Origin of the sequence: Kitasatospora humi (genome assembly GCF_020907985.1) — a bacterium.
Classification (GTDB): Bacteria; Actinomycetota; Actinomycetes; order Streptomycetales; family Streptomycetaceae; genus Kitasatospora; species Kitasatospora humi.
Map to the genome: position 1 here is coordinate 1 of NZ_JAJJPA010000053.1, position 40,579 is coordinate 40,579.

Below are 40,579 nucleotides of genomic sequence, written 5' to 3' on the forward strand. Positions count from 1 at the left end.
AACCGCAACGGCAACTGACGCGGCGTCACAGTGCCTCCACAGCCAGGATGCTCGGGTATCCGCTACCGGCAGCGCCAGGTGTACGGTCGTGCCCAGCCGGCTCACCTGGCGGAGCCGGAGGGGACGGGAGGGGAGCAGGCATGGAGCCACTGGAACCGGACGACCCGCGGCAGATCGGTGCGTACCGGGTGCTGCGGCGGCTGGGCGCGGGCGGCATGGGCCGGGTGTACCTGGGCCGTACGGCGGGGGGTCGGACGGTCGCCGTGAAGGTGGTCCGCAGCGAGCTGGCCGAGGACGGCGAGTTCCGCGCCCGCTTCCGCCAGGAGGTCCAGGCGGCGCGGCTGGTCGGTGGCCACTGGACCGCACCGGTGCTGGACGCGGACACCGAGGGCCGCCACCCGTGGGTGGCCACCGGCTACGTCGCCGGTCCGGCGCTCGGTGCGGCGGTACGGGATTTCGGGCCGCTGCCGGGTGACTCGGTGCGTGCCCTGGGGGTCGGGCTGGCCGAGGCGCTGGCGGCGGTGCACGCGCTCGGCCTGGTGCACCGGGATGTCAAGCCGTCCAACGTGCTGCTCACCCTGGACGGCCCGCGGTTGATCGACTTCGGGATCGCGCGGGCCCTGGATGCCTCCGCCGCGCTCACCCGGTCCGGCTTCATGATCGGCTCACCGGGGTTCATGTCCCCGGAACAGGCCCAGGGGATCGTCGCCGGACCACCGTCCGACGTCTTCTCCCTGGGTGCCGTGCTGGCGTTCGCGGCGAGCGGCCGGGCTCCCTTCGGCGAGGGCCCCAGCGTGGCGTCGCTGCTCTACAAGGTCGCGCATGAGGAACCGGAGTTGGACGGCCTCGACCCGGAGTTGCGTGCCATCGTGGCGGCTTGCCTCGCCAAGGACCCGGCACACCGGGCGACACCGCTGCGGCTCGCCGAACAGCTCGACCCGGCCGGAGCCGGCAGGGCGCGGTTGAGTGGTGGGGACTGGCTACCGGGCACACTGTCCGCGGCGGTGGGGCGGCGGGCGGTGGAGCTGCTGGACCTCGACCACGTGCCCGACCAAGGCGGGGCACGAGCAAGCTCCGGACCCGGGGAGGCGCGTATCGCCACGAGCCTGGACCGGGGCGGTCAACAGGGCGCCCGCAGCCTGGACCGGGGCGTGAACCAGGGTGCCGGCACGCCGGTCGGCGCGACCGGCCACCCGACGGGCACCGGCCACCTCCAGGCTGCTCCGGCAGCACCGCCGCCGCTGCCTCCCACTCCCGACCCCTCGCCGCACGGCAGGCCGCCGACCGAACCGATGTGGGCTCCGCAGGGCTGGACAAGCGGCACGCCCGCCGGCGCATACGGAAACCCGCCGCACCCGGGCAGCCCGCCCGATCCGAGGACAGGTCAGCCATACGGTCCGGCCCTTTCCGCGCCACCGCGTCGGGCCGGGCGGCGGATCGCACTGGTGGCCGTCGTGGCGGCCGTGTCCGTGGCGGCCACGGTCGGGCTGATGCGGTGGCTCGGGGACGGCAGCTCGGCCTCGGGCACCGCAGCCGGGGCAGCCACCGCGCCACCCGCCTCACCGGCCGCGCAGCCACCTGGCACGCAGCCGTCCAGCAGACCGTCAGCCACGCAGCAGGCTCCCCGAGCACAGCCGTCCACGGGCGACACGCCCAACCGCGGCAGCGTTCCGGCCGGCGTCCTGGGCGAATGGACGGGGACGGCCACCTCGTCCTTCGGAGCTCCGGCCACCGTCAGGGTCACCATCGTCCAGGGCGACGCGGGCGAGACCGTCGAGCACTCCAACGTCAGCTACCCCAACACCAGCATCTCGTGTGACGGGCAAGGAGTCCTGGTCTCCGCGTCCGACCGGGGGATCGTGGTGAGGGAGTCCAACGCCAGCACCGACGCCCTGTGTGCCGGCAGCACGCCGGTGCAGGTGACGTACCGGCTGAACACCAGTGGCACCCTGCAGGCCAGCATGGGCAGCGGCACCGCCGAACTCACCAGGCAGGGCTGAACGTTCGAACAGCGGAGCTCCTGCGTGAGGATGTCCGGAAGTGACAGTCCCCTTCGACAGCAGCTCCGCTGCTCCGTTCACCGGCCTTGACGAGCAGCCCCTACGGCCAACTGTCCAGCGTCGCCGCTGGAATCCAAGCATCCGACGGATGCCGAGGCCCGGGGGCTCGATGCCGTCAGGCGCGGACCAGCGGCGTGTCCACCAGGTGCTCGGCCAGGAACCAGGCCTGCTGCTCCCCCGTGCGGATCACCTGCGAGACCAGCAGGTCGTTGGTCCCGTCGTCGCCCAGCTCGGCGACCCGGGCAGCCGCGTCGTGGGCGTCGATCAGGATCGTCTCGTGGGCCTCCAGCAGTCGCGACAGCATGGCCGGAACCTCCTCGACGCCGTTCGGCGGCCGCTTCACGGAGGTGAGTTCGGCGACGTGGCGGGGGTCGCCCACCGCCACGCCGCCCAGGCTCTGGACCCGCTCCGCCAGGGCGTCGACCAGCGCCAGCTGCTCCTCGGCGTGCTTGTCCAGCACCAGGTGCAGCTGGTAGAAGGTCGCGCCGCGGACCAGCCAGTGGTGCTTCTTGTAGAGCCCGTACAGGATCTGGGTGTCCGCCAGCACCCGGTTGAGCCGCTGGCAGGAGTACCTGCGGGCGTCGTGCGACAGGCCGAGCGGGAACAGCTTCACCGTCCCGAACTCCTGGATGACCTCGCCGTTCTGGTGCAGCCAGGGCTGGCCGCCGCCCACGGTGGGTTGAGTGCTCATGTTCCTCGTCCTTTTCGTTGCTGTGTCTGCTGGGCCGGGGTTGCTGTGTGTGCCGGGCCGGGGTTGCCGTGTGTGCCGGGCCGGGGATTGCCGTGTGTGCTGGGCCGGGGTTGCCGTGTGTGCCGGGCCGGTCAGCCGACCGCGCGGACGGCCTCGATGATCAGGGCCGCGACGTCCTTGGGGCGGGACACCGCCACGGCGTGCGAGGCCCCGTCGGCCTCGACGACGGTCGCGCCGGCCCGCCGCGCGCCGAACCGCTCCACCTCGGGATTGATGGCGTGGTCCGCACCGGCCACCAGGGCCCACGAGCGCTTGCTCCGCCAGGCGGCCGCCCCCGCCGGCTCGGTGAAGGCCGCGGCGGCGAGCGGACGCTGCGCCACCGCCAGCACCCTGGTCACCTCCTCGGGCACGTCGGCGGCGAACACCGAGGGGAACGCCTCGGGCACCACCGAGACCTCCACCGCCGAGCCGCCCCCGTCGAGGGGGTAGGTCGCGGTCCGCAGGCTGGACGCGAGCGGGGAGTCCGGGAAGCGCCCCTGCAGCTCGCCGAGGCTCTCACCCTCCTCCAGGGCGTAGGCGGCGACGTACACCAGTCCGACGACGTTCTCGGCCGTGCCTGCGACGGTGATGACCGCGCCGCCGTAGGAGTGGCCGACCAGCACCACCGGCCCGTCGATCCCGGCCACCACCGAGGCGGTGTACGCGGCGTCGCTCGCCAGACCGCGCAGCGGGTTGGGCGGCGCCACCACGGGCACGCCGTGGCTCTGGAGTTCGGCGATGACACCGGCCCAACTGGAGGCGTCGGCGAAGGCGCCGTGGACCAGAACGACCGTGGGAGGGCTGCTCGACGTCACAGGGGAGTCCTTTCTCGTGCGCTCGCGGCTCGCGGAGCGCGCTTCGGAGCGAATGCGCCGACCGTAAGGCGGTGCGGCCGGGGTCTGTTGTCCCTCGACGCACGGCGCCCGGCCCCGCAGCGCATCGCTTGCCGGCGCCACGCCCCGGGTGCGCTGCCGGAACGGAGGCGGTGCGCTGCGGGCCAACTGCGGACCGGCAAGCCGCCTAACGTCCTGTCAGGTGGTCGAGCGGGCCGGCGTCATCGGCACCGCGCCGGCGCCCACGCCGCCGATCGACTCCTCAGACCAGCAGCAGACCCGCGCCCGCCGCCCGGCTACAACGGCCACCGGGCGTGAACGACGACCGGGAGGTCCCCCATGATGCAGGGCTTCGCTCGACGGGCGATCCCGTTGGTGGCGGCGATCGCCGCACTGACGGCGATCCCCACCGCCTCGACGGCCCAGGCCGGCACGCCGCCGGAGTCGCGCCGGCAACTCGCCGTCGGGCCGCAGTACGACACCACCCACGTGTACGTCACCCCGGGTACCGAGCAGGCGTTCGCGGCCAGTTGGACGGCCACCTTCGGCGGCAGCACGCTGGGGCCGGTCGCCACCCAGGTGACCCCGACACCCAGCAGGACGATGTCCGAGCTGGTGCTCTCCCCGGTGGGTACGCTGTCGCTCTTCGACTACACCACGCCGGTCCCGTACCCGTTCGGCACCGAGCGCACCGGCTGGCTGGTCACCGACCTCGACCGGGCCGTCCGGACCGCCAAGGCCGACGGCGCGGCCGTCGTGGTGTCGCCGTTCGCCGACCCGATCGGCCGGGACGCCATCGTCCAGTTCCCCGGCGGGATCAGCGCGCAGCTCTACGTGCACACCACCGCGCCGTCCTACCCCGCCCTGGCCAGCGTGCCGGAGAACCGGCTCTACCTGTCGCCGGACGCGGTCGGCGACTTCCTGCGCAGCTACCTGCGCTTCACCGGCGGCCGGATCGTCTCCGACGACCGGACGGCCGACGGCGCATCGATCGGCCTGCCCGGCACGACCTACCGGCAGCTGCGCCTCACCTCGGGCTTCGGCACCACCACGATCACGGTCACGGACGGCCACCTGCCCTACCCCTTCGGCCGCGAGCTGACCGGCTACGGCGTGCCGGACCTCGACGCCACCCTGACCAAGGCCAAGGCCGCCGGCGCCACGGTGCTCTGGGGCCCGGTCACGGTGGGCAGCCGGACCAGCGCGATGGTCCAGTTCCCGGGCGGCTACATCGCGGAACTCCACACCGACCGGTGACCGAGGTCGAGACGCAGGTGGGCCCTGGCGGGAAGCTGTCCGCCAGGGCCCTGTCCATGCCTTGACGTCAAGTCAGGTAACGCTGAACTCCCCATTCTTCACGCCCTCGATGAAGGCGGCGAAGCCCTCCGAGGCGAAGGTCAGCGCCGGCCCCTCGGGGTCCTTGGAGTCGCGGACGGGAGCGATGCCGGGGAAACCGTCCGCTACCTCAACGCAGTTACCGCCCTGCTGGCTGAAAGACGATTTCCGCCAGCGAGCACCTGACACGTTCATGACTCCAGCTCCTTCCGACAGTACGAATCAGCTTGATGGAGTGAAGCTCGGAAAGCGCGCCCACCTGGAGACGATCGCAGTGGCTGACCAGGCGGCCAGAGCCTTGAGAGCACACCGCATACGCCCGCGACCTCACTCTGCGAGCAAGCCCCATGGTGCAACTCCCGGGCGACCTGCGTCACCGAGTTGCAAGCGCCAAGCGACGACCGGCGCCGAAACGCAGGTGGGCCCTGACAGTCAGCTTCCCGCTGGGCCCCTGCGTATGGACCACAAGTCAGATAACGCCGAAGGTGCCATCCTTCACGCCCGCCACGAAGGCGGCGAAGCCCTCGGCGGTGAAGATCAGCGCGCCACCCTCGGGGTTCTTCGAGTCCCGCACAGGCACGACACCGGGAAACCCATCGGCAACCTCGACGCACTGGCCGCCGGACTGGCTGCGGGAGGACTTCCGCCAGACGGCGTTCATCAAGTTGATCGTCATTCAAATCCCTTTCCGATGCTCCTGATCACGTCAGATGAAGCCGCGGTGCTCATCGCCTCAACCTGGAGCCGATCGTAGCCTCTCTCCCAGGCTGCACAGACAGCTGACCTGCGCTCCACGTACCCCCGAGCGTGTGTCTCCGTGTATCCGATCACCGACCGGTCCGGCATGGTCAGCAGGACGATTGGAAAGAGGAAGGGGACCAGCTCACCCAGGCTCTGGGGAGCGATCTGCAGCGTGATGTTCGGCCGTTTGGCCATGACTGACAGATGCTCCAGTTGCTGCCGCATCACCTCACGACCGCCAACGAGGCGCGTCAAGCAGGCTTCCTCCATGACGCTGTGGATGACCGGAGCACTCCGCCCATCCAGGACGCGGCGCTGACGAACCGAAAGGAAGGCAAGCCGCTCATCAGCTTGGGCCTCGGTGATGGTTCCGCGCTCAACAGCCGCACCCGTAAGGGCTGCCGCGTACTCACGGGTTTGGAGCAGGCCGGGGATGATGCCCGTCTGAAACTCTCGCAACTCCCGGCATCGACTCTCGAGATCGGCGAACTCCTCGAAGCCCTCCAGCAGGGTCGCACTGGTGATGCGCCGGAGCAGCTCGACGAACAGGCCGCCGGTTTCGAACACTTCATCGGCTTTTAGTGCCAGCTTGGAAGTTGGAACCTCCTTCCCTCGTTCGATCAACGAGATCCACGTATCCGAGTACCCGAGGAGCTGGCCGGTCTTCTCCTGAGACCAGCCACGCGCCCGTCGCAACCTGCGAAGTTCTGCGCCGAAGCGCATCAACGGAGATGACGTCGGGTCAGGTCCAGCCGTCAACTTGGCCATCGGAGACTTTTACCTGCCGATCTACTGCGGGTTGGAGCACTGGTCTTGGGCCCCCATGGTGAGCATTCTAGTAACTGCCCGAGCACGCAGAGGAGCGATGCGGTGATTCGGCAGACCGACTGTGGCTGCCGCCGCGCAGGCACCTGTCGCCCCGATGCGGACGGAGCCCCAACCACCATGCACTGAAAGGAAAAACAGTGATGATCGCTACCCCATCGGCCGAGCCCTTCGACCAAGCTACTGCCCTGTGCGAGCTGCGTTCACTCGGGCGCACGCTGGACCTCCAGGTGACCAAGGGCACCGGCGCCACCGACGATGAAGTGGAGGCCACGCTGCGCCGGATGAAGCAGGTGCACACGGAGATCGTCACCGGGGGCAGTCCCGCCGATTAGGCGGCGCTCCACAGCCTCCCGCAGGACAGGGCGTCACCGCCGGTCCGGCCCGCTGTGGTCACGAGAGCAAGACCAACTCCTCCTCGGACCAAAAGCGTTGACCGATGCGGTACCGGTTCTGCCCGTCGCCGGCGGCCCCGGGGCCGCCACGCCCGACACAACTCCCGCGCAGCCGAGCCTGGGGAAGCAGCCGCGCGGGGCGTCCGTCCCGGTTGGCAGCCCGCCTCACGGCGTCCAACCGGGGCGGGCACCACGCTTCAGGGGGGACTTACCAACCCGATCAGGAGAGACCAATGCGTCTTGTTCCCTTGCCCTCAGCTGCTGTTGACGCTTTTCCGTCACACCCGACTGCCGAAGGCAGCCAACTCGCGCTCGTCGTTCCCGCCACCCTGCGCGCAGCCCGCCACCGCCTGCGCGACCAGCTCACCGCCCACGGCCTGGATCCCGACGACGCCTGCCTGGTGCTCTCGGAACTCGGGGGGAACGCCCTGCTGCACGGCGGTGAGTCCGCTGCCGTCGCCTGGTGCCTCTCCGGCTCCCGGCTCCGCATCGCCGTCGCCGACACCTGTGCCCTCAGTCTCCCCGTCATCCCCTCCGCCTGCACCCGCGAGGGCGGTCGCGGGCTCCTCCTCGTCGAGCAGCTCGCCGAGTCCTGGGGTGTGCGCCCGCTCGGCGCGCTCGGCAAGGAAGTGTGGTGCACGTGCGCTCTGAAAGCGCTTGATTGTATTCCCGGCGAAGCCGGGAGGAATTCGGAGGATATTCCTGGGTCGGATGGCTTACCTGGAGTCGAAAGGCAAAGGGGACCGTAGCATGCCAGAAAATCGGTGACCGGGTCCAGGTATCAGGGACGGTGCGCCGAGCGACCCGCGCGATATGGTGAAAGCTGGATTGCCTGAACCCCAATCTCCAGTCGAGGAAAAGACGCCTCCGTCGGAAAGGTACCCGAAACCGGCGCCACTCCCTGCGGTGGTGATTTGTGCACCACTGCCGCAACTCCGGGGAGAGGGACGATCTCCAGTGAGGATATTCAAGGAGATGAGTGGGGCACCTACGTCGCGCTAGAACGTACAAACAAGACGAACAGAGGATCACCTAAAGGGCGCGAGCCCCATGGTGACGGAGTGTCCGTAGTAGTCGCAGGAGTAACGACCTGCCAGGGAGAACGGGAAAGCCGTTCACAGGGCCAAGGGACACAGGTGACGAGGCATCAACAATCCAAGAGGTATGCGAAATGCAAAGCGCCGACACGGTGCTTGGTGTCCTCCGTGAAAGAGGCAGGCGCAACCTGCCGTGCAACGAGCTCTATCGACAGATGTTCAACCCGCAGCTGTATCTGATGGCCTACGGGCGCATCTACTCCAACAAGGGGGCGATGACACCCGGGATCACAGGGGAAACCCCGGACGGCATGTCGCTGGCAAAGATCGGACGCATCATCGATGCGCTGCGCCACGAGCGCTTCCGATTCAAGCCGGTCAAGCGCACCTTCATCCCGAAGAAGAACGGGAAGCGCAGGGCGCTGGGCCTGCCGTCCTGGACGGACAAGCTGGTCGGCGAAGTGATGCGCCTTCTCCTGGAGGCCTTCTACGACCCCCAGTTCTCCAACCACTCACACGGTTTCCGTCCCCGACGGGGCTGCCACACCGCTCTGAGCGATGTAGCGAACACCTGGACGGGGACAACCTGGTTCATCGAAGGAGACATCGCCCAGTGCTTCGACTCACTTGACCATCAAGTGATGCTCGAAGCCCTGGGCGAGAAGATCCACGACAACCGGTTCCTGCGGCTCGTGCGAAACATGCTCAAAGCCGGATACCTGGAGGACTGGAAATGGAACGCCACTCTCAGCGGCGCTCCGCAGGGCGGGGTCCTCTCGCCGATCCTGTCCAACATCTACCTGCACCGGCTGGACACCTTCGTCGAGACGGCTCTCATGCCGGAATACACCCGAGGAAAACTCAGAGCGAGGAACCCTGAATACCGAAGGGTCGAAGCGGCGATCCAACGAGCACGCGAGCGCGGTGACCGCGCCAAAGTGCGACAACTGCGAAGTCGGCTGCACAGCCTCCCGAGCCAGGACATGTCCGACCCGGGATACCGCCGACTCCGCTACGTCAGATACGCCGACGACACCCTCATCGGGTTCACCGGACCAAAGGCCGAGGCCGAAGAAATCAAACAGCGCCTGGCGCAGTTCCTGTATGACGATCTCAAGCTGGAACTGTCCCGAGAGAAGACGCTCATCACCCACGCCAAGACCGGCGCGGCAAGATTCCTCGGCTACGACATCACCGTCCGCCGGGACGACCGCAGATCAGAACCAAAGAAGGGGCCACGGCGCCAGCGCCGCTCGGTCAACGGAAAAGTTCGACTGCGTGTCCCGAATGACGTGATCAAGGCACACTGCGCCCCGTACATGGCGCGCGGCAAACCCGCGCGAATGCCCGCGATGCTCCGCTACGACGACTACACCATCGTCAACATCTACGGCGCCATGTACCGCGGAATCGTGAATTACTACCTACTGGCCTCAGACGTCTTTCGGCTGAACCGGTTGCACTGGGTCATGCAGTCCTCGCTGCTCTGCTCCCTGGCGAACAAGCACCGCTCATCCATGTCGAAGATGGCCCGCAAATACAAGGTCACGATCGACACCCCGGCCGGGCCCCGCAAGTGTCTCCAGGTCAGCATCACCCGTCGCGCAGGTAGGAATCCGCTGGTCGCACGGTTCGGTGGCATTCCACTAAAACGGCAGAAGCGGGCGACTCTCATCGACCGCAACCCTACCCAACGCCAGCCGCGCGGAAGAGAGTTGGTCCGTCGGCTGCTGGCCAGGCTATGCGAGTTGTGCGGACGGGCCGAGGACATCCAGGTCCATCAGATCCGCAAGCTCGCCGACCTGGACCGGCATGGGCAGGAACAGCCCGACTGGGCTGCTCTCATGGCGAGGAAGCGACGCAAGACCCTTGTGGTGTGCGGAAGTTGCCATGCTGGCATCCACGACGGCCGCGCAGACTGAATTCACGGCAGTCACTGGAGAGCCCGCTGCGATTAACGTCGCACGGCGGGTTCGGGAGGAGGCCGCTGGGAAAAGGACCAGCCCACGGGCTGGCACCTCGCCCGGCGGCCCACCTCACCCTTCGGCTCAGGGCGACCTGACTGCACCTCGGCAAGCCCGGGCCTCGGCCGCCCCCGGGCCGCGGGTTCAGTGCTCCTGGGCCGTCGGGCGCAGCAGGATTTCGTTGATGGCGGCGTGCGGGGGCTGGGTGACCATGAAGACGATGGAGCGGGCGACGTCCTCCGCCCGCAGCCAGAGCTCCTGCGCCATGCCGCGCGCGGAGGCGAGCCCGGGACCGGTGGCCATGTGCGTCGAGGTCAGCCCCGGTTCGATGACGCCGACCCTGACACCGCGCCGGGTCACCTCCTGGCGCAGGACCTCGCTGAACGCGCACACCGCGTGCTTCGTCGCCGAGTAGACGCCGTTGCCGCGGCGCACCACACGGCCGCCGGCCGAGCTGACGTTGACCAGGTCGGCGACCCTGCGCGGCTCGCCTGCCGCAGCACGCAGCAAATGCGGCAGCGCCGCCTGCGACAGGTGCAGGACAGCCGTCAGATTGAGGTCGACCATCCGGTCGACATCCTCGGCGCCGACCTCCTCGACGGGCCCCATCGCGACGTATCCGGCGTTGTTCACCAGCACGTCCAGCCGCCCCAAGCGCTCGGCGGCCTCCTCGACGACGTCCCGGCCCCGTCCGCTGTCCCGCAGATCAGCGCTGATGACGGCGCACGAGCCTTCATGGCCCCGGATGGTGGCTGCCAGCTCCTCCAGCCGTTCGGTGCTGCGGGCCACCAGCGCCACTGCCGCACCCTCCCGGGCGAGCGCCAAGGCAGTGGCGGCCCCGATGCCGCTGGACGCACCCGTCACCAGCGCGACGCACCCTGACAAAGCCGTGCCGCTTCCGGCCTCGGAGTTCGCCGCCCTTCCGGCGTTCGCACCCGTGGGATCCATGCTGCCAGCCTGCCCCAGTCGCCCCCGGACCGCCCTGCCGGGCGGCCGCCCGGGCGATGGTGACGACGCGCCGGCCCACTGCCGCAGGTGTCGGCATACGTCCGGCGGTTCCTCGATTCGGCTTCGGTGCCGGCGATCGCACTGGCCATCGGATCCGGTCCGCCATGAGATCGGCCATCGGATTGGCCGCAAATCGTACTGACACCGGTTCGTTTCAAGATCTACTGTTCCCACCGGAGGGGCCGCTTCCGCCTGCCCCCCGAACTCAGGAGCCGGACGCCGCACCACCCGGCCTGCCCAACGGAGGAGAACTCGCAATGTCCGTGAAGAAGACAGTGTCACGCGTCGCCTTGGTCGGCGCTACCGCCATCCTCGCGCTCGGCGGCCTGGCCGGGCAGGCCAACGCCAGTTACGTCAACATCGACAGCTGGCACGCGGGCACCTGCGCCAGCCACCCGGGGGCCTACTTCTGCCTCTTCTACAACTCCAACCACGGCGGCGGCATCTGGACGAGCAACGTCCAGGCCGTTCCCTCGCTCTCCGGCAACTTCAGTGACGGCAACCCCGTGAAGAACGACGCCGCGTCCGCCGAGAACGCGAGCGCCTGCGACGTGGGCATCTGGGTCAACTCCAACTACATGGGAGACGAGAACTGGTTGAGCCCCGGCATGGGCGGCAACCTCAACTCGTGGCTGAAGAACAACGAAGCGTCGATCGCCATGGACGACGCCACGCGCTCCTACTGCCCCACCGTCGGCTGACGGTCCCCGTCCCATGCCCGAGGCCTGCCCCCCGGCTGACACGGGTGGGCAGGCCGCCTCGCGAACTCGGAGAGAACAGCCGTGACTGCCGCAAAGAGAGCCCACCGGAGGCGACTCCTGGCGATGACGCTGATCATCCTGGCGGCAAGCGGGTGCTCCGCCGAGCAGGCCGCGTCGCCGGCCGCCCCGGCGCCACCACCAGCTGCGGTGGCGACGCCCACTCCCAGTCCCGCGCAGGTCGCCACGCTCCAGTTGCCGATCGCGGACTACATGCTCACACCCCGGCAGTCGGCCGAACTGAAGTGGCTGAACGCCGAGAAGGTCGCCGTGTGCATGAAGCAGTACGGCTTCGACCTGCCGGTGGCGCCGAGCCCGGTCGTCTCGCCCTCCGACTCCCTCATGTTCCGTCGTTACGGCGTGACCGATCCGGCGAGCGTCAGCACCTGGGGATACCACCTGCCCAGAGGTGACAATGCCGCCCCGAAGGCCACGCTCTCCCCGGCGGAGAACGCCGTGCTGCTCGGTCGGGACGCCGCCGGCAAGCCGATGACCAGCTCGAACGGGCAGTCGGTGCCGACCGGAGGCTGTCAGGGGAAGGTCAACACCGAGCTCGCCTCGCTCCAGCCGGGCGGGCCGGGCTCGAGCGGCGGCACCTCCCAACTCGTCGCGCAGACGAAGGGAGAGAGCTTCGCCCACTCGATGGCTGATCCGCGGGTGCAGGAGGTCTTCGGGCACTGGTCGGAGTGCATGCGCGGCAAGGGGTTCAGCACGCCGAACCCGTTGGACGCCGGAGCGGATCTGCCGTCCGTCAAGGAGCCCAAGCCGGACGCCACCGAGATCCGCATGGCGCAGGCCGATGTGGACTGCAAGGCGCGCACCAATCTGCTCGGGATCTGGTTCGCCGTCGAAGCCGACTACCAGAAGGCCGCGATCGCCCGGCAGCCGCAGGCCTTCGCCGCGCTCAAGGCGGAGCGTGACGCGCAGGCCGCCCGGATCGAGCAGCTCGTCGCCGGGCTGGCCGGCCGCTGACGCCGCAGGTAGCGGCCACGCGGCGGTGCCGGGCCGAGCGAGGCGCAGCGGCCGGCATGGTGATCGGCGTTCACTGACCGTCGCCGCCTCCCTTGTATGATGATGTTTCAACTACCAGGGAGAACGATGGAGCAGCAGGAGCAGCAGGAGCCCCAGGCGTTCGGGCCGCTGCTCCGCGCGCACCGGCACGCGGCCGATCTGACCTTGGAGGAGCTGTCCGAGCGGTCGGGTGTCAGCGGGCGCGCCATCGGCGACATGGAGCGCGGCCACAGCCGCGGTCCGCAACCGCGTACGGTCGCCGCGCTCGCCGAGGCGCTCGAGCTGTCACCCGACGACACCGCGGTGCTGCTCGCCGCCGCCCGCTCGGGCCGTCGCCGGCAGCGTCCGATCGCCGCCCGGCCGTGTGAACTCCCCTCCCCCGTACCGGATTTCACCGGCCGCGAGACAGAGGTCGACTGGCTCGGCCGGACCACCGCCGACCCGCGGCTGCCCCGGGTGTCGATCGTCTCCGGGGCACCCGGCCTGGGCAAAACCGCGCTGGTCCTGCACGCCGGCGAGCGCCTGACCGAAAGCTTCACCGACGGCTGCCTCTTCCTGGACCTGCGCGGCCTGGACACCGAACCGCTCACCCCGCACGACGCCCTGGGCCGGCTGCTCCGGGCCCTGGGCCTGCGCGAACGCGACCTCCCGACCGAGACGGACGAGCGGCAGGCGCTCTACCGCCGCCTCCTCAAGGACCGGGACGTCCTCATCGTCCTCGACAACGCGGCCCACGAGGGCCAGCTGCGCGCCCTGCTGCCGGGCCCCGGGCACGGCACCGTCTGGGTCACCAGCCGCCGCACCCTCACCGGGATCGAACACGCCCGGCGCCTGGTCCTGAAGCCCTTGCCCGCCACGGCCGCCACCACCCTGCTCGGGGCGATCCTGGCGCTGCGCGACGAGGAACCGCAGGACGGGTCGGCCGCGGCCGACCCGTCGGCCCTGGCCCGGATCGCCGACCTGTGCGGGAACCTGCCGCTGGCGCTGCGCATCGCGGGAAACCGGCTGCTGAGCCGTCCCGCCTGGAGTGCGCGCAGCCTCGCCGACCGGCTCGGAGACGAGGAGCTGCGCCTGGGGCGCCTGGCCGCCGGAGACCTGCGCATCCGGTCGGCCTTCCAGCTCTCCTACGATCAACTCACCCAGCCGATACGGCGGTTGTTCCGACGCCTCGCGCTCGTGCCGGGTCCCGACTTCGACGCCGGGCTGGGCTCGGCCCTCACCGGCCTGGCTCCCGGCTCCGTCGAGGAGATGCTCGACGAGCTCCTCGAACTCGGCCTGCTCAGCACCACCGCCACCGACCGGATGCTCTTCCACGACCTCATCCGCCTCTACGCGCGGGAGCGGCTGGACGAGGAGGAGTCCCCGCAGGACCGCCGGGCCGCCGAGACCGCGATGCACACCTGGCTGCTCGACACCGCCCAAGCCGCCGGCTGCTGCTTCCAGCCGGACGGGCCGCGCGGCGCCGCCGTGTTCGCCACGCCCAAGGCCGCCCAGGCCTGGTTGGAGGCCGAGAGCGCCAACTGGCTCGCCGCCCTGCGGACGGCGGCCGAGGACGGGCGTCACGCCGAGGTGGTGCGCACCGCCGAGTCCATGCACTGGTTCTCCGACCGCTGGACGTACTGGGGCCACTGGCACGAGGTGTTCGGCCTGTCCCGGGCGGCCGCGCACGCGCTCGGCGACCACGCGCTGGAGGCGACCCACACCAGCTACCTCGCCTGGGCGCAGCTCTACTGCCTGAACCAGCCGCGGGAGGCGCTCGCCACCGCCGAGCAGGCCATCGAGTTGGCCCACCTGGGCGGCGACGTCGTCCAGGAGGCCTGGGCGGCCTTCTACGCGGCGGGGGCCGCCAACCGGCTCCGGGAACTCGGCGGCGCGGTCGCCCTGGCGCGGCGCTCGGCGGAGCTGTTCGCCGCGGCCGGCGACCGCGAGGGACACCCGCAGGCGCTGCTGGCGCTGGCCGGTGCGGAGGGGTTCCGGGGCGACCACGCCGCCGCGGTCGCCACCCTGGACACCGTCATCGGGCTGCTCACCGCCCCTGCCACCGCGCCGACGGCGGCCCACATCGTCGACTTCACCATGGCCAACGCCCTCTCCCAGAAGGGCGAAGCACTGCTCGCCCTGAACCGTCCCGGCGACGCCGAGCGCGCCTATGCCGAAGCGCTCCGACTGGGCGCCCGACTCGGGGTGCCCATGCTCCAGGCCGCCGCCGCGCTCGGCCTGGCACGGGCCCTGGACACCCTGGGCGACCGGGAACGGGCGCTCGCGGCCGTCCGCAAGGCGATCGAACTCGCCGAAGCCGCCGGCGACACCGACCGGAAGACGGAGGCCGTCGGGCTACTGAGCAACTGGACGTCCGCGCCGGTGATCTGACGTGCCATCAGTCCGTGGCGCTCAGTGCCACCGGGCGGCCCGGCCGCTGCCCTGCCGCGCTGCCGGCCGCAGCAGCACGCACGGCCCGCGACGCGGCGAAGCCGCACCCCGGGCCCGCCTGCCACTCGCGCGGTGAGACCCCGTAGGCGGCGCGGAACGCCCGGCTGAAGTGACTGGCGCTCACGAACCCCCAACGGCCCGCCACCGCCGCCACCGTCACCCGGCCCGCCGAGCGGGCCAGGTCCCGCCGGCACATGTCCAGGCGCTGGCGCTGGATCCAGCGGGCGACCGTGGCCTCCTCGTACTGGAAGAGCTTGTGCAGGTACCGCACCGACACGTGGTGGGCGGCCGCGATCCGCTCCGGCGACAGGCCCGGATCGCCCAGGTGACGCAGGATGTGGTCCTTCACCCGGGCCAGGGTGACCAGGGCCGGCTCCGGCAGCCCCGGCACCGACCGCCCGCGCCGCTCGCGGGCGAGCACCGCCAGCAGGTCCAGCGCCGTGGTGGCGAGACGGCCGGCGACGTCGGGCTCCAGCGAGTCGGCGGCCCGCGCCAGGCGCTCCAGATAGGTCGCCACCAGCCGTGCGGTGCCTTCGCTGCCGTCGAAGGCCGTAGCGGTGAGCACCCGCATATCCTCCTCCGAGACCCCCACCGCCGACCGCGGCCAGTAGAAGGCCGTGTAGGCGAACGACTCCTCGAACTCCTTGGTGAACGGCCGCCCGGCATCGGAGATCGCGAAAGCACCCGGTCGCAGCGCCACCTGGCAGCCGTCCTGGACCAGCCGGGCGGTACCGCGGTGCTGGAGCGCCAAGGTGAACTGGCCCTCGCCGCCGCGCGCGATCAGGCCCGCGCTGCGCACGCTCCGCTGCGGTCCCGACCGCACTCGGGAGACCTGGAGGTCGCCCAGCCGGTGACTGCTGATGCGCGCCGGGGCCGGCGAGTCTTCGAGCAGCGACACGTCCATCGGGAAGAAGGTGCGGCAGACCGCCTCGTGCCAGTACTCGGCGCGGTCGGCGGGCGGTATCGCGGTGGTGTCGAGAACGACGGACATCAGCGCTCCTCGGACGGTTGCGGGCGCGCCGGACTCGCGGTCCGGCGTCGCGGCTGTCGGGCGGGCGCGTGACCGGCGCCTGCCGCCGGATCCATCCCACCGTCAGCCGCCGCCGTGAACCAGGAAGAACAACAGGAGGAACTTCGCCCGCCTGCGCCCTGCCGTCCGGCCTCACCCGGGGGCAGCGGTGCGCCGCCCGAAGGGTGCGTGGCCGGGTGCCCGGCGGGTCAGCGGGCGTCGAGGGCGCGGGCGAGCGCGGCCCGCGAGGTGATGCCGAGCTTGGGGAAGACCTTGTAGAGGTGGGCGCCGACGGTGCGGGGCGACAGCTGGAGCCGCTGCCCGATCTCCTTGTTGGTCAGGCCGGTCGCGGCCAGCCGGGCGATGCGCAGCTCCTGCCCGGTGAGGGCGGACCGCGGATCGGCCGGTCCGTCCAACGCCGGGGCCACCTGGTCGCCGGCGGCCCGCAGCTCCTCCTCGCAGCGCTGCGCCCAGACGGCCGCCCCCAGCCGGCGGAACACGTGGTGCGCCGTGCGCAGCGCCTCCCGGGCCCCGGGCCGGTGGCGCCGCCGCAGCCAGGAACCGTGGGCGAGCCGCAGCCGGGCCAGGTCGAACGCCCAGCGCTCGGCCCCCGGCACCGCGTAGGCGGCCTGGTAGGCGGCCTCGGCGGCGTCGTCCTCGGCGGCCACGGCGCCGGCCGCCGCGAACAGGAAGGCGTGCCGGTCGGAGATCTCCGCGGAGCCGGCCGCGCGCGCCGCCTCGATGTGCGACCGTGCCTGGGCGTGCCGCCCGGTGTGCACGGCGGCCGTCACCAGGTCGAAGAGCAGCGCGTGGTGCCAGGGCGGACCACTGGGCAGGGTCCCGGGTGGGGTGATCTCGCAGAAGTGCGCGTACGCCTCCTCGTAGCGCTGGTGGGCGAGCGCGACCAGGCCGTGCAGCTGGGTCAGGCGGTCGAGGACGTACCGCATCCGGGCCCGCGTGGCGGTCGGCCTGATGGCCTGGTCGATCTCCCGCAGGCCCGCCGCGTCACCCCGCCCGGCCAGGTAGTGGGCGTGGTAGTGCCGGAACATCAGGGCGTTGGTGTGGTAGCCGAGCTCGTCCGCGATCTCGGCCTCGCGCAGGCAGACGGCCGCCTGGTCCCAGTGGCCGAGCAGGAAGTCCTGGTACGCCTTGGCCTTGGCGACCGAGCCCTGGGTGGCGTAGCCGGACAGCCCGCTGAAGCGCTGCCACAGATCGCCCTCGGAACAGTCGAGGGCCGACATGGTCCACAGCAGCAGCCAGGCCGAACCGGCCCCCTGCTCCTCCGTCATGCCGTCGGCCAGCGCCCGCAGTGCGCCGGCCGCGTGGGCACCCGGGTCGGTCCAGGCGCGCAGGCAGAGCCGGCCCGCTTCGGACACGTTCTCCCGGTGCCGTTCCAGCGCCCGCCACGCCCAGGGGTCGTCGGTGTAGGTGGCGGCCAGCAGCAGCTTGAAGTAGGCCTGTTCCACCAGCCCGCCGAGGGTGTCGGCGCCCGGTGCCGTCAGCCGGTCCAGGACCGTGGGCAGCAGCGCCGCGGAGGACTCGAAGTCGACGTGGTGGCTCTGGTCCGCGTAGACGACCGCGTAGGCGAACAGCGGGGCGACGTCCTCCGGGACGGTGGTGTTCCTCAGCTGCTCCACCAGGGCGGCGGTGTGGCGCAGTTGGCCGCCCCGGGCCGCCATCACCGCGGCCCAGGTGAGCCGGCGGACCCGGTCGCAGGAGCTGGGGCTGAGGGCGGCCGCGCGTTCGAGCAGCAGGGCGCCCTCCGCGTCGCCGCCGCGGCAGGCGAGGTCGCGGCCGACCTCGTGCAGGCGGTGCGCGAGGTCCTCGTCCGGCAGCAGCGCCGCCGCCGCCTCGTGGAGCAGCCGCCGGGGGTCGTCCGCTGCGAGGGCTTCGGCCAGGGCCCGGTGGGCCTCGCGGCGTGCGCTGTCGGAGGCCGCGGAGACCACCGCGGTGCGGACCAGCGGATGGCGGAAGACCAGCTGTCCGGTCTCGTCGATCCGGGCCAGGCCGTCCGCCTCGATCCGGGCCAGGGTCTCCCGGTCCCCGTCGTCCGCCACGGCCCGCAACCACACCGCGCTGCTGAAGTCCGAGCCGGTGGCCAGCGCTCCGAGCAGGAGCAGGCGGCCGACCGCCGGTGTCATCGCGTCGAGCCGCTCGGCGAATATCTGCTCCAGCTTGCGCCCGAGGGTCAACCGCTCCGGCAGCGGCGCGGCTCCCCGGCGCTGGGCGGATGCCAGCTGTCGCGGCAGTTCGACCAGCGCCAGCGGGTTGCCGGCCGCCTCCGCGAGGACCCGGTCCCTGGTGGTCGCGGCCAGCTCGGGGTGGCAGCGGGCCAGCAGGAGGTCCGCGTCGGCCGGGGCGAGGGCCCGCACCTCGACGGCTTCGGCCGACCAGGTCTGCGCGGCCGGACCGTCCGGGCGGCTGGCACCGATGATCACCAGCGGCAGCTCCGCACAGCGCCGCTGGAGGAAAGCGAAGACGGTCGCGCTCGACGAGTCGATCCAGTGCATGTCGTCCAGGAGCAGCAGCACGGGGGCGGTCCGCGCCGCCTCGGCCAGGAGTGCCAGGGCCGCGGCGCCGACGGCGAACCCGCTCGGAGCGCCGGACCGGACGCCGAACGCGCTGTCGAGGGCGTCCCGCTGATGCGCCGACAGCGCGCCGGACTGCTGGAACGGCGACCAGAGGGCCTGATGGAGGGCCCCGAAGGCGAAGTCCGTCTCCGCCTCGGCGCCGACCGCCCGCAGGACGCCGAATCCGCGCTCGCGCGCGGCACGCTCCACCCAGCCCAGCAGGGTGCTCTTGCCGACGCCCGGGTCACCGCGCAGCAGCACCGTGGACCCGCTCCCCCGGTCCTCGGCCTGGACCAGGGCCGCGGTCAACAGCTCCGTCTCCCGCTTCCGCCCGACCACCACCTGGGCCAGGGCCCGCCCGTCTTCCACCACTGCCGCCTCTTGATCAGCCGGTCCGTACTCCCGGCTGCCCCAGGTTACCCTCCGTCACGATCTTCTGCGCCGGCTGCGGCAACGGCTCCTGGCTCCCGACCATGGCCGACGGTCCGAACAGCGGTGCGCCGAGGGGCAACGGCGGATGCGCGCGAAGTCCATCGCCCGGCCCGGCGCGGGTTGGTTTCGACGTCCCGCTCACCTGGCGCCACCCCGTGGTCCCCTGCCGATCCCTGCGCAGCCGCCTGGGGAGCAGCCGCATGGAGACAGATGTTGATTCTTCAACTATGCTTTCCCATGCAGCCCCAGCCGGCCCGCCCACCGAGGCGATCGGCCGCACCGCGACACCCGAGGAGCAGTCATGGAGCAGTCCGTCAGCGACAACGCCGAGAAGTCCCGCTTCGAGATCCAGGACGACGGCGAGCTCGCCGGCTTCGCCGAGTACCACCGCTCCGGCAACGAGATCGCCTTCATCCACACCGAGATCGACCCCCGCTTCGAGGGCCGCGGCCTGGGCGGCCGACTGGCGCGGGCCGCGCTGGACGCGGCCCGCGAGCAGGAACTCGCCGTCCTGCCCTACTGCCCCTTCATCCGCGGCTGGATCACCAAGCACCCCGAGTACGCCGATCTGGTCCCGGCCTCCCACCGCGCCCGGTTCGGCCTCTGAACCGCTGCCGTGGGCGGCCGGGTCCACCGGCGCACCGGTGGCGGGCGCGGGTGCCGTGCCCGCCGACCCCGGCAGTTCGCCACCGATGCGGCGACGCGTGGCCAACCGGTGGTGGACGCCCCAAGCTGGAGTGGTGAGCGTGCGCGGGCCCGGCACCGCGCCGGCCCCCGAGCGAAGGGCTTCCGGATGACTGCCACCACCCCCACCACGTCCGACGGCGTCCTGCGCGCAGTCCGGGCCGCCGCCCCGGACGCCGCACTCGAACTGGTCGAAGTCCCGGCGCGTGAACCGGGGCCCGGGGCGGTCCGCATCACCGTCGAGGCGTGCGGGGTCTGCCACTCCGACCTGCTGATCACCGCCGGCCTGCTGCCCGGCACCACGTTCCCGGTCACCCCCGGGCACGAGATAGCCGGCCGCATCGACGCCCTCGGTGACGGCGTGGCGGGCCGGCGGGTCGGCGACCGGGTCGCCGTCGGCTGGTACGGCGGCAGCTGCGGGCACTGCGACGCCTGCCGCACGGGCGACGCCGTCAACTGCCCCGAGCTGCAGGTCCCCGGCGCCGCCTACCCCGGTGGCTACGCCGACTCCGTCGTCGTCCCCGCCGTCGCGCTGGCTGCGGTACCGGACGAGCTGTCCCCCGCCGAGGCCGCCCCGCTGGCCTGCGCCGGGGTCACCGTGTTCAACGCACTGCGCCGCACCGCCGCCCGCCCCGGCGACACGGTCGCCGTCCTCGGCCTGGGCGGCCTCGGTCACCTGGGCGTGCAGTTCGCCCGTGCGATGGGCTTTCGCACCATCGCGATCGCGCGGGGGCGGGAGAAGGAGCCGCTGGCGCACGAGCTCGGCGCGGACCACTACATCGACAGCACGGCCGGCGATGTCGCCCAGGCCCTCCAAGCCCTCGGCGGAGCCAAGGTGGTGCTGGCCACCATCACCAACTCCGACGCCATGTCCGCCACCATCGACGGCCTCGCCCGCCGCGGCGAGCTCGTGATCGTCGGTGTCTCGCCCGACCGGCTCACGGTGAACCCGCTGCAGCTGATGAACGGCGACCGCAAGGTCTACGCCCACTCCTCCGGCACCGCCGTGGACACCCAGGACACCCTGCGCTTCGCCGCCCAGTCCGGCGTGCGTGCCTGGATCGAGGAGGTTCCCTTGGAGCAGACCGCCGCCGCGGTCGCCAGGATGAGCAGCGGCCAGGCCCGCTTCCGGATGGTGGTCACCACCGGCCGCTGACCGCCGGACCCGCGGCACCGGGCCGGCTCGGGCGGCCGTGCGCCCGTGCACCCGTCCACCCGTGCTCCCGTGCACCCGGCTGACCTCACAGCGCACCACCGCAACCTGACAGTCAGATGACCTAACAGGCCTCCTGGGCTGTGGACCATGCTGACGGTCGCAGGGTTCGGTGAAAGGACGGTCAGGTGGACTTGCAGGTGACGACTGCGTCCGTCCCGGATGAGGAGAAGGCGGCGTTCTGGGGCGGGGCGGTGTCGCGGACGCTGGTGCCGGTGGAGGTGGTCCCGCTCGCCGGGCGGCCGTTCGAGGGACTCCTGGCCTCCCACCGGCTCGGCTACGTGCGGATCTCGACGCTGGAGGCGGACGCGGCGCGCGTCTCCCGCACGGCGGCGCTGATCGCGCGGACCCCGCAGATCGAGCCCCAGGTCGGCGTCGGGGTGCAGGTGTCGGGGCGGGCCGTGCTGGAGCAGGACGGCCGCCGTGCGGAGGTGCCGGCCGGCGGGCTGGTCCTGTACGACACGGCGCGGCCCTACTGCGTCGACTTCCCGGAGCGCTTCCGCACCCATCTGTTCCACCTGCCGCGCCGGCTGCTGGGCGTGCCGGAGCGCGAACTGCGACAGGTGGCGGGGACGGCCGTCACTCCGGTCGAGGGCTGCGGATCCGTGCTGCTGCCCTTCCTCAACTGCCTCGCCGCGTCCGCGCCCTCCTACTCCGCACCGGTCGGCGACCGCCTGGCCGGCAGTGTCGCCGACCTGCTGAGCGTGTTCGTCGCCCAGCTGACCGCCGCCCAGGCGGCCGACGGGCCGCGCAGCCGGAACGACCACCTGGTCCGCCGGGTACGCGAGCACATCGACCGCCACCTGGGCGATCCGGACTTGTCACCCGAGGCGATCGCGCAGGCCCACCACATCTCCGTGCGGTACCTCCACCGGCTCTTCGAGAGCGAGGGGGTGACGGTGAGCCGACTCATCCAGCAACGCCGACTGGACGCGTGCGCCCGGGAGTTGGGCCGCCGCGGCCGGACCGCGCCGACGGTTTCGGCGGTCGCCCAGCGGTGGGGGTTCGTCAACCCGGCCCACTTCAGCCGGGCCTTCCGGGCCGCCTACGGAGTCTCGCCGCGCGAGTGGCGCGCGCTCCGGACGGCGGACGCCGACTGACCGCCCGCTCGCCGGGTGGCCGGAATCCGTGCACGGACAGGCCACCCGCGGACGCCGTCCCGGCAGTACGGTCGGACGGCGTGGGCGCGGAGGTGGAAGGCGCGCGCCGGCCATGCCGACCCGGCACTGCGCGCGGCGCGCTACCGGGTGCCCGCCGCGCGCCGTCGTACCCGTTCGAACCTGCCAGGAGCCGAGAAGTTGTCCGACACCACCCCCTCGCACGGCCGACGACCGGTGCTGGAGCAGGCGCTCCAGGAGTTCCTGGACGCTCGGGCCGGCAAGGTGGTGACGGACTTCCCGGAACTCCCCCTCCCCACCGCGGCCGACGCCCGGAACACCTCCGCGGCCGACGCGTGGGACGCCGTCGCGGCCGACGGACGGGACGACGCCGCCTCGGGCGTCAAGGAGCCCGACGACCCGTGCGGCACCGCGACGGAGTGGCTCGCCCTGCCCTGCGGACCGACCGGGCGGGTGCACGTCCAGGTGACCAGGCCCGTGGGCGCCGCCGAGCCGAGCCCCGTGGTGCTGTTCCTCTCCGGCCTGGGCTGGTCGCTCGGCGACGCCGCCTCCTACGGCCGGCTGATCCGGGAGTTCGCCCTGGGCACCGACGCCGCCGTGGTGTACGTGGACTACACCAGGGCACCCGCGGCCCACTACCCGGTGGCCGTCGAGCAGTGCTACGCGGCGGCCCGCTGGATCCAGGCGCACGGCCGGGAGATCGGCTTGGAGGGCGGGCGGATGGCCGCCGTCGGCGACTCCGCGGGAGCCAACCTGGTGGCGGCCCTGACGCTGCTGGCCCGGCAGCGCGGTGACCTGCGGCTGGTGCACCAGGTGCTGCTGTGCCCGGTGACCGACGCGGACTTCGACACCCCGTCCTACCACCGGTACGCCACCGGGTACTTCCTGCACCGCGACCACATGCGCCGGTTCTGGGACGCCTACCTGCCCGAGGTCCGCCGGCGGCGCGAGGCCACCGCCGCGCCGCTGCGGGCCACCCCTGACCAACTCACCGGACTGCCCCCGGCTTTGGTGGTCACCGCCGAGGCCGACGTGCTGCGCGACGAGGGCGAGGCCTACGCGGCCAGGCTCCGCGCGGCGGGCGTCCCGGTGGTGGCCACGCGCTACCAGGGGGCCGTGCACGGCTTCCTCCTGTTGGACGCGCTCTTCCCCACCAGCACCGCACGGGCCGCCCTGATCCAGGCCGTCGACACCGTGCACGTGGCCCTGCACCGCCGTTCCTGGTGAGACCGCGAGACCGCCTCCGGTGGTGACGCGGCATCAGGTCGCCGGCCGGGCCGATGGCCCGCGCGGGTGAGGGTGCGCGGATCGACTGGAGGGTGTGCGCCGTCGGGACAGCCACCCCGCCCGCGTGTTCCTAGCCTGGGACCACCACAGGACGTACCAATCCGAGAGGTGATCACCATGTCCGAGCAGAACGCCACCGGCACCGGGCCGACCCTGGAGCCCGAGGCCCGGGCCTTCGCCGAGGCCACCGCGAACCCGCCGTACCTGTTCGACCTGGGCCCGGCCAAGGGCCGCACGGCGGTCGACGAGGTGCAGTCCGGCGAGATCGCCAAGCCGCCGGTCGACGAGGAGTGGATCGAGGTCGCCGGCGGCCCCACCGGCCGGGTCCGGGCGCGCATCGTGCGCCCCGCCGGGGCCACCGGCACGCTCCCCGTCGTCCTCTACATCCACGGCGCGGGCTGGGTGTTCGGCAACGCCCACACCCACGACCGGCTGGTGCGCGAACTGGCCGTCGGCGCGCAGGCCGCCGTCGTCTTCCCCGAGTACGACCTGTCGCCCGAGGCCCGCTACCCGGTCGCCATCGAGCAGAACTACGCCGTCGCCCGCTGGATCGTGACCGACGGACAGGCCAAGGACCTGGACGCCACCCGCATCGCCGTCGCCGGCGACTCCGTCGGCGGCAACATGAGCGCGGCCCTCACCCTCATGGCCAAGGAACGCGGCGACGTCCCGCTGGTGCAGCAGGTGCTGTTCTACCCGGTCACCGACGCCGCCTTCGACACCGACTCCTACCACCGGTTCGCGACCGGCTACTTCCTGCGCCGCGACGCCATGCAGTGGTTCTGGGACCAGTACACCACCGACCCCGCCCAGCGCGCCGAGATCACCGCCTCCCCGCTGCGCGCCACCATCGAGCAACTCACCGGACTGCCGCCCGCGCTGGTCATCACCGGCGAGGCCGACGTGCTGCGCGACGAGGGCGAGGCCTACGCCGGGAAGCTGCGCCAGGCCGGCGTGCCCGTCACCGCCGTCCGCTTCCTCGGCACCATCCACGACTTCGTGATGCTCAACGCGCTGCGTCCCTCGAAGTCCGCCCAGGGCGCCATCACCCTCGCCGTCCAGACGCTGCACGAGGCGCTGCACCAGGGCTGACCACCCACCACCCGCTGCCCTCCGCCGCGCCGGACGTCGGCGCGGCGGAGGCCCGACCCGTGCCCTGCCAACCGCGCGCAGGTCCCCGGCCGCCTCTCCCTGCCGACCGACCCCGATGCGGTCGTCCACACGATCGCCAAAGCCGCGGAGGCGGTCGGTTGAGAGGCCTCGCCGACCGTCACCACCTTGGAGGTACCGTGCCCGCACGCCACCCGATCCACGACCAGGGTCCCGCCCGGGGAGAGGACTCCACCGCGCTCCCCTTGGACGCGCAACTCTTCATCGGTGAAGGACAGTTCATCGACCTTCCGGTGCGCTTCGGGTACCGCCGCGACGCTCCCTTCGCCGTCGTCCTGGAGTTCCCCGACTCCGACGAGGCCGTCGGGACGTGGGTGTTCTCCCGCGACCTGCTGTGGGAAGGCCTGCACAAACCGGCGGGGCTCGGCGACGTGCGGATCTGGCCGCCCTGCCAGTGCCACGGCCGCCGAGCACTGCGGATCATGCTCGCCGGGCGGGACGGCACCGCGCTGCTCGACGTTCCCGTCAAGCCGCTGCGCAGTTGGCTGCGCAAGCAGAGCTTCGCTCTCGTGCCGCGCGGCACCGAGGCCGAACTCATCGACTGGGACGCCGAACTGAGCCGCCTGGTGGGTGGCCGCTGACGCGGCACAGCACGCCCCTGCCGCACCCGTCGCCGCCGCGCCGAAGGCGCCCGGGTGGTCGGAAGCGTCCCTCCCGGCCGCCCGGGCACCGCACAGCGGTCCGACGCCGCGAGGCCTCGACGCACGCGAGCCACCCCCCGCCCGGGAGTACCGGCCGCGCAACTTGCTGCCACCGTCACCGGATGTCCGCACACCACCCGGTGCGGCGATGCTGGAGCGAGGCCTGTCGATACCGCGGCCACCAGCCGATCCGGGTGAGGGAACCGTCATGACCGTCGAGAGCACCGCGATCGTCAGCCCGGGGCTGGACCACGGGCTGCTCGGTCACGCCACCCGGCACCTGATCCACTGCCCGCCCTCCTGGGACCACCACCCGCTGGAGGCACCGAGCGGCGGTGAGCAGCGCTTCCTGCTCACCGGGGACGCACCGAGCACCCACCCGCTGTTCAACGACGGGCCAGGCCACTTCCACGACCCGCAGCTCGTCACCGAGGCGGTCCAGGAGGTCGGTGAGTTCATCGGGCAGCAGTACTTCGGTGTGCCCGCGGACCGGCCCGGCCTGTTCTACCGGGTCGACTTCGGCGTGACCGAGGTGGCCGCCTGGCGCGCCAGGCGCGGCGCGGCCCGGATGACCACCGAACTGCGGGCCACGGCCGCCAACACGGTCAACGGGGTGCCGCGCGGCTTGGACTTCCGGGTGGCGGTGTCGCTGGACGACGTGCCGTGCGCGACGGGCATCGCGAGCCTGGTCTTCGTGATGCCCGGGCTGCACCGCACCCAGGTGGCGCACAGCCGCTGGGCGGTGCGGGCCGTGCCCGAGCTGGCGGACGAGCCGGACGGCCCGGTCCGGCCGGTCGAACCCGGCGCGGTCGGCCGCGCCTCGGCGGCGAACGCGGTGGTGAGCGAGCCGAGCCGGTCCTCGCGGGGCCGGCTCAGCACCTGGATCATGCCGAGCCGCGACAACCCGGCCCTGGGCGCCACCCCGGACGGCCACCTGACCGGCACCCTGCTGCTGGAGTCCCTGCGGCAGGCCTCGGTGCTGACCGCAGGGCACGCCGCCGGCCTGGCCCCCGAGCGGGCCCTGCTGGCCTCCTGCGAGGTGCGCTTCCGCGACTACGCCGACGCGGAACTGCCGGTGCGCTGCGCGACCGTTCCCGGGCCCGGCGGGCGGGACGCGGCCGGGCGGCCGACCGTCCCGGTCACGCTGACGCTGACCCAGAACCGGCGAACGGTGGCCGAGGCACGCACCACGGTGGTACAGGACTTCTGATCCGGCGCCGGCCGGGCGGCGCGTCGCCGTCGACCGCCCGGCGGCAGAGAGCACGGGGGGTGGGCCCGGTGAGGTTCCGGATCCTGGGACCGATGGAGATCGAGGGCGGTGCGGGGCCCGGGGTCTCGCACACCCCGAAGGCCGCCAAGCTGCGGGCGCTCCTCGGCACCCTGCTGGTCCGCGCCAACCAGGTGGTGTCGGTCGAGAGCCTGGTCACCGAACTGTGGCAGGACGAGCCGCCCCGCACGGCCACCTCCACCCTGCACGTCTACGTCTCGCAACTGCGCAAGCTGCTGGCCACCGTCGACCCCGCCCGGGGCAGGGAGCTGCTGCGCACCCAGCCCCCGGGCTACCGGCTCGCCCTCGCCCCGGACCTGCTCGACCTGTCCGTGTTCGAGGGACTGCACCGGCTCGGCCGGGAGGCGCTGGCCGACGGCCGCTACCACGACGCCGCCGACCTCCAGAGCCGGGCCGTCGCGCTGCTGCGCGGCCCGCTGCTCTCCGACACCCCGCACGGACCGCTGCTCGAAGGAGCCGCCGCCCAACTCGCCGAGGCCGGCGCTGCCGCCCTGGACCAGCGGATCCGGGCCGACCTCCAACTCGGCCGCCACCACGAGCTGATCGCCGAGTTGCGGTCGCTGGCCACCCAACACCCGCTGCGCGAGGAGCTGCACGGCCACCTGATGCTGGCCCTGTACCGGGCCGGGCGGCAGGCGGAGGCACTGCAGGCCTTCGCCGCGCTGCGGAAGCTGCTGGTGGCCGAGCTGGCCGTCGAGCCCGGTCCGCCGCTGCAACGGCTGCACCGCCGGATCCTGGCCGGCGACCCGGGGCTGCTGCTCCCGGCCACCGGGCAGGGGGGCAGCGCGGCCGCTCGCAACGGCGCCGGCGGGACGGCGTCGCCCGGCGCACCGGCCGGTGCCGCGCTGCCCCCCGCCGATCCGGTCTTCACCGGCCGCGACACCGCCCTCGCCCGGGTCGAGGAACTGCTGCGACAGGCCCCGGCCGGGTCGTTCGTCGCGGTGACCGGGCAACCGGGCGTCGGCAAGACCGCGTTCGCCCTGGAGGCCGCTCACCGCAGCGGCCCGGCCTTCCCGGACGGCCGGCTCTTCCTGGACCTCCAGCCCGAGCCGGGACACCCGCTGCCCGCCACCAAGGCCATCTCCACGCTGCTCCGACGGCGCGGGGTGCGGCTGGCGCACGGCGCCGGGGCGGGCGAGCTCCGGGACGCCTGGCAGCAGCAACTGATGGGTCGTCAACTCCTCCTGGTGCTCGACAACGCCGACTCCGAGGCGCAACTGCGACCGCTGCTGCCGACCACCGCCGGGAGCAGCGCGATCGTCACCACCCGCCGGCTGCCCGCCGGGTTCGGGGGCATCCGGCCGGTGTTGCTGGACGCCCTCGACCCGGAGGAGGCCCGGCTGCTGTTCGCCGCGGCGGCGGGACCGGAGCGGGCGGCGGCCGAGCCCGCCGCCGTCCGCGAACTCCTGGAGCTGTGCGGTCGGCTGCCGCTCGCCATCCGGGTGGTGGCCGCTCAGTTGACGGCCCGTCCGCACTGGAGCGCCGCCTCACTGGTGGACCGGCTGCGGGACGAGCGGTTCCGGCTCGGTGACCTCCACATCGGTGAACTCGACGCCCGCACCCCGCTGTTGCGGGCGTACCGGGACGCCCGGCCCGAGCTGCGGCGGGCCTTCCGGCTGCTCGGGCTGCTGCCGGCCGGCCCGTTCGGCCGCGCGGCGGCAGGTGCGGTGCTGGGCCTGCCCCCCGCCGAGACCGCCCGGCTGCTGGACGGGCTGATCGAGGACCGGCTGCTGGTCGACGCCGACCGGGCCGGTCACCAAGTCCCGGAGCTGCTGCGGGTGCTGGCCGTCGAACGGCTCGACGAGGAGGAGAGCCCGCAGGACATCGGGGACGCGATCGAGCGGCTGTGCGAGGAGTACGCGCGCACGGCCGAGCAGGTCAGCGCCGTACTGACAGGCGCCCGGCCCGGCGGGGAGGAGCCGCCGGAGCCCGCCGGCTGGTTCACCAGAGAGCGGGACGCGCTCGTCGGCGCCGTCCGGCAGGCCCACCGGGCCGGCCGACTGACCGCCGCCGTACGGCTGGTGGCGGCGCTGGACGGCCACCTTGAGACGCATGCCGCCTGGGACGCCTGGGCCGAGACGCACGCACTCGCGCTGGACGCCGCCCGCCGCTGCGGTGACCGCGGGGCCGAGGTGCGCACGCTCCGCTCGCTCGGCGATCTGGCCTGGCAGCAACGGCGGTTGGAGGAGGCCGAGGAGCACTACGGGCTGGCCCGCCGGATCGCCGAGGAGACCGGCCAGCGGGCGGAGCTGAGCCGGGCCCTGGTCGGTCTGGCCGAACTGCGGATGGACACCGGGGACGGCGCCGCCGTCGAGGCCCTGCTCACCGCCGCGCTCGCCGCCGCCCCCGACCCGGCCGCCCCGCGGGCCCGGTTCGACGTGCTGCGCGCCCTCGGGTTCCACGCGCTGGCGGCCGGCGACCGCACCCGGGCGGGCACCCGCTTCACCGCCTGCCTGGACCTCGCCCGCACCCTCCGCGACCGCCGGCTGGAGTCGTTCGCCCGGCGCGCCCTGCGCACCGCCCGGTCCGGCCCCGGCCACCGCCTGGAGGTCCGCCCCGGCGTCTGGCGGCTGCCGGGCCCCGGCCGCAGCCCGGGCCGGCCCTTTAGCCGGGCTTAAGCCGCGGCGGCGAGGGTGGTACGACCAGGACCCTCGGCCGGATCAGTGTCCGAGTGAACGGGGAACGACAGGACGGGGGCGGGCGATGCCGGCAACACGAGAGGGGTGGCGGTCGGTCCGCGCCGCGCAGGTGCCGCCGCCATTGGCCGCAGCGGCCCAGCTGATCGGACGCGAGCGCGAACTGCTCGCACTGGAAGCACGTTTGGCGGACCCGTCACTGCGGCTGCTCACCCTCACCGGGCCCGCGGGAGTGGGCAAGAGCCGGCTCGCCGCGGCGGCCGTGCCCGCGGCCGCCGGCTTCACCGCCGCCTGGTCGGTCGACCTGGCCGCCGCGCCCGGGGAGGGCCTGCCGGAAACCATCCGGCGGGAGGCCGCCGCCCTGCGGCTGGCCGACGACGGGAACGGCCGGCTGCTGCTGTGCCTGGAGACCTGCGACGGTCACGGGCGCGCACTCGCCACCGCCGTCGCCGAACTCCTCGCCGACCAGCCGGACCTGGTGGTGCTGGCGACCAGCAGGTCGCCCCTGGGGGTGTCGGGCGAGCGACTGCTGCCGGTCCGTCCGCTCCCCGTGCCGGAGACCGGCGCGGCGCCCGAGGACGAGCCGGACGAACTGCTCCGGCTCCCCTCCGTCGCGCTGTTCGTCCGGCGGGCGCACGACATCGACCCCGGCTTCGCCCTGACCACGGAGAACGCCGCCGCCGTCGCCGGAATCTGCGTCCTGCTGGAAGGTCTGCCGCTCGCCCTGGAGTTGGCGGCCCGGCAGTTGCGGCTCCACTCGGCGCAGGCCCTGCTCGCCCGGCTGCGCCAGCGCGGCGCACTGCTCGGCGGCGGCCCGCTCGACGCACCCGAGCGGCACCACTCGCTGACCGCGCTGGCCGCCTGGAGCCGGCAGGGGCTGCACCCCGACCACCACGCCCTGCTCGAACAACTCGCCGTCTTCGAGGGCGGATTCGGGCTCCCCATGGCCGAACGGGCCGCCCCGCCCGGGGGCGCCGACATCGAGGCGGCGCTGGAGGCCCTGCTGGACCGCCACCTGCTCACCGTGACCGGCAAGGAGGAGGGCGAGCCCCGGTTCGCGGTACCCGAGCCGATCCGCTCCGCCTGCCTGGCCGAACTGGCCGACACCGGCCGCACGGACGCGGCCAGGGACCGCCACGCCGAGGCGTACCGCCGGCTGCTCACCGCCGTGGAGCCGCGGCTCACCGGCAGCGAACAGGACCACTGGCTGCGCACGCTGGCCGGCGAGGGCGCCAACCTGTCCGCCGCGCTGCGACGGCTGCACGAGCGCGGTGACGCCGAGGGCGCCGCCGACCTGCTGCTGGCCTGCGGCCGACCGTGGCTGCTGTCCGGGCGACTGCGCGACGGCCGCGACTGGAGCGACCGGCTGGCAGCCGACCCGTCCCTGTCCGAGCCGCTGCGGGTCCGGCTGACCGATCTCGCCGGCTGCTTCGCGACCGCCCTCGGCGAGCCGGAGGCGGCGGTCCAGCGCCACCGCTCAGCCCTCGAAGCCGCCCGCCGGCTCGGCGACCGGCGGCAGGTCGCGGCCGTCTCCGCCCGGCTCGGCGCCGCCCTGCTGCGGCTCGGCGACCCCACCGCCGCCGAGGCCGCGCTCGCCCCCGCCCGCGAGGTGCTGGTCTCGCTGGGCGCCGCCCACCCGGCCGCCGAGGCCACCGTCGAACTGGCCCGGGTGCTGCGCGCCCGGGGCGAGCAGCGCAAGGCCGCCGCCCTGCTGGCCGAAGGCCTGGCCGCGCACCGCCGGCTGCGGCACAGCCAGGGCGTCGCCGACGCCCTGCGCGAGCTCGCGGCCGCTGCCGCGCAGGCGGGCGACGCGGCAGCGGCCGACAGCGCGCTGCGGGAGAGTCTGCGAGTGGCCGACGAACTCGGCGAACGGACCGAACTGCCCGGCACCCTGGAGCAGTTCGCCCTGCTACTGGCCCACACCACCACCCATCAGCAGCCCCGGGTGCTCCGGCTGCTCGCCGCCGCCGAAGCGCTGCGTCGGGGGCCCGGCAGCCGCCCGGACGAGGCGCGGCGGGCGGCGCTCGCGGAGACCACCGACCTGCTGCGCACCCGGCTGAGCCCGGCGGACTTCGCCACCGCCCGGGACGAGGGCCGCCGGCTCACCCCGGCCGGCGCGGTGCTGGAAGCGCTCGCCGCCCCCGCCCCCGCGATCGGGGCCGGGGCCGGTTGCGCGGAACCCGCCGAGCCCGCACGCCGACCGCTGACGCCCCGCCAGGTCCAGGTGGCGATGCTGATCGCCGAGGGGCTGACGAACCGGCAGATCGCGGTCCGGTTGAAGATCTCGGAGTGGACGGTGGTCAACCACGTCCGCGAGGTGATGCGCCGGCTCGGCTGCACCTCCCGGGTCCAGGTCGCCTGGTCGGTGGGCCGATGGCCGTGACCGGGAACCGGCAGCCCGACCGGTCCCCGCCGCCCGGACGGGCCCTGGCCCCCGAGGCGCTCGCCGCGATCCGCCCGCCCGACGACGTGGCCGCCCGGTTCCGCGCGGCCGGGTGGTGGCGCACCGAGACCTTTCTGCACGACCTGTACCGGACGGCCGCGCTCGACCCCGAACGGACCGCGATCGTGGCCCACCGCCGCCACCGGGCCGCCGGGCACCGCACGGTGACCGTCAGCTACGCCCGCCTGGCGCACACCGTGGACCGGTTCGCGGCCGCGCTGCGCTCGCTCGGGCTGGCCGAGGGCGACCCGGTCGCCGTCCAGCTGCCCGGCTGGTGGGAGACCGCCGCCCTGGTGCTGGCCTGCCTGCGGGCCGGCACCCCGGTCGTACCGGTGCTCCCGGGCGTGCGGGCGCACGCGTTGGAGCGGATCCTGGCCGCCTCCCAGGCCCGGGTCTGCGTGGTGCCCGACCGGTGGGAGGGCTTCGAGCACGCCCGGGCGCTGGCGGAGATGGCCCCGCGGCTGCCCTGGCTGCGCCAGCGGGTCGTGCTGGGCGACGCCGCGCCGACCGGGGCGCTGGACTTCGACGACTACTTCCGCCGGGTCCCGCACGAGCGCGGACGCCACGGCGCCGGCGCGTCCCCGGGCGCCGACCGGGCCGACCGGATCGGCCTGATGGTCACGGTGATGGGCCTGGGCGACCGCTACACCGCCGCCCTGCACACCCCCAACACCCTCTACGCGAACATCGTCCACCGCCGCCCGGCCGGGGGCCCGGGGCCGGAGCGCGGCGAGGTGATCTACTCCTCGCTGCCGCTCACCTCGCTGGCCTCACTGCTGTTCACCGTGTACTGGCCGCTGGCGCTCGGTGGCACCGCCGTCTTCCAGGACGTCTGGGACCCGGGCACCTGCCTGGACCTGATGGCCGAGGCCGGGGTCACCCTGGCGTACGCGGGACCGGACCACTGGTCGGAGGTGCTGGCGGCGCAGCGGGAACGGCCCCGGCGGCTGGACGCGCTGAACCTGGCGCTCTCCGGCGGCCGCACCCGCACCTCCGCGCCGCTGCTGGCCGAGCTTCCGGCGGCCCTGGGCGCCCCGGTGCACGCGGTGTGGGGGTCGCCGGAGGTGGGCCTGGGCACGGTCGCCCGGGGCGAGACGCCGGCCGAGCGCGCCGGCGAGAGCGACGGGCGCCCGCTGCCGGGCCTGGAGGTCTCCGTCCTCCCGGCCGGCCCCTGCCCGGCCGGCGGGCGGCAGCCCGCTCCGCTCCTGGTGCGCGGGCCGTCGGTCGCCGCGGCGGTGTGGCGGCACGGCGACCCGGCCCCGGTCGTCGCGTGGGAGCAGGACGGCTGGCTGGACACCGGCGACCTGGGCCGCGCGGACGGCCTCGGCGGGGTCCAGGTGCTGGCCCGGGCCGGTGAGCGGGTGGGCGGGATCTTCATGGTCCCGACGGCCGAAGTCGAGGAAGCCCTGCTGACCCATCCCCGGGTGGCGGAGGCGGCGGTCGTCGACTACCTGCACCAGGAGCACGGGGAGCTGCCCTGCGCGGTGGTCGTTCCGACGACGGAGGCGGAGCCGCCCGGCCTGGTCGAGTTGCGCGAGCACCTCGCCGCCCGGGGTGTCGGGCCGGGCTTCCTGCCCACCCGGCTGGAGCTGGCGCGGGCCCTGCCCAGGGACGACCGCGGGGGCGTCCGCAAGGAGGCCCTGCGCAGCTGGGTCAGCACACTGCGCCCAGGCACCCCGCGCACGCTCTAGGCCGGGGCGGAGGCCAGGCGGACGGCCAGGGCGGTGAGTTCGGTGCGCCCGGCCGGGGAGACCGGGGCGGCGGCCAGAATCCGACGGGTGCGGTCGAGCAGGTGGCCGATGGTGCGCTCGGCGCGGGCGCGGTCCTCGGTGCCCAGCAGCAGCTCCCGCAGCAGGTCGCCGTACCAGTCGTGGTCCTCGCCGTCGAGGAACCCGCGCACCCGCCAGGCGGCGTGCAGCAGGCGGGCGTAGTCCTGGTAGGCCACCGCCAGGTCGCCGCGGCCCGCCAGGGCGGCGCCCATCAGCAGCGGGTGCTGGAGGGCGTACCAGCCGCTGGCGCAGCCGCGGGAGCAGCCGGTGAGGCAGCCGGAGGGCCACGGGTCGGCCAGGTAGCGGCTGGACAGCACGTGGTCGGCGTAGCTGCCGCCCAGTCGGCCGATCCGCAGGTCGTGCCAGACCTGCCGGGCGGCGTCGGGCAGGTCGGCGGCGAGCCGGTCGGCGAGGGCCGTCGCCAGGTCGCCGATCAGGGAGGCCATGCCGACGCCGAAACCCCGGGCGTCGCCGCCCCAGTCGTTGCGCTCGTGCTCGGCGGCGTGCCGGACGTGCAGGGTGGGGGCGCCGTGCCGCAGCAGGGTGTTCTCCCGGACGTCACGGCGGATCAGGTAGCAGGCGTCGAGGAGTTCGAGGGCCACTGCCGCGTCGACGGCCGGCGTGGCCGCCGGGTCGCCGCCCGCCGCGAGGTAGCCGGTGAGCAGGGCGGTGGGCCGGATCCGCTCGCCGCCGGCGGTGACCAGGTCCGCCAGGGCCTCCACCATGCCCGCGGCCCGGGGCTCGACCGCCCGGCACCGGGCCTGCTCGGCGTGCAGCAGGCCGCTCAGCCGCTCCTCGACCCGGGCCGGCATGTCGGTGCGCGGCACCTCGGTCAGGACCGCCTCCGGCGGCATGGGCTGCGTCGTCATGGCGTCTCCGTGGGTAGGCCCGGCATCGTACCGAGCCTCTCCGGCGGGCGGCCGGTTCGGCAACGTCGGCGGGCGCCGGCCCGGTGATCTCCCCGGCCGACGCATCGTGTCCGATGGATTCCTGCCACCCCCGGCGCCGTGCGTTCACCGCATTGCCAGACTCCTGTCATGCGGCTCGCCGAACCGTCACACCCGGCCCGCCGAATCGAGCAGGTGGAACTCCACGGGCAGCTCCTGACGGCGGGTGATGTTGAGCTTGCGGTAGATCCGGGTGAGGTGCTGCTCGACCGTGCTCACCGTGATGTGGAGCTTCATCGCGATCTCCCGGTTGGTGTGGCCGTGCACCGCGAGCATCGCCACCCGCTTCTCCGAGTCGCTGAGCCTGGCGTGGAGTCGGGCCGGGTCGACGCGGTCGGGCCGGGTGTCCTCGGACGGTCCGCCGGGTTCGCCGAGGCCCGGGGCGAGCTGCTCGCGCAGCGCGTGGGCGCCGCACTCCTTGGCGAGCTGGCAGGCCCGCCGGGCGACCATGCGGGCCCGGTTGCCGTCGCCGAGCTCCTCCAGCGTCCCGGCGAACTCGGCCAGTGTCCGGGCGAGTTCGTAGCGGTCCTCGGAGCCGTGCAGCTCGTCCACCGCACGGGCGAGCAGCGCCTGCCGCTCCCGGGGCTCGCACAGGGCGGCCCGCACCCGCAGGGTCAGACCGGAGATCCACGGGTGGGCGGCGTCCCGGTGGGCGAGCTGCTCGGCGATGAAGCGGGCGGCCTGCGGGGCCTCGCCGAGCCGGATCAGCGCCTCCGCCGCGCCGGTGCGCCAGGGCATCAGCAGCGGCCGGTCCAGCCCCCAGCGCTTGAGGCTGCGGCCGATGTCGAGGAAGTCGCCCAGGGCGGCGTGGAAGCGGTGGGTGGCGAGGTGGTACTGGCCGCGGGCCCGCAGGTGGGCGAGGCCGTGGATGCTGCCGGCCAGGCCCTCGGGCAGCGGGCGGCTGAGTTCGCGGGCGGCGGTGTCGTGCCGGCCGGCCGCGGTGGCGGCGCGGATCAGGGTGGCTGCCACGCCCCCGGCGAAGGCGCTGCCGCCGCGCTCCGGCAGCAGGTCCAGGGCGGCCTCGGCCTGCTGCTGCGCGCCGGTCAGGTCGCCCTGCCGCAGCAGGGCTTCGGCGTGCAGGGCGGTGAACGCGGTCTGCCAGCCGGGTGCGCCGCGCCGGACGGCCTCCTGCGCGAACACCTGGCACCAGGGCAGCACCCGGGACGGCCCGTCGGTGGCCAGCAGGGCCCGCAGGGCCTGCACGATCGGGGCGGCGGTGCCCTCGCCGAGGGTGGCGGCGCGCAGGAAGGTCTCGGCCGCGACGCCGGCCACGCCGTCCGCCGCGTACTCGGGGATCGCCCACAGGGTGGCGGGTGCCGGGATCCGGGCGGGCAGCGGTTCGCCGGGCCGGGTGCCCGCGCCCGGCCGGGCCGAACCGGCCCACCAGGGGAAGGCCGAGAGGCCGTCCAGCGGGTCGGTGCCACGGCCGAGTCGGGCGGGCCGGCCGGTGCGTTCGGCCTCGCGGCCGGCGGCCAGCCGCTCCAGCGCCTGGCAGGCTTCGTCGATCCGGCCCTGCTCGGTGAGCAACCGGGCGAGCGGTCCGAGCCGGGCCGGGTCGAGGCGGCCGGCCCGCAGGGTCTCCAGCGGGCCGGCGAGGTCGCGCTCGGCGGCGCTGGGGTTGGTCCGCCAGGTGATCGCGGCGAGCTTGGTGCGGAACTGGGCGCGCTGCCCGTCGTCGACCCGGCCGCGGTAGGCGAGTTCGAGGCAGGCGGCGGCCAGGTCGGTCGCGCCGTCGGCGAGCAGCTGCTCGGCGGCGGTGGCGAGCGCCGTCACCGCCCACGGCAGGTCGGTGGGGCCGGCGGCGAGCAACTGGGCGGCCACGGCGGCGGTCGGGGCGCCGCCGTGGTGGGCGAGTTCGGCGGCCCGGCGGTGCAGGGCGGTCCGGTCGTCCGGGTCCATCCGGTCGAGCACCGCCTGGCGGGCGCCGGCGTGGCGGAAGCGGTAGCCGTCCAGGATGCCGGCGGCGTCGAGGGCGGCGCTGCCCCGGACGACCGCGTCCTCGGTGCTGCCGAGCAGGCGGACGGCGAGCTCGCGCGACCCGAGCTCGCCGAGCACCGCGAGCACCTCGGCGAGGCGGCGCGCGGCCGGGCCGCAGCGGTGCAGGCAGGCGAGGACGGCCTGGGTGAAGGCGCCGCCGGGTTCGGGGGCAGGACCGCCGGCCCGGTGCTCCTCGAACAGGGCGCGCAGCAGCAGGGGATTGCCGCCGGCGGCGTCGGTCGGCGGCGAGTTCCTGCCGTCGGCCGGCCCGGCGGCGAGTTCGGCCGCGGCCAGCCGGCTCACCGCCTCGGGGCGCAGCCGCTCGGCCCGGATCCGCAGGAAGCCGCGCTGGCGCAGCAGTTCGGTGCCGTGCACGGGGTCGTCGCCGCGCTCGTGGACCGACTCGGCGCACACCAGCAGCACCCGGGCGGCGCGGGTGCGGCGGATCAGGTGGAGCAGGTACTGGCGGGACAGGTCATCGCTGTGGTGCAGGTCGTCGACGCAGATGACCACCGGCGCGGCCTCGGCGAGCCGGTGCACGGCGGCGCACAGGGACTGCATCACGTCGATCCGGGACGGGTCCGGTGCGGCCGCCGGGTCCGGCAGGGCCCCGGCCGGAGCGGCGGACAGCAACTGGCCGAGCACCCCGAGCGGGAGGTCGCGCTCGACGGCGGTGCCGATGGCGCGCAGCACCACGGCGCCGGAGGCGGCGGCGCGTTCGGCGACCGTCTCGACGAGTTCGCTCTTGCCGCAGCCGACCGCACCCTCGATCAGGACGGTCCTGGGGGTCCCCCGCAAGCAGTCCGCGAGTGCGCGGTCCAATACGGCCAGCTCTCGTTCACGGTCGATCAGCACTTCTGGCTCCCCGGCTTCGTCCGCCTCGCGGTCGGCGCGCCCGCCTCACGGCGATCACCGGAACCTCGCGGGCGCGGTAGAGACTTGCCATCCGGAACCACGTCCGCCGGCGGTCTCGAGTCTAAGCAGCACGCGCCGTCCGTCCCCCGGGCCGAAAGCCGACCGGAAGTTGCACGGCAACAACTTCCCACTGCGGCGCTGCCGGCTCCCCCCGTACGGTGGGACCAGCACCGACGGGCCCGCCGTGCCCCGCTTGGGCGCGGCCCCACCCCGGGAACCGCACGCGCCGCGCCGCGGGCACCCCTGCCGCCCCTTGTGACAACCCCATGGCAAGCGGCCCCGGGCACGAGTGGCAGGGCACTGGCTGGGCGGCGGCGGGCCGGGCTGCGGGTAGCAGTCGGCTGGGAGGCCACAGGCGGTGGCGGGCGCCGCGTGGCCGGGCGGGCCGGTGGCCGCTGGCGGCGGCGGAGCGCCGGAGCGAGGGTGGGGGCACCCACCTCGAGGTGCTCGGAGGAAAATCGTGATCAGCACGCTGCTGCCCGCCGCGGCGGTCGCCGTCGAGTCCACCACCGACCGGGAGATCGTGCTCTTCCCCGAAGAGGCCCACCAGATCCGCAACGCGGTGGTCGAGCGGCAGCGCGAGTTCACCACGGTCCGCTGGTGCGCGCGCCAGGCACTCGGGCGGCTGGGCCTGCCCGAGGTGCCGGTCCTGCCGGGTCGCCGGGGCGCGCCGCAGTGGCCGGGGCAGCTGGTGGGCAGCATGACGCACTGCGCGGGCTACCGGGCGGCGGTGCTGGCCCCGCGCTCGGAGGTCTGCGCGATCGGCATCGACGCCGAGCCCAACGCCCCGCTGCCGGACAAGGTACTGGAGTCGATCTCGCACCCGGAGGAGCGCGACTGGATCGCGCGGTTGCGCTGGTCCGCGCCCGAAGTGGCGTGGGACCGGCTGCTGTTCAGCATCAAGGAGTCAGTCTACAAGACGTGGTTCCCACTGATGACCCGTGAACTCGGCTTCGAGGACGCCATCGTGATGGTCGATCCGGTCGCACGGACCTTCCGGGCCCATCTGCTGCTGGACCGTGAGGTCCGCGCCACCGGCGCGCCGACCTGGTTCGACGGGCGGTTCGGAACGACCGGCGGGGTGCTGCTCACCGCGATCGCCCTGCCGGCCCGTCAGCCCGGCAGGACTGCGGATGCCGACCGCCAACTCCCGTCGGGTGTCCGCTAAGGGCCGCCTCGTGGTGCCGGCCGGGGGCGCTGATCACTCCCCCACGTCTTGGCCGGCCCGGACGGCAGGTACCGGAATGATCAGCCCCAGCGGTCGTCATGCATCGGAATGATCAGCCCCAAGAGGTCGTCAGGCATCGGAACAATCAGCCCCAGCGGTCGTCGTCCTTCCACGTGCCGGTGAGTCTGACGTTCGCCAGGGGCCCGTCGGCGGAACTGGCGGCCGATTCCAGGTGAAGGTTCTGCGCCGGTGTGCTGATGCCCCATCGGTCGTCGGCGAGATTGGCCGGACCGGCGCCGGATCCAGTGGTGTGGCCCACTCCGAGGAGCGCCGCTGCACCCGCTGCGAGCAGCGCAATGCCCCCGGCCAGCCGAATCCTGAGGGTCGACTTCTTCATCTTTATCCTCCCACGCAGTCGCGACAGGTCGGAAACTCCGGCAAGCTAGGGCCCCGCAGCCCGTGAAGGGCTTGCCTCGGGGCCTCACTCTGCCACGCGGGCAGCACCGGTCCGAGGGGATCTCGATGGCGTAAAGTTGCATGGCAGGAATTTCGCACTCTGCTCGGGGGCCTCTGAGTGTTCGGACATCCACAGTTTCAGACCGACTTCGCCGAACTCGACGATCTGAGCGCGAGCGCCTACGGGCACGCCGTCGAGCTGGGGCGGTTCGACCGGGACGCCATCGCCACGGTGTTGAAGCTGGACGGAGCCGAGGTCGACCGCATCGAGCAGGTCCTGCGGCTGATGCGCCTGCTGCAGCCCAGACCGGGCGATCCGAGCGTCCTGGTCCCGGTGAGTCCGGACGTGGCCGCCGCCGATCTGGTCGGCCCGGCGGAGCACCAGGTCCGCGCCCTCATGCAGGCGGTCACCGACGTGCGGGGCAAGTTGCTGTCCCTCACCCCCCTGTACTTCGAGGGCCGTCGGCTGCGCAACCGGTTCGAGGCCTTCGACGTGGTCACCGACGTCGACGCGATCCAGAACATGCTCGACCACCTGGGGCAGACCTGCCGCAAGGAGGTGCTCACCGTGCAGCCGGGCGGCGCCCGGCCCTCCACGCTGCTGCCGGCCGCGCGGAAGTCCGCCGAGGGCATGCTGGAGCGCGGGGTGCGGATGCACACCATCTACCAGCACACCGCCCGCAGCGACCTCGCGACCAAGGCGTACGTCCGCGACGTCACCGCGCTGGGCGCCGAGATCCGCACCGCCGACCAGGTGATCGACCGGATGCTGATCTACGACCGCGAGACGGTGTTCCTGCCGGCCCGCACCGAGGGCAACGAGGCGTCGACGGGCGCCGCCATCGTCCGCGAGCCGACCCTGGTGGCCTTCCTGTGCGCGGTGTTCGAGCACCTGTGGGACAGCGCGACCCCGTTCGTCCACGACACCTCGAAGGCCACGCCGACCACCGACGACCTCAAGCAGTCGATCATCCGGCTGATGGCCCGGGGCTACAAGGACGAGATGGTGGCGCGCCGCCTCGGCATGTCGGTGCGCACCTGCCGACGTCACATATCCGAGATAACCGAGGAGTTGGAGGCCACCAGCCGTTTCCAGGCCGGGTACAACGTGGCGATGGCGGGCCTGCTCGGGAAGGGGCCGGCGGCCGCGGCCGCCGAGCAGTGGCCACCGCCGCAACCGCCGAGCTGACCCGGCCTCAGAGCGCGTCACGTCCGCGCCCCCGCCGCGCTTCCAGGTCTGCGGTGGTGACGGGGCCGGGGTCGTAGACCGCCACGCTGACGTAGTACCCGCTGTCCAGCGCGAAGGTGTGGAACCCCCACTCGTCGCCGCTGCCGGTGCTGCCGTCGGGGCGCTGCACCCGAACGGGCCGGCCGTCCGGACCGAAGCCGAACTCGGTGAAGCTGATCCGCAGGCTCTGCCCGATCGCCTTGCCGTAGGCCTCCTTGAGGGTCCACAGCCGCACCAGGGCCGGGTTGCGCTCGGCCTCGGGCTGGGCGGCCAGCGTCACCAGCTCGTACGGGGTGCACACGTGGCGGCCCAAACCGCGCTGGTACATCGGGCGGTCGGCGCGCTCCGCGTCCACCCCGATCAGGCCACGGGTGGTGATGCCCACCAGCAGCAGGTCGTCGGTGTGGCTGAGGCTGATGTCCACCTGGTCGCTGCCGCGCAGGAACGGGCGCCCGGTCGGCCCGTAGGACAGCTCCAGGGCGTTCGGGTCGCCGTCCAGGA

Annotated in this window: 31 protein-coding genes and 1 pseudogene; 20 read left to right on the forward strand and 12 right to left on the reverse strand. The window is 73.4% G+C overall.

Features of this window, described 5'->3' with window-relative positions; genetic code table 11:
* Window positions 1–140: 140 nt before the first annotated feature.
* On the forward strand, window positions 141–2,000 hold the full coding sequence (locus tag LN042_RS31020; protein ID WP_230054755.1) for a serine/threonine-protein kinase: 1,860 nt from the start codon (window positions 141–143) through the stop codon (window positions 1,998–2,000).
* 175 nt (window positions 2,001–2,175) lie between these two features.
* Here LN042_RS31020 and LN042_RS31025 read toward each other — a convergent pair whose 3' ends face one another.
* Together LN042_RS31025 and LN042_RS31030 are read right to left on the reverse strand one after the other, a co-directional pair.
* Window positions 2,176–2,751: a Dps family protein gene (locus LN042_RS31025; protein WP_230054756.1), complete on the reverse strand. Its 576-nt coding sequence runs from the start codon at window positions 2,749–2,751 to the stop codon at window positions 2,176–2,178.
* Window positions 2,752–2,882: 131 nt separating this feature from the next.
* Window positions 2,883–3,605 (reverse strand): alpha/beta fold hydrolase, encoded by a 723-nt coding sequence (locus LN042_RS31030; protein WP_230054757.1) that lies wholly within the window; start codon window positions 3,603–3,605, stop codon window positions 2,883–2,885.
* A gap of 357 nt (window positions 3,606–3,962) precedes the next feature.
* Between LN042_RS31030 and LN042_RS31035 the strand changes: the two genes are divergently transcribed.
* Window positions 3,963–4,880, forward strand: coding sequence for a VOC family protein (locus tag LN042_RS31035; protein ID WP_230054758.1), 918 nt, complete (start codon window positions 3,963–3,965; stop codon window positions 4,878–4,880).
* Between the two features lie 72 nt (window positions 4,881–4,952).
* On the opposite strand, the gene LN042_RS31040 is transcribed toward LN042_RS31035, so the two are convergent.
* From LN042_RS31040 to LN042_RS31050, 3 genes are all read right to left on the reverse strand, one after another.
* Window positions 4,953–5,153, reverse strand: a complete 201-nt coding sequence (locus LN042_RS31040; protein WP_230054759.1) for a DUF397 domain-containing protein — start codon at window positions 5,151–5,153, stop codon at window positions 4,953–4,955.
* 274 nt (window positions 5,154–5,427) lie between these two features.
* Window positions 5,428–5,634: a DUF397 domain-containing protein gene (locus tag LN042_RS31045; RefSeq protein WP_230054760.1), complete on the reverse strand. Its 207-nt coding sequence runs from the start codon at window positions 5,632–5,634 to the stop codon at window positions 5,428–5,430.
* Window positions 5,631–6,467 carry a Scr1 family TA system antitoxin-like transcriptional regulator gene (locus LN042_RS31050; RefSeq protein ID WP_230054761.1) on the reverse strand — a complete coding sequence of 279 codons (837 nt, stop codon included), beginning with the start codon at window positions 6,465–6,467 and terminating at the stop codon, window positions 5,631–5,633. The genes LN042_RS31045 and LN042_RS31050 overlap by 4 nt, the downstream gene beginning before the upstream one ends.
* 200 nt (window positions 6,468–6,667) lie before the next feature.
* Between LN042_RS31050 and LN042_RS31055 the strand changes: the two genes are divergently transcribed.
* The 3 genes from LN042_RS31055 (at window position 6,668) to LN042_RS31065 (ending at window position 9,878) form a co-directional block, all read left to right on the forward strand.
* Window positions 6,668–6,859 carry a hypothetical protein gene (locus LN042_RS31055; RefSeq protein ID WP_230054762.1) on the forward strand — a complete coding sequence of 64 codons (192 nt, stop codon included), beginning with the start codon at window positions 6,668–6,670 and terminating at the stop codon, window positions 6,857–6,859.
* Between the two features lie 293 nt (window positions 6,860–7,152).
* Window positions 7,153–7,668 (forward strand): ATP-binding protein, encoded by a 516-nt coding sequence (locus LN042_RS31060; protein WP_230054763.1) that lies wholly within the window; start codon window positions 7,153–7,155, stop codon window positions 7,666–7,668.
* A gap of 422 nt (window positions 7,669–8,090) precedes the next feature.
* On the forward strand, window positions 8,091–9,878 hold the full coding sequence (locus tag LN042_RS31065) for a reverse transcriptase/maturase family protein (RefSeq protein ID WP_230054764.1): 1,788 nt from the start codon (window positions 8,091–8,093) through the stop codon (window positions 9,876–9,878).
* Between the two features lie 186 nt (window positions 9,879–10,064).
* Here the strand turns inward: LN042_RS31065 and LN042_RS31070 are convergent, their stop codons facing one another.
* A complete protein-coding gene (locus tag LN042_RS31070; protein WP_230054765.1) occupies window positions 10,065–10,868 on the reverse strand; it encodes an SDR family oxidoreductase in 804 nt (267 codons plus the stop codon).
* A gap of 317 nt (window positions 10,869–11,185) precedes the next feature.
* Here LN042_RS31070 and LN042_RS31075 point away from each other — a divergent pair, with 317 nt between their 5' ends.
* From LN042_RS31075 to LN042_RS31085, 3 genes are all read left to right on the forward strand, one after another.
* The gene (locus LN042_RS31075; RefSeq protein WP_230054766.1) at window positions 11,186–11,629 is read left to right on the forward strand and encodes a peptidase inhibitor family I36 protein; all 444 of its coding nucleotides are present in this window, start codon (window positions 11,186–11,188) and stop codon (window positions 11,627–11,629) included.
* Window positions 11,630–11,752: 123 nt separating this feature from the next.
* On the forward strand, window positions 11,753–12,658 hold the full coding sequence (locus LN042_RS31080) for a hypothetical protein (RefSeq protein ID WP_230054767.1): 906 nt from the start codon (window positions 11,753–11,755) through the stop codon (window positions 12,656–12,658).
* Between the two features lie 126 nt (window positions 12,659–12,784).
* Window positions 12,785–15,067 (forward strand): helix-turn-helix domain-containing protein, encoded by a 2,283-nt coding sequence (locus LN042_RS31085; protein ID WP_230054768.1) that lies wholly within the window; start codon window positions 12,785–12,787, stop codon window positions 15,065–15,067.
* Between the two features lie 7 nt (window positions 15,068–15,074).
* Here the strand turns inward: LN042_RS31085 and LN042_RS31090 are convergent, their stop codons facing one another.
* Window positions 15,075–16,118, reverse strand: a complete 1,044-nt coding sequence (locus LN042_RS31090; protein ID WP_230054769.1) for an AraC-like ligand-binding domain-containing protein — start codon at window positions 16,116–16,118, stop codon at window positions 15,075–15,077.
* A 227-nt stretch (window positions 16,119–16,345) separates the two neighbouring features.
* Window positions 16,346–19,075: an AAA family ATPase gene (locus tag LN042_RS31095; RefSeq protein WP_230054770.1), complete on the reverse strand. Its 2,730-nt coding sequence runs from the start codon at window positions 19,073–19,075 to the stop codon at window positions 16,346–16,348.
* Window positions 19,076–19,427: 352 nt separating this feature from the next.
* Here LN042_RS31095 and LN042_RS31100 point away from each other — a divergent pair.
* From LN042_RS31100 to LN042_RS31145, 10 genes and pseudogenes are all read left to right on the forward strand, one after another.
* A pseudogene (locus LN042_RS31100) lies at window positions 19,428–19,745 on the forward strand (GNAT family N-acetyltransferase); the annotation flags it as partial.
* Between the two features lie 186 nt (window positions 19,746–19,931).
* Window positions 19,932–20,978 (forward strand): alcohol dehydrogenase catalytic domain-containing protein, encoded by a 1,047-nt coding sequence (locus tag LN042_RS31105; protein ID WP_230054772.1) that lies wholly within the window; start codon window positions 19,932–19,934, stop codon window positions 20,976–20,978.
* Between the two features lie 185 nt (window positions 20,979–21,163).
* Entirely contained in the window at window positions 21,164–22,135 is a 972-nt protein-coding gene (locus LN042_RS31110) for an AraC-like ligand-binding domain-containing protein (protein WP_443667718.1), read from the forward strand.
* Window positions 22,136–22,333: 198 nt separating this feature from the next.
* Window positions 22,334–23,380 carry an alpha/beta hydrolase gene (locus LN042_RS31115; RefSeq protein WP_230054774.1) on the forward strand — a complete coding sequence of 349 codons (1,047 nt, stop codon included), beginning with the start codon at window positions 22,334–22,336 and terminating at the stop codon, window positions 23,378–23,380.
* A gap of 177 nt (window positions 23,381–23,557) precedes the next feature.
* On the forward strand, window positions 23,558–24,532 hold the full coding sequence (locus LN042_RS31120; protein ID WP_230054775.1) for an alpha/beta hydrolase: 975 nt from the start codon (window positions 23,558–23,560) through the stop codon (window positions 24,530–24,532).
* Window positions 24,533–24,729: 197 nt separating this feature from the next.
* Window positions 24,730–25,191 (forward strand): SsgA family sporulation/cell division regulator, encoded by a 462-nt coding sequence (locus tag LN042_RS31125; protein WP_230054776.1) that lies wholly within the window; start codon window positions 24,730–24,732, stop codon window positions 25,189–25,191.
* A gap of 268 nt (window positions 25,192–25,459) precedes the next feature.
* Window positions 25,460–26,461, forward strand: a complete 1,002-nt coding sequence (locus LN042_RS31130) for an AfsA-related hotdog domain-containing protein (protein ID WP_230054777.1) — start codon at window positions 25,460–25,462, stop codon at window positions 26,459–26,461.
* A gap of 92 nt (window positions 26,462–26,553) precedes the next feature.
* The gene (locus LN042_RS31135) at window positions 26,554–29,157 is read left to right on the forward strand and encodes an AfsR/SARP family transcriptional regulator (RefSeq protein WP_230054778.1); all 2,604 of its coding nucleotides are present in this window, start codon (window positions 26,554–26,556) and stop codon (window positions 29,155–29,157) included.
* 85 nt (window positions 29,158–29,242) lie between these two features.
* Window positions 29,243–31,558, forward strand: a complete 2,316-nt coding sequence (locus tag LN042_RS31140) for a helix-turn-helix transcriptional regulator (RefSeq protein WP_230054779.1) — start codon at window positions 29,243–29,245, stop codon at window positions 31,556–31,558.
* A complete protein-coding gene (locus LN042_RS31145) occupies window positions 31,549–33,309 on the forward strand; it encodes an AMP-binding protein (protein ID WP_230054780.1) in 1,761 nt (586 codons plus the stop codon). The genes LN042_RS31140 and LN042_RS31145 overlap by 10 nt, the downstream gene beginning before the upstream one ends.
* Here the strand turns inward: LN042_RS31145 and LN042_RS31150 are convergent.
* Both LN042_RS31150 and LN042_RS31155 read right to left on the reverse strand, forming a co-directional pair.
* The gene (locus LN042_RS31150; protein ID WP_230054781.1) at window positions 33,306–34,256 is read right to left on the reverse strand and encodes a polyprenyl synthetase family protein; all 951 of its coding nucleotides are present in this window, start codon (window positions 34,254–34,256) and stop codon (window positions 33,306–33,308) included. The two genes, LN042_RS31145 and LN042_RS31150, sit on opposite strands and share 4 nt — an antisense overlap.
* Window positions 34,257–34,442: 186 nt before the next feature.
* Window positions 34,443–37,166: a helix-turn-helix transcriptional regulator gene (locus LN042_RS31155; RefSeq protein ID WP_230054782.1), complete on the reverse strand. Its 2,724-nt coding sequence runs from the start codon at window positions 37,164–37,166 to the stop codon at window positions 34,443–34,445.
* Window positions 37,167–37,686: 520 nt separating this feature from the next.
* On the opposite strand from LN042_RS31155, the gene LN042_RS31160 reads away from it, so the two are divergent.
* Window positions 37,687–38,394 carry a 4'-phosphopantetheinyl transferase family protein gene (locus LN042_RS31160; protein ID WP_230054783.1) on the forward strand — a complete coding sequence of 236 codons (708 nt, stop codon included), beginning with the start codon at window positions 37,687–37,689 and terminating at the stop codon, window positions 38,392–38,394.
* A 145-nt stretch (window positions 38,395–38,539) separates the two neighbouring features.
* Here LN042_RS31160 and LN042_RS31165 read toward each other — a convergent pair whose 3' ends face one another.
* Window positions 38,540–38,791, reverse strand: a complete 252-nt coding sequence (locus LN042_RS31165; RefSeq protein ID WP_230054784.1) for a hypothetical protein — start codon at window positions 38,789–38,791, stop codon at window positions 38,540–38,542.
* Window positions 38,792–38,968: 177 nt separating this feature from the next.
* Here LN042_RS31165 and LN042_RS31170 point away from each other — a divergent pair, with 177 nt between their 5' ends.
* Window positions 38,969–40,039 carry a helix-turn-helix domain-containing protein gene (locus LN042_RS31170; RefSeq protein ID WP_230054785.1) on the forward strand — a complete coding sequence of 357 codons (1,071 nt, stop codon included), beginning with the start codon at window positions 38,969–38,971 and terminating at the stop codon, window positions 40,037–40,039.
* A 7-nt stretch (window positions 40,040–40,046) separates the two neighbouring features.
* Here the strand turns inward: LN042_RS31170 and LN042_RS31175 are convergent.
* The coding region (locus tag LN042_RS31175; RefSeq protein ID WP_230054786.1) for a 4'-phosphopantetheinyl transferase family protein at window positions 40,047–40,579 on the reverse strand (533 nt) is incomplete at its 5' end.

Coding starts and splice junctions, on each gene's coding strand:
- LN042_RS31020 (WP_230054755.1), top strand. CDS start 141: ATGGAGCCACTGGAACCGGACGACCCGCGGCAGATCGGTGCGTACCGG.
- LN042_RS31025 (WP_230054756.1), bottom strand. CDS start 2,751: ATGAGCACTCAACCCACCGTGGGCGGCGGCCAGCCCTGGCTGCACCAG.
- LN042_RS31035 (WP_230054758.1), top strand. CDS start 3,963: ATGATGCAGGGCTTCGCTCGACGGGCGATCCCGTTGGTGGCGGCGATC.
- LN042_RS31040 (WP_230054759.1), bottom strand. CDS start 5,153: ATGAACGTGTCAGGTGCTCGCTGGCGGAAATCGTCTTTCAGCCAGCAG.
- LN042_RS31045 (WP_230054760.1), bottom strand. CDS start 5,634: ATGACGATCAACTTGATGAACGCCGTCTGGCGGAAGTCCTCCCGCAGC.
- LN042_RS31050 (WP_230054761.1), bottom strand. CDS start 6,467: ATGGCCAAGTTGACGGCTGGACCTGACCCGACGTCATCTCCGTTGATG.
- LN042_RS31055 (WP_230054762.1), top strand. CDS start 6,668: ATGATCGCTACCCCATCGGCCGAGCCCTTCGACCAAGCTACTGCCCTG.
- LN042_RS31060 (WP_230054763.1), top strand. CDS start 7,153: ATGCGTCTTGTTCCCTTGCCCTCAGCTGCTGTTGACGCTTTTCCGTCA.
- LN042_RS31065 (WP_230054764.1), top strand. CDS start 8,091: ATGCAAAGCGCCGACACGGTGCTTGGTGTCCTCCGTGAAAGAGGCAGG.
- LN042_RS31070 (WP_230054765.1), bottom strand. CDS start 10,868: ATGGATCCCACGGGTGCGAACGCCGGAAGGGCGGCGAACTCCGAGGCC.
- LN042_RS31075 (WP_230054766.1), top strand. CDS start 11,186: ATGTCCGTGAAGAAGACAGTGTCACGCGTCGCCTTGGTCGGCGCTACC.
- LN042_RS31080 (WP_230054767.1), top strand. CDS start 11,753: ATGACGCTGATCATCCTGGCGGCAAGCGGGTGCTCCGCCGAGCAGGCC.
- LN042_RS31085 (WP_230054768.1), top strand. CDS start 12,785: ATGGAGCAGCAGGAGCAGCAGGAGCCCCAGGCGTTCGGGCCGCTGCTC.
- LN042_RS31090 (WP_230054769.1), bottom strand. CDS start 16,118: ATGTCCGTCGTTCTCGACACCACCGCGATACCGCCCGCCGACCGCGCC.
- LN042_RS31105 (WP_230054772.1), top strand. CDS start 19,932: ATGACTGCCACCACCCCCACCACGTCCGACGGCGTCCTGCGCGCAGTC.
- LN042_RS31120 (WP_230054775.1), top strand. CDS start 23,558: ATGTCCGAGCAGAACGCCACCGGCACCGGGCCGACCCTGGAGCCCGAG.
- LN042_RS31130 (WP_230054777.1), top strand. CDS start 25,460: ATGACCGTCGAGAGCACCGCGATCGTCAGCCCGGGGCTGGACCACGGG.
- LN042_RS31135 (WP_230054778.1), top strand. CDS start 26,554: ATGGAGATCGAGGGCGGTGCGGGGCCCGGGGTCTCGCACACCCCGAAG.
- LN042_RS31140 (WP_230054779.1), top strand. CDS start 29,243: ATGCCGGCAACACGAGAGGGGTGGCGGTCGGTCCGCGCCGCGCAGGTG.
- LN042_RS31145 (WP_230054780.1), top strand. CDS start 31,549: ATGGCCGTGACCGGGAACCGGCAGCCCGACCGGTCCCCGCCGCCCGGA.
- LN042_RS31150 (WP_230054781.1), bottom strand. CDS start 34,256: ATGACGACGCAGCCCATGCCGCCGGAGGCGGTCCTGACCGAGGTGCCG.
- LN042_RS31165 (WP_230054784.1), bottom strand. CDS start 38,791: ATGAAGAAGTCGACCCTCAGGATTCGGCTGGCCGGGGGCATTGCGCTG.